Origin of the sequence: Burkholderia anthinoferrum, assembly GCF_002925705.1 — a bacterium.
GTDB classification, from domain to species: domain Bacteria; phylum Pseudomonadota; class Gammaproteobacteria; order Burkholderiales; family Burkholderiaceae; genus Burkholderia; species Burkholderia semiarida.
Genome location: NZ_LFZP01000019.1, coordinates 56,278 through 111,363, shown reverse-complemented (window position 1 = coordinate 111,363; position 55,086 = coordinate 56,278). Strand labels below are relative to the sequence as shown.

At 65.8% G+C, this 55,086-nt stretch carries 58 protein-coding genes, 1 tRNA gene, 1 other RNA gene and 1 riboswitch (2 of these 61 cut by a window edge); of the genes, 26 read left to right on the top strand and 34 right to left on the bottom strand.

Annotated features, from left to right (window positions below; translation table 11 throughout):
* A protein-coding gene (locus C5F75_RS05635; RefSeq protein WP_059576695.1) for an autotransporter assembly complex protein TamA crosses the window boundary here: on the bottom strand, positions 1-996 show its 5' portion. Its footprint begins 819 nt before the window's first position; the window shows 996 of its 1,815 coding nt (coding positions 1-996); its start codon is at positions 994-996; the stop codon falls past the left edge of the window.
* Between the two features lie 248 nt (positions 997-1,244).
* Between C5F75_RS05635 and C5F75_RS05630 the strand changes: the two genes are divergently transcribed.
* The 4 genes from C5F75_RS05630 to panD all read left to right on the top strand — a co-directional run bounded on the left by C5F75_RS05630 (position 1,245) and on the right by panD (position 3,839).
* Positions 1,245-1,433, top strand: coding sequence for a DUF3460 family protein (locus C5F75_RS05630; RefSeq protein ID WP_006484044.1), 189 nt, complete (start codon positions 1,245-1,247; stop codon positions 1,431-1,433).
* 4 nt (positions 1,434-1,437) lie between these two features.
* Positions 1,438-2,310, top strand: a complete 873-nt coding sequence (locus C5F75_RS05625; RefSeq protein WP_012329011.1) for a segregation and condensation protein A — start codon at positions 1,438-1,440, stop codon at positions 2,308-2,310.
* A 258-nt stretch (positions 2,311-2,568) separates the two neighbouring features.
* Entirely contained in the window at positions 2,569-3,408 is an 840-nt protein-coding gene (gene panC / locus C5F75_RS05620) for a pantoate--beta-alanine ligase (RefSeq protein ID WP_059576698.1), read from the top strand.
* A 44-nt stretch (positions 3,409-3,452) separates the two neighbouring features.
* Positions 3,453-3,839, top strand: coding sequence for an aspartate 1-decarboxylase (gene panD / locus C5F75_RS05615; RefSeq protein WP_011885716.1), 387 nt, complete (start codon positions 3,453-3,455; stop codon positions 3,837-3,839).
* Positions 3,840-3,973: 134 nt separating this feature from the next.
* Here the strand turns inward: panD and C5F75_RS05610 are convergent, their stop codons facing one another.
* The 4 genes from C5F75_RS05610 to C5F75_RS05600 all read right to left on the bottom strand — a co-directional run bounded on the left by C5F75_RS05610 (position 3,974) and on the right by C5F75_RS05600 (position 7,067).
* Positions 3,974-4,633, bottom strand: a complete 660-nt coding sequence (locus C5F75_RS05610; protein WP_060311906.1) for a ParA family protein — start codon at positions 4,631-4,633, stop codon at positions 3,974-3,976.
* Between the two features lie 148 nt (positions 4,634-4,781).
* Positions 4,782-5,195 carry a DoxX family protein gene (locus C5F75_RS05605; protein ID WP_104011958.1) on the bottom strand — a complete coding sequence of 138 codons (414 nt, stop codon included), beginning with the start codon at positions 5,193-5,195 and terminating at the stop codon, positions 4,782-4,784.
* Positions 5,196-5,344: 149 nt separating this feature from the next.
* Positions 5,345-5,482, bottom strand: a complete 138-nt coding sequence (locus tag C5F75_RS36680; RefSeq protein WP_180278209.1) for a hypothetical protein — start codon at positions 5,480-5,482, stop codon at positions 5,345-5,347.
* A gap of 82 nt (positions 5,483-5,564) precedes the next feature.
* Complete coding sequence (locus C5F75_RS05600) at positions 5,565-7,067, bottom strand: cobyric acid synthase (RefSeq protein WP_060010234.1); 1,503 nt, start codon at positions 7,065-7,067, stop codon at positions 5,565-5,567.
* A gap of 75 nt (positions 7,068-7,142) precedes the next feature.
* Between C5F75_RS05600 and cobU the strand changes: the two genes are divergently transcribed.
* Genes cobU through C5F75_RS05580 form a run of 4 tightly spaced genes read left to right on the top strand, consistent with a single transcriptional unit; the run spans position 7,143 to position 10,597 of the window.
* A complete protein-coding gene (gene cobU, locus C5F75_RS05595) occupies positions 7,143-7,697 on the top strand; it encodes a bifunctional adenosylcobinamide kinase/adenosylcobinamide-phosphate guanylyltransferase (RefSeq protein WP_059576711.1) in 555 nt (184 codons plus the stop codon).
* Complete coding sequence (gene cbiB / locus C5F75_RS05590) at positions 7,691-8,635, top strand: adenosylcobinamide-phosphate synthase CbiB (protein ID WP_059576714.1); 945 nt, start codon at positions 7,691-7,693, stop codon at positions 8,633-8,635. The genes cobU and cbiB overlap by 7 nt, the downstream gene beginning before the upstream one ends.
* The gene (cobD, locus tag C5F75_RS05585) at positions 8,628-9,647 is read left to right on the top strand and encodes a threonine-phosphate decarboxylase CobD (RefSeq protein ID WP_059576717.1); all 1,020 of its coding nucleotides are present in this window, start codon (positions 8,628-8,630) and stop codon (positions 9,645-9,647) included. Before cbiB ends, cobD begins: the two co-directional genes overlap by 8 nt.
* Positions 9,644-10,597 carry a cobalamin-binding protein gene (locus tag C5F75_RS05580; RefSeq protein ID WP_059898230.1) on the top strand — a complete coding sequence of 318 codons (954 nt, stop codon included), beginning with the start codon at positions 9,644-9,646 and terminating at the stop codon, positions 10,595-10,597. Before cobD ends, C5F75_RS05580 begins: the two co-directional genes overlap by 4 nt.
* Before the next feature lie 92 nt (positions 10,598-10,689).
* Here C5F75_RS05580 and cobC read toward each other — a convergent pair whose 3' ends face one another.
* The 5 genes from cobC to C5F75_RS05555 all read right to left on the bottom strand — a co-directional run bounded on the left by cobC (position 10,690) and on the right by C5F75_RS05555 (position 15,069).
* Positions 10,690-11,274 (bottom strand): alpha-ribazole phosphatase, encoded by a 585-nt coding sequence (gene cobC / locus C5F75_RS05575; RefSeq protein WP_104011957.1) that lies wholly within the window; start codon positions 11,272-11,274, stop codon positions 10,690-10,692.
* On the bottom strand, positions 11,259-12,011 hold the full coding sequence (locus C5F75_RS05570; protein WP_104011991.1) for an adenosylcobinamide-GDP ribazoletransferase: 753 nt from the start codon (positions 12,009-12,011) through the stop codon (positions 11,259-11,261). Before C5F75_RS05570 ends, cobC begins: the two co-directional genes overlap by 16 nt.
* A 13-nt stretch (positions 12,012-12,024) precedes the next feature.
* Entirely contained in the window at positions 12,025-13,080 is a 1,056-nt protein-coding gene (cobT, locus tag C5F75_RS05565) for a nicotinate-nucleotide--dimethylbenzimidazole phosphoribosyltransferase (RefSeq protein WP_104011990.1), read from the bottom strand.
* A 61-nt stretch (positions 13,081-13,141) separates the two neighbouring features.
* Positions 13,142-13,957, bottom strand: coding sequence for an ABC transporter ATP-binding protein (locus C5F75_RS05560; RefSeq protein WP_104011956.1), 816 nt, complete (start codon positions 13,955-13,957; stop codon positions 13,142-13,144).
* Positions 13,954-15,069 carry a FecCD family ABC transporter permease gene (locus C5F75_RS05555; protein WP_059646292.1) on the bottom strand — a complete coding sequence of 372 codons (1,116 nt, stop codon included), beginning with the start codon at positions 15,067-15,069 and terminating at the stop codon, positions 13,954-13,956. The genes C5F75_RS05560 and C5F75_RS05555 overlap by 4 nt, the downstream gene beginning before the upstream one ends.
* Positions 15,070-15,111: 42 nt before the next feature.
* Positions 15,112-15,358: riboswitch (cobalamin riboswitch) on the bottom strand.
* A 154-nt stretch (positions 15,359-15,512) separates the two neighbouring features.
* Here C5F75_RS05555 and C5F75_RS05550 point away from each other — a divergent pair.
* The 5 genes from C5F75_RS05550 to C5F75_RS05530 all read left to right on the top strand — a co-directional run bounded on the left by C5F75_RS05550 (position 15,513) and on the right by C5F75_RS05530 (position 17,928).
* Positions 15,513-15,863: an ATPase gene (locus C5F75_RS05550; protein WP_006478092.1), complete on the top strand. Its 351-nt coding sequence runs from the start codon at positions 15,513-15,515 to the stop codon at positions 15,861-15,863.
* The gene (locus C5F75_RS05545; RefSeq protein WP_011352906.1) at positions 15,860-16,174 is read left to right on the top strand and encodes a cell division protein ZapA; all 315 of its coding nucleotides are present in this window, start codon (positions 15,860-15,862) and stop codon (positions 16,172-16,174) included. The genes C5F75_RS05550 and C5F75_RS05545 overlap by 4 nt, the downstream gene beginning before the upstream one ends.
* An 81-nt stretch (positions 16,175-16,255) precedes the next feature.
* A non-coding RNA gene (gene ssrS / locus C5F75_RS05540) (6S RNA) lies at positions 16,256-16,437 on the top strand.
* A 108-nt stretch (positions 16,438-16,545) separates the two neighbouring features.
* The gene (locus C5F75_RS05535) at positions 16,546-17,007 is read left to right on the top strand and encodes an EVE domain-containing protein (RefSeq protein ID WP_104011955.1); all 462 of its coding nucleotides are present in this window, start codon (positions 16,546-16,548) and stop codon (positions 17,005-17,007) included.
* Positions 17,008-17,187: 180 nt separating this feature from the next.
* On the top strand, positions 17,188-17,928 hold the full coding sequence (locus tag C5F75_RS05530) for an SIMPL domain-containing protein (protein WP_059576741.1): 741 nt from the start codon (positions 17,188-17,190) through the stop codon (positions 17,926-17,928).
* A gap of 121 nt (positions 17,929-18,049) precedes the next feature.
* Here C5F75_RS05530 and lgt read toward each other — a convergent pair whose 3' ends face one another.
* Both lgt and C5F75_RS05520 read right to left on the bottom strand, forming a co-directional pair.
* A complete protein-coding gene (gene lgt, locus C5F75_RS05525) occupies positions 18,050-18,946 on the bottom strand; it encodes a prolipoprotein diacylglyceryl transferase (protein WP_059576743.1) in 897 nt (298 codons plus the stop codon).
* Positions 18,947-19,035: 89 nt separating this feature from the next.
* On the bottom strand, positions 19,036-19,950 hold the full coding sequence (locus C5F75_RS05520; protein ID WP_059646287.1) for a LysR substrate-binding domain-containing protein: 915 nt from the start codon (positions 19,948-19,950) through the stop codon (positions 19,036-19,038).
* Between the two features lie 137 nt (positions 19,951-20,087).
* Here C5F75_RS05520 and ilvD point away from each other — a divergent pair, with 137 nt between their 5' ends.
* Both ilvD and C5F75_RS05510 read left to right on the top strand, forming a co-directional pair.
* Complete coding sequence (gene ilvD, locus C5F75_RS05515; RefSeq protein ID WP_104011954.1) at positions 20,088-21,761, top strand: dihydroxy-acid dehydratase; 1,674 nt, start codon at positions 20,088-20,090, stop codon at positions 21,759-21,761.
* 126 nt (positions 21,762-21,887) lie between these two features.
* Positions 21,888-22,214, top strand: a complete 327-nt coding sequence (locus C5F75_RS05510; protein WP_059576751.1) for a c-type cytochrome — start codon at positions 21,888-21,890, stop codon at positions 22,212-22,214.
* A gap of 142 nt (positions 22,215-22,356) precedes the next feature.
* Here the strand turns inward: C5F75_RS05510 and C5F75_RS05505 are convergent, their stop codons facing one another.
* The 3 genes from C5F75_RS05505 to C5F75_RS05495 are packed head-to-tail and all read right to left on the bottom strand — an operon-like array spanning position 22,357 to position 25,112.
* Entirely contained in the window at positions 22,357-23,124 is a 768-nt protein-coding gene (locus tag C5F75_RS05505) for a DUF2486 family protein (protein ID WP_104011953.1), read from the bottom strand.
* Positions 23,125-23,149: 25 nt separating this feature from the next.
* Positions 23,150-23,566 carry a DNA polymerase III subunit chi gene (locus C5F75_RS05500; protein WP_006484796.1) on the bottom strand — a complete coding sequence of 139 codons (417 nt, stop codon included), beginning with the start codon at positions 23,564-23,566 and terminating at the stop codon, positions 23,150-23,152.
* Between the two features lie 34 nt (positions 23,567-23,600).
* Complete coding sequence (locus C5F75_RS05495) at positions 23,601-25,112, bottom strand: leucyl aminopeptidase (RefSeq protein ID WP_060010213.1); 1,512 nt, start codon at positions 25,110-25,112, stop codon at positions 23,601-23,603.
* Between the two features lie 122 nt (positions 25,113-25,234).
* On the opposite strand from C5F75_RS05495, the gene lptF reads away from it, so the two are divergent.
* Genes lptF through C5F75_RS05480 form a run of 3 tightly spaced genes read left to right on the top strand, consistent with a single transcriptional unit; the run spans position 25,235 to position 27,892 of the window.
* The gene (lptF, locus tag C5F75_RS05490) at positions 25,235-26,329 is read left to right on the top strand and encodes an LPS export ABC transporter permease LptF (RefSeq protein WP_059576759.1); all 1,095 of its coding nucleotides are present in this window, start codon (positions 25,235-25,237) and stop codon (positions 26,327-26,329) included.
* A 3-nt stretch (positions 26,330-26,332) separates the two neighbouring features.
* Positions 26,333-27,481, top strand: a complete 1,149-nt coding sequence (gene lptG / locus C5F75_RS05485; RefSeq protein ID WP_059576762.1) for an LPS export ABC transporter permease LptG — start codon at positions 26,333-26,335, stop codon at positions 27,479-27,481.
* 27 nt (positions 27,482-27,508) lie between these two features.
* Complete coding sequence (locus C5F75_RS05480) at positions 27,509-27,892, top strand: sirohydrochlorin chelatase (RefSeq protein WP_104011952.1); 384 nt, start codon at positions 27,509-27,511, stop codon at positions 27,890-27,892.
* 135 nt (positions 27,893-28,027) lie between these two features.
* Here C5F75_RS05480 and cobA read toward each other — a convergent pair whose 3' ends face one another.
* From cobA to C5F75_RS05450, 6 genes are all read right to left on the bottom strand, one after another.
* Entirely contained in the window at positions 28,028-28,777 is a 750-nt protein-coding gene (gene cobA, locus C5F75_RS05475; protein ID WP_059576768.1) for a uroporphyrinogen-III C-methyltransferase, read from the bottom strand.
* A 100-nt stretch (positions 28,778-28,877) separates the two neighbouring features.
* Complete coding sequence (locus tag C5F75_RS05470; protein ID WP_059576771.1) at positions 28,878-30,194, bottom strand: sulfate adenylyltransferase subunit 1; 1,317 nt, start codon at positions 30,192-30,194, stop codon at positions 28,878-28,880.
* A 22-nt stretch (positions 30,195-30,216) separates the two neighbouring features.
* Positions 30,217-31,179 carry a sulfate adenylyltransferase subunit CysD gene (gene cysD / locus C5F75_RS05465; RefSeq protein WP_104011951.1) on the bottom strand — a complete coding sequence of 321 codons (963 nt, stop codon included), beginning with the start codon at positions 31,177-31,179 and terminating at the stop codon, positions 30,217-30,219.
* 75 nt (positions 31,180-31,254) lie between these two features.
* Positions 31,255-32,007: a phosphoadenylyl-sulfate reductase gene (locus tag C5F75_RS05460; RefSeq protein ID WP_059646263.1), complete on the bottom strand. Its 753-nt coding sequence runs from the start codon at positions 32,005-32,007 to the stop codon at positions 31,255-31,257.
* Positions 32,004-32,546: a DUF934 domain-containing protein gene (locus tag C5F75_RS05455; RefSeq protein WP_060311872.1), complete on the bottom strand. Its 543-nt coding sequence runs from the start codon at positions 32,544-32,546 to the stop codon at positions 32,004-32,006. The genes C5F75_RS05460 and C5F75_RS05455 overlap by 4 nt, the downstream gene beginning before the upstream one ends.
* Before the next feature lie 25 nt (positions 32,547-32,571).
* Positions 32,572-34,251 (bottom strand): nitrite/sulfite reductase, encoded by a 1,680-nt coding sequence (locus C5F75_RS05450; protein ID WP_089465064.1) that lies wholly within the window; start codon positions 34,249-34,251, stop codon positions 32,572-32,574.
* Positions 34,252-34,465: 214 nt separating this feature from the next.
* Here C5F75_RS05450 and C5F75_RS05445 point away from each other — a divergent pair, with 214 nt between their 5' ends.
* From C5F75_RS05445 to C5F75_RS05430, 4 genes are all read left to right on the top strand, one after another.
* Positions 34,466-35,407 (top strand): CysB family HTH-type transcriptional regulator, encoded by a 942-nt coding sequence (locus C5F75_RS05445; protein ID WP_027785173.1) that lies wholly within the window; start codon positions 34,466-34,468, stop codon positions 35,405-35,407.
* A 123-nt stretch (positions 35,408-35,530) separates the two neighbouring features.
* Positions 35,531-36,706 (top strand): ABC transporter substrate-binding protein, encoded by a 1,176-nt coding sequence (locus C5F75_RS05440; RefSeq protein WP_059646257.1) that lies wholly within the window; start codon positions 35,531-35,533, stop codon positions 36,704-36,706.
* Between the two features lie 92 nt (positions 36,707-36,798).
* A tRNA-Leu gene (locus tag C5F75_RS05435) sits at positions 36,799-36,883 on the top strand.
* Between the two features lie 172 nt (positions 36,884-37,055).
* Entirely contained in the window at positions 37,056-38,270 is a 1,215-nt protein-coding gene (locus tag C5F75_RS05430; RefSeq protein ID WP_050012082.1) for a tyrosine-type recombinase/integrase, read from the top strand.
* Positions 38,271-38,886: 616 nt separating this feature from the next.
* On the opposite strand, the gene C5F75_RS05420 is transcribed toward C5F75_RS05430, so the two are convergent.
* The 8 genes from C5F75_RS05420 to C5F75_RS05380 all read right to left on the bottom strand — a co-directional run bounded on the left by C5F75_RS05420 (position 38,887) and on the right by C5F75_RS05380 (position 44,355).
* Complete coding sequence (locus C5F75_RS05420) at positions 38,887-41,748, bottom strand: DUF927 domain-containing protein (protein ID WP_060010205.1); 2,862 nt, start codon at positions 41,746-41,748, stop codon at positions 38,887-38,889.
* Between the two features lie 127 nt (positions 41,749-41,875).
* The gene (locus C5F75_RS05415; RefSeq protein ID WP_060010202.1) at positions 41,876-42,202 is read right to left on the bottom strand and encodes a hypothetical protein; all 327 of its coding nucleotides are present in this window, start codon (positions 42,200-42,202) and stop codon (positions 41,876-41,878) included.
* Between the two features lie 9 nt (positions 42,203-42,211).
* Positions 42,212-42,559: a hypothetical protein gene (locus C5F75_RS05410; protein WP_009908645.1), complete on the bottom strand. Its 348-nt coding sequence runs from the start codon at positions 42,557-42,559 to the stop codon at positions 42,212-42,214.
* A complete protein-coding gene (locus tag C5F75_RS05405) occupies positions 42,552-42,764 on the bottom strand; it encodes a hypothetical protein (protein WP_006765346.1) in 213 nt (70 codons plus the stop codon). The genes C5F75_RS05410 and C5F75_RS05405 overlap by 8 nt, the downstream gene beginning before the upstream one ends.
* Positions 42,757-43,059, bottom strand: coding sequence for a hypothetical protein (locus tag C5F75_RS05400; protein WP_060010196.1), 303 nt, complete (start codon positions 43,057-43,059; stop codon positions 42,757-42,759). The genes C5F75_RS05405 and C5F75_RS05400 overlap by 8 nt, the downstream gene beginning before the upstream one ends.
* A complete protein-coding gene (locus C5F75_RS05395) occupies positions 43,052-43,228 on the bottom strand; it encodes a hypothetical protein (protein ID WP_099316733.1) in 177 nt (58 codons plus the stop codon). Before C5F75_RS05395 ends, C5F75_RS05400 begins: the two co-directional genes overlap by 8 nt.
* A gap of 330 nt (positions 43,229-43,558) precedes the next feature.
* Complete coding sequence (locus tag C5F75_RS05385) at positions 43,559-44,083, bottom strand: hypothetical protein (protein WP_060010192.1); 525 nt, start codon at positions 44,081-44,083, stop codon at positions 43,559-43,561.
* Positions 44,080-44,355 (bottom strand): helix-turn-helix transcriptional regulator, encoded by a 276-nt coding sequence (locus C5F75_RS05380; RefSeq protein WP_017432796.1) that lies wholly within the window; start codon positions 44,353-44,355, stop codon positions 44,080-44,082. Before C5F75_RS05380 ends, C5F75_RS05385 begins: the two co-directional genes overlap by 4 nt.
* A 598-nt stretch (positions 44,356-44,953) precedes the next feature.
* On the opposite strand from C5F75_RS05380, the gene C5F75_RS37590 reads away from it, so the two are divergent.
* Positions 44,954-45,709, top strand: a complete 756-nt coding sequence (locus C5F75_RS37590; RefSeq protein ID WP_081075314.1) for an HNH endonuclease — start codon at positions 44,954-44,956, stop codon at positions 45,707-45,709.
* Positions 45,710-45,890: 181 nt separating this feature from the next.
* Here the strand turns inward: C5F75_RS37590 and C5F75_RS05370 are convergent, their stop codons facing one another.
* Positions 45,891-47,195: an STAS-like domain-containing protein gene (locus C5F75_RS05370; protein WP_081075313.1), complete on the bottom strand. Its 1,305-nt coding sequence runs from the start codon at positions 47,193-47,195 to the stop codon at positions 45,891-45,893.
* A 395-nt stretch (positions 47,196-47,590) separates the two neighbouring features.
* On the bottom strand, positions 47,591-48,124 hold the full coding sequence (locus C5F75_RS36180; RefSeq protein ID WP_144029739.1) for a hypothetical protein: 534 nt from the start codon (positions 48,122-48,124) through the stop codon (positions 47,591-47,593).
* A 352-nt stretch (positions 48,125-48,476) separates the two neighbouring features.
* Here C5F75_RS36180 and C5F75_RS05365 point away from each other — a divergent pair, with 352 nt between their 5' ends.
* Positions 48,477-49,052, top strand: a complete 576-nt coding sequence (locus tag C5F75_RS05365) for a recombinase family protein (RefSeq protein ID WP_060010189.1) — start codon at positions 48,477-48,479, stop codon at positions 49,050-49,052.
* A 369-nt stretch (positions 49,053-49,421) separates the two neighbouring features.
* Here the strand turns inward: C5F75_RS05365 and C5F75_RS05360 are convergent, their stop codons facing one another.
* Entirely contained in the window at positions 49,422-50,516 is a 1,095-nt protein-coding gene (locus tag C5F75_RS05360) for an NmrA family NAD(P)-binding protein (protein ID WP_060010187.1), read from the bottom strand.
* A gap of 185 nt (positions 50,517-50,701) precedes the next feature.
* Positions 50,702-51,619, bottom strand: a complete 918-nt coding sequence (locus C5F75_RS05355; protein ID WP_060010184.1) for a DMT family transporter — start codon at positions 51,617-51,619, stop codon at positions 50,702-50,704.
* Positions 51,620-51,718: 99 nt separating this feature from the next.
* Between C5F75_RS05355 and C5F75_RS05350 the strand changes: the two genes are divergently transcribed.
* On the top strand, positions 51,719-52,627 hold the full coding sequence (locus C5F75_RS05350; RefSeq protein ID WP_060010182.1) for a LysR substrate-binding domain-containing protein: 909 nt from the start codon (positions 51,719-51,721) through the stop codon (positions 52,625-52,627).
* Positions 52,628-53,299: 672 nt separating this feature from the next.
* Complete coding sequence (locus tag C5F75_RS05345) at positions 53,300-54,202, top strand: SDR family oxidoreductase (protein ID WP_060010179.1); 903 nt, start codon at positions 53,300-53,302, stop codon at positions 54,200-54,202.
* A gap of 710 nt (positions 54,203-54,912) precedes the next feature.
* On the opposite strand, the gene C5F75_RS05335 is transcribed toward C5F75_RS05345, so the two are convergent.
* Positions 54,913-55,086, bottom strand: partial view of a LysR family transcriptional regulator gene (locus tag C5F75_RS05335; RefSeq protein ID WP_059576787.1) — the 3' end only. The gene runs 729 nt beyond the window's last position; 174 of the gene's 903 nt are visible here — the last part of the coding sequence; its start codon lies off the right edge, out of view — the gene reads right to left on this strand; its stop codon occupies positions 54,913-54,915.

Genomic DNA, 55,086 nt, shown 5'->3' with positions numbered 1-55,086 from the left:
CACGGTCAGCGGCCATGCGGCGCCGAACGTGTCGAGATACGTATAGGAGCCTTGCACGTGCGGCCCGGTATCGGTGGCAAAGCCGACGCCGCCGCGAATGTTGTTGTACGGGAATTCGCTGACCTTCACGTGCACGGGCGTGCGCTCGGGCTTCGACGTATCGTCGCCGACGTCGATCGCGACGCTCGCGTAGTACGGCGTGTTCTGCAGTTGCCGCTGCAATTCGGCGATCCGCCGCACGTCGTAGATCTCGCCTTCCGACAGCGGATTGACGTTCGTGACGATCCTTTCCGGATAACGGCGCACGCCGTCGACGTCGACCTTGCCGATCGTAAACGTCGGGCCGCTGTCGAACGCGACCGCGAGCGTCGCGCGCTGCGTGCGCGGATCGATCCGCGCCTCGGACGACGCGATCTTCGCGCCGAGATAGCGGCGCGACTGCAGTTGCCGGAGCGCCGCGCTCTTCGCGTCGTCCCAGTCGGACTGCGTGAACGGGTCGCCAGGCTTCATCGAGAACGCGAAGCGCGTGGCGGTTTCCTGCTTCGGATCCTCGGTTTCGACAGGGCCCTTGAACGTCAGGTCGACCGTCGACACGACGGTCTGCTTGCCCGGATCGACCGCGATGCGCACGTCGCGCTTGCCGTCGCGGGTGCGCACGTCGGTGCGCACGATCGGCGAGAAATAGCCGGCCGTCGCGGCCAGGTCGCGCACCTGCTGCGGCGTGGCGGTCACGAGGAAGTCGAACTGGTCGTCGCTGATATCGTCGCGCTTCGCGAAGCGGGCGATATCGAGATGCGTCTTCAGGAGCTTGCGGATCGAGCGCGGCGCGTCGATGTCGACGTCGTACTTCGCATGGGCCGGCAGCGCGAAGCACGCGGCCAGGCAGCCCGCGAGGGCCGCCCGCGCGACGCGGGCCGCGGCGCCGGCGTGATCGCGCGCCGCGCGCGGGCCTGCATCATGCGCCGTGTGTGCTCGATGGTTCGACTGCCCCGCCAAATATGACCTCGCCGTGCTGGTTTGTTACGGTTTCGTGGAAAACCCTGTATTTGACCACAGGGCGCGGGCGTCACAGCCAAACGATTGTGAAAGAATGCCAGCCCCGGGCACGGCCGCCGCACGATCCCCGTCGGCACCGGCCCGCCGATTCGACGCGCGATTGGCGCCGGCTGTTCCCCGCGATGCGGTAAAATCCCGCCATCGTGAATCCGGCGCATCGTGCGCCGCCCGAAACGGAAGATCCAGCCATGCCGTACCAGTCCGACGTCACGCAGTTCCTGAACCAGCTCAAGCAGCAGAAGCCGACGCTCGAGGAAGAGCAGCGCAAGGGCCGTTCCCTGTTGTGGGACAAGCAGCCGATCGATCTCGAGGAGCGCGCCGAGCAGCAGGAATCGCGCGTGAAGCAGACGCCGTACGTCTACTACCAGAACTTCTGACGACGTGAGCGCCGCCGACGAGGCCAGCGCCGCCCGGCAGGACGACGCGATCGCCGCGCCCGCGGGCGCCGATTCGACGCCCGACACGGTCGACGGTGTCGCGGCGTTCGCTCGCCTGTACGGCGAGCCGCTCTTCAAGCTGCCGCAGGATCTCTACATCCCGCCCGATGCGCTCGAGGTGTTCCTCGAGACGTTCGAAGGCCCGCTCGACCTGCTGCTGTACCTGATCCGCAAGCAGAACTTCAACGTGCTCGACATCCCGATGGCGCAGGTCACCGCGCAGTATCTGGGCTACGTCGACCAGATCCGCACGTCGAACCTCGAGCTCGCGGCCGAGTACCTGCTGATGGCCGCGATGCTGATCGAAATCAAGTCGCGGATGCTGCTGCCGGTCAAGAAGGCCGACACCGGCGAGGAAGCCGAGGATCCGCGCGCCGAACTCGTGCGCCGGCTGCTCGAGTACGAGCAGATGAAGCTCGCCGCGCAGCGGCTCGACCAGTTGCCGCAGCTCGGCCGCGATTTCCTGCGCGCCGAGGTGTACATCGAGCAAAGCGTCACGCCGCGCTTTCCCGACGTCAATTCGGACGACCTGCGCGCCGCGTGGGCCGACGTGCTCAAGCGCGCGAAGCTCGTCCAGCACCACAAGATCTCCCGCGAGGAGCTGTCGGTGCGCGAACACATGAGCCTGATCCTGCGCCGGCTGCAGAACGCCCGCTTCATGGAATTCGCCGACCTGTTCGACACGTCGCGCGGCGTGCCGGTCGTCGTCGTGAACTTCATCGCGATGCTCGAGCTCGCGCGCGAATCGCTGCTCGAGATCACGCAGGCCGAGCCGTTCGCGCCGATCTACGTGCGTCTCGCATACCTGCCCGCGTAAGGGCCGCCCCCGCCGCTTCCCGTTCCCGGTTCGTCCCGACGCTCGCGCTTCGCCGCGGCGGAAGGCCGTCCGGCGGGTGTCCCGCACGTCCCGATATAAAGTGAACGATCGTTCTTTTATCGATGCGTCGCGCGGCCAAATCCTCTACAATCCGCCGACGCCCGATGCGCCGCCCGCGCGCCGGCGTTCTCCGCTTCGACCCCGGCGCCGCTGCTGCGGCGCCCACGCGCACCTGCGCGAGGAACCCGCTACCCGATCATGAAAGTCATCAGCTCGATCCAGGAACTGCGCGACCAGTTGCGCGGCCAGAACCGCACGGCGTTCGTGCCCACGATGGGCAACCTGCACGAAGGGCACCTGTCGCTGATGCGCCTCGCGCGCCAGCACGGCGACCCGGTCGTGGCGAGCATCTTCGTCAACCGGCTGCAATTCGGCCCGAACGAGGATTTCGACAAGTACCCGCGCACGCTCCAGGACGATATCGAGAAGCTGCAGCAGGAAAACGTGTACGTGCTGTTCGCGCCGACCGAGCGCGACATGTACCCGGAGCCGCAGGAGTATCGCGTGCTGCCGCCGGACGACCTGGGCGGGATACTCGAGGGCGAGTTCCGTCCCGGCTTCTTCGCCGGCGTGTGCACGGTCGTCACGAAGCTGATGTCCTGCGTGCAGCCGCGCGTCGCCGTGTTCGGCAAGAAGGATTACCAGCAGCTGATGATCGTGCGCCGGATGTGCCAGCAGCTCGCGCTGCCGGTCGACATCGTCGCGGCCGAGACCGTGCGCGACGAGGACGGCCTCGCGTTGTCGTCGCGCAACCGCTACCTGACGGCCGACGAGCGCAAGGAAGCGCCCGAACTGGCGAAAACGCTGCAGCGCGTGCGCGACAGCGTGCTCGGCGGCGAACGCGACCTCGGCAAGCTCGAGCAGCACGCGCACACGCACCTGGCCGAACGCGGCTGGGCGCCCGACTACATCGCGATCCGCCGCCGCGCGAACCTGATCGCACCGAGCGCCGCCGAACTCGAAGCCGGCGAGCCGCTCGTCGTGCTCGCGGCCGCGAAGCTCGGCGCGACGCGCCTCATCGACAACCTGGAAATCTGACGGCCGGCCCGCCCGCGCCTCTCACGACGCATCACGGAGACCCCATGCAGCGCCACATGCTCAAATCGAAGATCCACCGTGCGGCGGTCACGCACTGCGAACTGCACTACGAAGGTTCGTGCGCGATCGACGAAGACCTGCTCGAAGCGGCGGGCCTCATCGAAAACGAACGGATCGACATCTGGAACATCAACAACGGCGAGCGCTTCTCGACGTACGCGATCAAGGGCGAGCGCGGCAGCGGGATGATCTCGCTGAACGGCTCGGCCGCGCGCCGCGCGCAGTTGGGCGACCTCGTGATCATCGCGGCGTTCGCGATGGTCGACGAAGCCGAACTGCAGGCCGGCTGGAAGCCGAAGCTCGTGTTCATCGACGAAGGCAACAAGATCAAGGGCCATCGCGATCACGTGCCGACGCAGAGCTGGACGTAAGCCGAGCGGCACGCGCGCGGGCCGCGGCGCGCGGCCGCGGCGCTGCCGTTTGCCGCCGACGGGCCGGATACCGTACGCCACGGGATCCGGCCCTTTCTCATTGGGTGTCGCGCCGGCCGGGACGGCCCGGGCGCTCAGGAAGCCTTCACGGCCTTCTCGGCCTTCGGCGCGCGGCGCTCGGCCCATTCGACGATCGGCCGCCACTGCTCGAGATCCTTCTCGACGCGACTTTTCGCGACGTCCCACAGCGTCAGGCCGTGCGCGGCGATCTGCACGTAGTTCTGCGTGTCGCGCACGTAGCCGAGCACCGGCAGGCCGAGCCCTTCGACGAACCGGTGCAACTGGTCGGACGAACGCGTGCGCGCATCGACCCGCATCCCGACGATTCCGACCTCGACGCTGCCCTTGCGCACGGCCTTCTCGCCGGCGAGGCGCTCCAGAAACTGCTGCGTCGCGAGAATATCGAACATCGACGGCTGCAGCGGCACGATCACCTTGTCGGCCAGTTGCAGCGCGACGTTGAGCCGCGTGCCGTGCAGGCCGGCCGGCGTGTCGATCACCGCGTATTCGAGCCCGCGCGGCGGCTTCGACGGCGCGTCCGGATCGAGTTCCCACGCCTCGATCGCCGGCAAGCCGGCCGGCCGCAGGTCGAGCCACGCATGCGCGGACTGCTGCCGGTCCAGGTCGGCCAGCGCGACCCATGCGCCTTGCGCCGCGAAATAGCCGGCTAGATTGGTGGACAGCGTGCTCTTGCCCACGCCGCCCTTCGGATTCGCCACCACGATGACCGTCATGAATTCCCCCGAAAAAGCCGCGCGGCGCCGGCCGCATGGCAGGCGCCGCTCGATTGCGGATACAGGGAGCGATGATATCGGCAAACGGGGGGTCACCGGAACCGGTGGCGAGGAACCACGCCCCCCCTTTCGTCCGCTTTCCTTCACGTCACGCGCGCTGGAGGGCTGTGTCCCGCGCGCCGATCGCGAACGCGCCGCCGCCCAGCAGCGCCTGCACGGCCAGCGTGACGGCCCAGAACGCCGGATATTCCCAGCCGCCGTGCGGCGACGCGAAGCTCCAGCCGTTCGGCAGGTGCGCGGCCACCGCGCCGAGCATGAACGGCAGCAGCACCAGCGCGGCGACGCGCACGCGGAACCCCGCGAGCAGCGCCAGGCCGCCCGCCAGTTCGACGAACGTGGTCAAGTACGCGAGCCAGCCCGGCAGGCCGATCGACGCAAAGAACTGCGCGGTGCCGGGCAGCGTGAAGACGAACACCTTCTGCGCGACGTGCGCGAGGTACAGCACGCCGAGGGCGACGCGCAACAGCGTCGCGGCGAAGTCGTTCAGGCGGTTGGGGTTCATGACGGAGTCCTTCGGGAGTGGATGGGAATGGATCGCACTCTATTCGAATCGATTCGACCGATAAACACGCCAACCGGCTTAAATTGATTCTCCTTTGGAACGAATTGACGCAAAAAAAAGGGCATGACCGATCATGCCCTGCGTCCCGCTCAGTAACCGCTCTTGCCTGGCGTGGCATCGCCGCCGGACTGGCCACCGCCCGGCGCATACGAATCGCACGCATGCGCCGCCGACGACACGCCCAGCAGCGCCGCAAGCAGTACGCTCCACCACCATCGAGCCCTCATCGTCACCCTCCTTCGGGCGGACCTCCGCCCTCCTTCGTTGTACGCGATGGCGCGGAAAAAGCGAGGGCGGACCGGCGCGGACTCAACGAAACTCGGCGTACAGCGCGTCGAGATCGAGGTGCTCGGCGAACGTGTCGGCCAGCCGCTCGAGCGACGCCTCGCGCAGCGCCGGGTAATCGATGCGGGCCGCGCCGTCGAGCCCCGCCCATGCGAGCAGCGCCGCGCAGGCGTCGGGCGCGTCGAACAACCCGTGCACGTATGTCGCGAGGATCTGGCCGTCGGCCGACATCGCGCCGTCGGGACGCGTGCCCTCCGCCGGGACATCGGCGGCCAGCGTCAGCGCGGGCGTCGCGAGCGCCGGCCCGCGCGTGTCGCCCATGTGGATCTCGTAGCCGTGCACGGCCGCCGCGCCCGGCAGCGCGAGGTGCCCCGTCACGTTCTTCAGCGTCTTGTCGGGTTGCAGCGTCGTGTCGAAATCGATCAGCCCGAGCCCCGGCACGCTGCCGGGCGCGCCTTCGAGGCCGAGCGGATCGTCGAGCGTGCGGCCGAGCATCTGCATGCCGCCGCAGATGCCGATCACCTTGCCGCCGTAGCGCAGATGGCGCCGGATCAGCGCGTCCCAGCCCGCGTCGCGCAGCCACGCGAGATCGCGCTGCACGCTCTTCGAACCGGGCAGGATCAGCAGGTCGGCGTCGGGCACGGGGCCGCTCTTCCAGTACGTGAATTCGACCTGCGGATGCGCGCGCAGCGGATCGAAGTCGGTGTGGTTGCTGATGCGCGGCAGCGCGGGCACCACGACGCGCAACACGCCGGCTTCGCCGCGTGCGGCGGCGCTGCGCGCTTGCCCGGGCAGCATGTCCTCCGCGTCGAGCAGCAGCCCGTGCAGGTATGGCAGCACGCCGAACACCGGCTTGCCCGTGCGCGCACGCAGCCAGTCGAGCCCCGGTTCGAGCAGCTTGAGGTCGCCGCGGAAGCGATTGATCACGAAGCCGCGCACGCGCGCGCGCTCGCTGTCGGACAGGCAGGCGAGCGTGCCGACCAGATGCGCGAACACGCCGCCGCGATCGATGTCGGCGACGAGCACGACCGGGCAGTCGACGCGCTCGGCAAAACCCATGTTCGCGATGTCGCCGTCGCGCAGGTTGATCTCGGCCGGACTGCCCGCGCCTTCGACGATCACCGTGTCGTAACCGGCACGCAGGCGGGCATACGACTCGAGTACCGCATCGAACGCGACCGGCTTGTAGTCGTGATACGCCCGCGCGTCGAGGTTCATGCGCGCCTTGCCGTGAATGATCACCTGCGCGCCGCGGTCGCTCGTCGGCTTCAGCAGCACCGGATTGAAATCCGTATGCGGCGCGACGCCGGCGGCCAGCGCCTGCAGCGCCTGCGCGCGGCCGATCTCGCCGCCGTCGACCGTCACCGCGCTGTTGAGCGCCATGTTCTGCGGCTTGAACGGCGCCACGCGCGCGCCGCCGCGGCGCGCGAGGCGACACAGGCCCGCGACGAGCGTGCTCTTGCCCGCGTCGGATGTCGTGCCCTGGATCATCAGCGTGCCGCGCGGCCGCGGCTCGGGTGCATTCATCGTGTAAAAGGTCGTCGCGAAGCAAAGGCCGCATTATCGCCCGCGGCGGGTCGCCCGCGCCGTTACAATCACGCGATGATTCCGCACGACCTCACCTTCGTCCTCGGCGGCGCGCGCTCGGGCAAGAGCGCGCATGCCGAGCGGCTCGCCGCCGCCAGCGGCCGCCCCGTCACCTACATCGCAACCGCGACCGCCGCCGATGCGGAGTTCGAACAGCGCATCGCGCATCACCGCGCGCGCCGGCCCGCCGAATGGGGGTTCGCCGACGCGCCCGTCGATCTCGCGGGCACGCTCGCGCGGCTCGACGATCCGCACGCCTGCCTGCTCGTCGACTGCCTGACGCTGTGGCTCACGAACCTGCTGTGCCCCGCCGACGGCGAACCGCTCGACGATGCGCAGTACGCGGCGCAGGTCGAGCGGCTCGAACGCGCGTTGCGCGGCGCGCGCGCGAAGGTGATCGTCGTCAGCAACGAGATCGGGCTCGGCGTCGTGCCGCTCGGCTCCGTCACGCGCCGCTACGTCGACGAGCTCGGCCGCCTGAACCAGCGCGTGGCGACGCTCGCGACGCGCGTCACGCTGCTGGTTGCCGGGCTGCCGCTCGACCTCAAGGCGGGCGCCCCGTCATGCTGATGCTGTCGCTGCCCGTCGTCGCGATGCTCGCGGTCGCGGCCGCGCTCGTCGACCGCGCGATCGGCGAGCCGGCCGGCTGGCATCCGCTTGTCGCGTTCGGCCGCTTCGCCGCGCGCATCGAAGCCGCGCTGAACACGGGGCGGCGCGGCCGCGTGGTCGGCGTCGCCGCGTGGCTCGCGGCGGTCGTGCCGCCGGTGGCCGTCGCGGCATGGCTCGTCGCCGTGCTGCCGTGGCCGTTCGCGGCTGCGCTGCACGTCGCGCTGCTGTGGTTCGCGCTCGGCGCGAAGAGCCTCGCCGACCACGTCGCGCCGATCGCCGCCGCGCTGCTGCGGCGCGACCTCGACGCGGCGCGCACGCTGACCGCGCGCATCGTGTCGCGCGACACGAGCAACGCTGACGAAGGGGCGCTGTCGCGCGCGGCCGTCGAATCGGCGCTCGAGAACGGCAACGACGCGATCTTCGGCGCGCTCCTCTGGTTCGTCGTCGCGGGCGGCCCCGGCGCGTTGCTGTTCCGGCTCGCGAACACGCTCGACGCAATGTGGGGCTACCGCACGCCGCGCTTCCTGACCTTCGGCTGGGCCGCCGCACGCATCGACGACGCGTTGAACTGGATTCCCGCGCGCCTCACCGCCGCGAGCTATGCGCTCCTCGGCGACACGGCCGCCGCGTGGCGCTGCTGGCGCACGCAGGCGCGCCACTGGGACAGCCCGAACGCGGGCCCCGTGATGGCCGCGGGCGCCGGCAGCCTGAACGTGCAGCTCGGCGGGCCGGCCGTCTATCACGGCGAGATCGAGGACCGCCCGGCGCTCGGCACCGGCGCCACGGCAACCGCCCTTCACATCGTCGCCGCGCTGTCGCTCGTCACGCGCACGCTCGCCCTGTGGCTCGCGCTGCTGGTCGCGAGCGGCGCAATCGTCATGGCCACCCATCATGTCTGATTCATCCATCGCGCACGGCGGCAACCTGCACGAGGCCGCCCGCCGCCACGGCATTCCGTACGACGCTTGGCTCGACCTGTCGACCGGCATCAATCCGGTCGGCTATCCCGTGCCGCCCGTGCCGGCCGACGCCTGGCGCCGGCTGCCCGACGACGGCGACGGCCTCGCGGCCTGCGCCGCGCAGTACTACCACGCACCCGATGCCGCGCACGTGCTGCCGGTCGCCGGCAGCCAAGCCGCGATCCGCGCGTTGCCCGCGCTGCTGCCGGCCGGCGAGGCCGGCGTCGCGGCGCTCGCGTATGGCGAATACGCGCCCGCGTTCGCGCGCCACGGCCATCGCGTCGTCACGCTCGACATCCGCGCGGATACACTGCCCGCGACGCTGCGCCACGTCATCGTCGGGAACCCGAACAATCCGACCGCCGAATGCGTGCCGACCGGGCGCCTGCTCGGCTGGCATGCGCAACTGGCCGCGCGCGGCGGCACGCTGATCGTCGACGAAGCGTTCGCCGATACGGGCGCGACGCCGTCGCTGGCGCCGCACGTCGATCGTCCTGGGCTCGTCGTGCTGCGCTCGGTCGGCAAGTTCTTCGGGCTCGCCGGGATCCGCGCGGGCTTCGTGCTCGCGTGCCCCGATCAAATCGTCGCATTGCGCGACAGGCTCGGTGCGTGGACGGTCGGCGGCCCCGCGCGCCACGCGGTCGCCGCGGCGTTCGCCGACCGCGCGTGGCAAGCTGCCGCCCGCGAGCGGCTTGCGGCCGACGGCGAACGACTGGCCGCGTTGCTGCGCGCGCACGGCTTCACGGTTCGCGCGACGCCGCTCTTCAGCTGGACCGACGACCCGCGCGCCGCGGCGCTGCATGCGGCGCTCGCGGCGCGCGGGATCTGGACGCGGCACTTCCCGACCCCGTCGAGCGTGCGCGTCGGCCTGCCGGGCAGCGAAGCCGAATGGCAGCGCCTCGGCGACGCGCTCGCGCATTGCGTGCCGCTGCTGCAGCGGGGCCCGGCATGAGTCCGCGCCGGTTCCGCCGGTTCCGCCGGTTCCGCCGGTTCCGCCGGTTCCGCCGGCTTGCGCCGGCCGCGCTGCTGGCCGCGCTCGCCCACGCGCCGCTCGTCCACGCCGACGTCACGGCCCGCGACGACGCCGGCAATACGGTCACGCTGCCCGCGCCCGCGCAGCGCGTGATCAGCCTCGCGCCGCACGCGACGGAACTCGTCTACGCGGCCGGCGGCGGCGCGAAGCTCGTCGGCACCGTCACGTACAGCGACTATCCGCCCGCCGCGCAAGCGGTGCCGCGCGTCGGCGACAACAAGGCGCTCGACCTAGAACGCATCGCCGCGCTGAAGCCCGACCTGATCGTCGTCTGGCGGCACGGCAACGCGCAGCAGCAGACCGACGCACTGCGCGCACTGCACATCCCGCTGTTCTTCAGCGAACCGAAACATCTCGACGACGTGTCGTCGTCGTTGCGCCGGCTCGGCACGCTGCTCGGCACGCAATCGACCGCCGATGCCGCCGCGAGCGCCTTGACGCGGGACATCGCCACCCTGCGCGCACGCTACGCGGCACGCGCGCCCGTCACGATGTTCTTCCAGGTGTGGGATCGCCCGCTGACGACGCTCAACGGCACGCACCTGATCAACGAAGTGTTCGAACTCTGCGGCGGCCGCAACGTGTTTGCGTCGCTCAAGCCGCTGGCGCCCGCCGTGACCGACGAGGCCGTGCTCGCCGCGAATCCGGAAGCGATCGTTACGACGAGCGCCGGCGCGACCCGTTCGAACGAACCGCTGCCGAGCCTCGCGCGCTGGCGCGCGTGGCCCGCGCTGACGGCCGTGGCGCGCAACAACCTATTCGCGATCGACGGCGATCTGCTGACGCGGCCGTCGCCGCGGATCGCGCAAGGCGCGGCCGCGCTGTGCGAGGATCTGGATGCCGCGCGTGCGCGGCGGCCGGCGCGCTGATTTCCGGCGGGCTGCGGATGCATCGCGCACCGATGCCCGGATGTGTACGGTGTGCGAGACAGAGCGTCGTTCACATGCAGACGCAAGCGTGCCTATGCGTCCCAGTGCACGACTTCCCACGTTCGCGCGGCATCCTCCATGCGCAGCCACACAACTCCGCCCGTCGGCACCGGCCGCGAGAGCAACGTATCGAGCGGCACGCGCAGCACATGCGACGCGAATGCGCGGATCACGCCCGCGTGCGTGACGATCCATTGCGGCCCGTCGAACGCCGCAAGCGCGTCCGCCTGCCGTGCAACCCGCGCGGTGAATCGCGCGACGCTTTCCCCGCCGTGCGCGCAGGCATGCATCAGGTCGGCCGCCCACGCATCGAGCGCCGCACGGTCGATATCGTCCCAGCGCCGCATTTCCCACGCGCCGAAATCCATTTCCTGCCAATCGCCATCGCGCCGCAGCGGCGCGTCGAACACCCGCGCGAGCCGTTCGGCCACCGATGCGCAGCGCGTCAGCGGGCTCGTCCACACCTGTTCCGGCGACGGCACCCCCAGTTCCGCCAGATGCGCGCGCACGGCCCGTGCGCCGTCATCAGCCGGTTCGGCGAGCGGCACGTCGCTGCGCCCGTAGCAAACGCCGGGCTCGATGCCGACGGCCGGATGACGAATCAGGACGACATCCATCCGAGCACCACGAGATAGATCGCCAGTTCGCCCAGTTGCTGCGCGAAGCCGAGACAGTCGCCCGTATAGCCGCCGATCCGCTTCACGAAATAGCGGGCCAGCCACGCGCGCATCAGCACGAGCGCCACGCATGCGGCAACGCCCATGCGCCAGTCCGGCCAGAACAGCCACGGCAATCCGAACACCGCCGCGATGCACGCGGCACGTGCACCCATCCGTTGCGCGACCGGCTTCGCCTTGCCTTCTGGCCGCACGTAGTCGAGCGTCGTCAGCAGGCTCACGGCCATCGCGCGGCTCGCCGCATGCGCGGCGATCATCGTCCATGCGGCGCGCAGCGGCAGCATCGACGCGAGCGCCTGCCATTTCAGCCCGAGCGCGATCACGAGCGCGACCGCGCCGAACGTGCCGATCCGCGAATCGTGCATGATGCGCAGCACGTCGTCGCGCGTGTAGCCGCCGCCGAACGCATCGCAACTGTCGGCGAGGCCGTCTTCGTGGAATGCGCCGGTCGCGAACAGCGTCGCGGCCATCGACAGCCCGACCGCGATCGATGCCGGCAGCGCCCGCAGTGCAACGAGATAGACGAGCGCGCCCCATGCGCCGACGCAGGCGCCGACGAGCGGGAAATAACGCGCGGCCTGGTCGAGATCGCCGGCCGCGTAGCCGATCGAGCGCGGCACGGGCACGCGCGTGAAATAGCCGAGCGCGACGAAGAAGTAGCGCAGTTCGGCCCGCATGCCGCGCGCGCGCTCAGGCGTCACGATCGTCGACGCCGGCCGATTCGAAGCTCGCCATCTCGGCGAGGAACGCGGCCGCCGCGCGCACCAGCGGCAGCGCGAGCGCGGCGCCCGTGCCTTCGCCGAGCCGCAGGTCGAGCGCGAGCAGCGGCTTCGCGCCGAAATGTTCGAGCATGCGCCGGTGGCCGGCCTCGTGCGACGTATGCGAGAACACGCAGTAGTCGCGCACGCCGGGCGCGATGCGCTCGGCGACGAGCAGCGCGGCGGTCGCGATGAAGCCGTCGACGAGGATCGTCATCCGCTCGCTCGCGGCCGCGAGGTACGCGCCCGTCATCATCGCGATCTCGAAGCCGCCGAACGTCGCGAGCACGTCGAGCGGCGCGATCGCATGCGAGTGCTTGACGAGCGCGCGGCCGAGCACCGCGCGCTTGTGCGCGAGGCCCTGGTCGTCGAGGCCCGTGCCGCGGCCGACGCATGCGTCGATCGGTACGTCGAGCAGGCGGCTCATCAGGCACGCGGCCGACGACGTGTTCGCGATCCCCATCTCGCCGAAACCGATCACGTTCGTGCCGAGCGATGCGTGCACGCGCACACGCGCCGCGCCGGCTGCCAGCGCCGTCATCGCTTCTTCACGCGTCATCGCCGGCTCCGCCGCGAAGTTGCGCGTGCCGCGCGCGACCGGCAGCGACACCAGCCGGTCCGACAGCGGCAGCGGCGACGCGACGCCCGCATCGACGATCTCGAGCGTGCTCTGCGCGACGCCCGAGAATGCATTGATCGCCGCGCCGCCGGCCAGGAAGTTCGCGACCATCTGCGCGGTCACCGCCTGCGGGTAAGGACTAACGCCTTCGGCCGCGATCCCGTGGTCGCCCGCGAACACGATCGTCACGGGACGCTGCACGACCGGCCGCTCGGAGCGCTGGATCAGGCCGATCTGCAGCGCGAGCGCCTCGAGCTGGCCGAGGCTGCCGGGCGGCTTGGTCTTGTGGTCGATCACATGCTGCAGGCGCTGGCGCAATGCGTCGTCGAGCGGCGCGATCGCGGGCGGGAATTGGGTCGGAGTCGTCATCGAGGAGCCGTGTCGTGCGCGCGGCATGCGCCGCGCATCGGAAAAGTCGGAACAGGAAAGGTCATGGTCGCGCAGGCCACGCCGGCAGCAGCGCATCGCGGCCGTTCTCGCGGATCAGCACGAGCGGATAGCCGAACGCGTCGCTCGCGCGCTCGGGCGTCAGCACGTCGTGCACGAGGCCGGCCCACGCATGGCCGCGGCCGTCGAGCAACAGCGCATGCGTCGCGAAACGCCGCGCGAGATTCAGGTCGTGACACGAAAACATCACCGTGCGCGAGCCGGCCGCGAGCCACGCAGCCAGCGCGGTCAGGCAGTCGATCTGGTGATGCAGGTCGAGATGCGCGAGCGGTTCGTCGAGCAGCATCAGCGGCGCATCCTGGCACAGCGTCGCGGCCAGCGCGACCCGCTGCCGCTCGCCGCCCGACAGCGACATCACGTCGCGCGACGCGAGCGCGGCGAGGTCGAACGTCGCGAGCGCAGCGCGCGCGGCCGCGCGGTCGCCGTCGCGCTCCCAGCCCCAGCCGCCGAGATACGGAAAGCGGTTGAGCAGCACCGTGTCGAACACGGTCGCGCTGAACGCATCGTGTAATTGCTGCGGCATCAGCGCGCGGCGCTGCGCGAGTCGTTCGGGGCGCCACGCGGCAAGCGGCCGGCCGTCGATCTCGACGTGTCCTGCGGCGGGCGGCCACAATCCCGCGAGCGTGGCGAGCAGCGTCGTCTTGCCGGCGCCGTTCGGCCCGGCGACGCACCAGATCTCGCCGGGGCGGAACGCCTGCGTGAAGCCGTCGAGCAGCGTGCGCGCGCCGGCCTTCAGCGTCAGGTCGACGGCCGTGTAGCGCATGTCGCCGGCAGCGGCGTTCAGTGCGGCACCCGTCATCGCATCGGTCTCCTCAACAACATCCACAGGAACACCGGCACGCCGATCAACGCGGTCATCACGCCGACCGGCAATTGCGCGGGCGCGATCGCGGTGCGCGCGAGCAGGTCGGCCGCCATCACGCCGCCGCCGCCCGCGAGCATCGCGGCCGGCAGCAGCATCCGCTGGTCGTTGCCGAACGCGAGCCGCAACGCATGCGGCACGACGAGGCCGACGAAGCCGATCGTGCCGGCCGTCGTCACCGCGGCCGCGGCGGCCAGCGACGCGACGAGATAGATCCGCACGCGCAGGCGCGCGACCGGCACGCCGAGCGCTTGCGCGGTGGCGTCGCCGCGCAGCAGCACGTTCAGTTGCGGCGCGGCCGGCAGCGCGACGCCTGCGCACAGCAGCAGCGCGCCCCACGCGAACCACGGCGCCGTCGCGCCGTTCAGGTCGCCCGTCAGCCAGAAGATGATGCCGCGCAGCCGCGCGTCGGGCGCGAGCGACAGCAACAGCGTGACGAGCGCGCCCCACCCCGCCGCGATCACGACGCCCGTGAGCAGCAGCCGCGGCGATGCATCGCGCGATTCGCCGCGCCACACCTCGCGCCTCGCGAGACCGAGCACGAGCGCGACCGAGACGAGCGAACCCGCGAACGCCGATGCGTCGACGAGCCACCACGCGCCGCCCGCGATCATCGCGACGAGCGCGAAGCCGGCCGCGCCGCCGGACACGCCCAGCACGTACGGCTCGGCGAGCGGATTGCGCAGCAGCACCTGCAACAACGCGCCGGCCAGCGCGAGCAGCGCGCCGCACGCGAAACCCGCGAGCGCGCGCGGCAGGCGCAGCGTCGTCACGATATCGGCAACGAGGGTATCGCCGCCATGCGGCACGAGCGACGCGAGCGCCTGCCACGGCGACATCGGCACGCTGCCGATCGACAGCGACGCGACGAACAGCAGCGCGACCGTGGCGGCCAGCGCGGCCCAGATGGCGGCGGCGCGCGCGGCGTTCATGCCGCGCACGGCCGCACGCACGACGCGCGGCGCATCCGCTTGCGGGAGTCGGCCGGGCGCGACGTGGGCGCGTGGCGGACGATTGGGGTCGGCATCGAAGAACGTTCCGTGAAGCATTGCGCGCCCTGCTTCCCCGCAGGCCGCGCGTCATGGAGCCCGTGCGGGCTCCCCGTCTCGGCCGGTATCCGGGCTGGCGGCGGTCCGGCTCGCCTTCCCGCGCGACGACGCGCAGTGGCCCGCGCCCGCGTGCGACCTGCACGCGAAACGCGCCCGAGCCGGCCTGCGTCACGCGACGCGGCCGCTTACCGTTGCGGGGGCAGCGCAGGTTGGCGCGCGTGGAGCCCGCACCCTGCTTCCCGTTTAACCGCGCATCCTGCGCGCGAGCACCGAGGCGGCGCCAGTTTAGGAGCCGGTCGTGCAAGCGTCAAGGAAGCGTCCGGACCCGCGCGAGACGCACCCATTCGCGGCAAGAAGCAGGGGTGTTACGACTGGAAACGTTACAGATGTCAGATTGCGCGGTATTCCGCGCTAAAATGCTGGGTCTTTAGAGGACGCAGCAAATGCTCAACGAACTCGAAACCCTGTCTCAAAATATTGGCCGTCTGATTTCGCTGAACAAGCGCTATCACTCGGAACGGCTCGCGCTCGAGGAGCAGGTCGCGCAATTGCGCGCGGAAGCGGACACGGTCCGCGCGGAGCTCGCGCAGCTGCGCGACGAACGCAATGCGCTCGCGGCCGAGCGCGACACGTTGTCGGCGAAGATCGACGACGCCCAGGTGAAACTGAACGCGATTCTCGAAAAGCTGCCGCGCTCGAAGAGCGCGGAGCAAGCCGACAACCAGCTCGACCTGCTCGATGCGCAGGCGCGCACGGATGGCGATGACGCGGCCAGCCACGGAGAACATGCATGAGCACCAAGCAGATCGAAGTCTCGATTCTCGGTCAGGCCTATCGGCTCGCCTGTTCGGCCGAGACCGAAGCGGCGCTGCTCGAAGCGGTCGCGCGCGTCGACGCCGAAATGTCGAAAATCCGCTCGAACAGCTCGGTGCGCGGCACCGATCGCATCGCGGTGATGGCGGCGCTGTCGCTTGCATCGGAATTGCTGCGGCTGCAAACGAGCGTGCGGCACGGTGAAGCATTTCCGGCCGAGGAAATCCGTCGTACAATGCACCAGATGAACGAACAGCTCGGCGCGGTGCTCGCACAGCACGAGACGCAGTAACGTTTCAAACGATGTGTCGATTCCCCTTGATCTCGGCGGTCAACGGTGGTCAAATTGGCGCATCGAATCACAGTTCAGTCAGCTTCCCTGCCTGGTTCGCCAAGGTCATATATTCCTTGAACCAATGCCATGTGCACGGTTGCGGAAATTTGTAGCACGGGCGCGCGCGTCACTCTGTCTGATGTACCCGAAGTGCTGCTAACTGCGACCAATTCTGAACCTCAGGTTCAGGATGCCGGCCTAGCGGCCAAGGTGGGGGCCTATCCAACGGCATCGGGAGTTCCCGATGCCGTTTCCTTTTTGAGGGCCTGCTTGCATGCGGCGCGCGCATGCAAGCAGGCCCTCATGCCCCTTCTGCGCCGATCACGACCATGCAATACTGGCTGATGAAGTCCGAACCGGGCGAAGCAAGCATCGACGATCTCGCCAACGCACCGCAGCGCTCGCTGCCGTGGACCGGCGTGCGCAACTATCAGGCGCGCAATTTCATGCGCGACACGATGAAGATCGGCGATGGCGTGCTGTTCTATCACTCGAGCTGCCCCGAGCCAGGCATCGCCGGCCTCGCCGAAGTATCGTCGACGCCCTACCCCGATCCCACGCAGTTCGATCCGAAAAGCCCCTACTACGACCCGAAATCGACGCGGGAAGCGCCACGCTGGCTGCTCGTCGACGTGCGCTTCGTGAAGAAATCGCCGCTCGTGCCGCTCGCCGCGCTGCGCGAGCACGACGAGCTCGCCGACATGCGCGTGCTCGCGCGTGGCAACCGGCTGTCGATCACGCCCGTCACGCGCGCCGAATGGCGGTTCATCACCGAAAAGTTGATGAAGTAGGCACGCGCCAAAGGTCAAATCTGGTCAGTACACCCTGCCGTCACGGAACTCGCGGCACGTTCGCGCGGCCTAAGCAACCGCTGTCGGCCGATCGGGCCGGCTGTCGTTTTTTCGTCGCGCGGCACGCCCGCGTCGCGCACGCGTGATCCGCGTGCGCGCCCTCGCACAAGGAGTCCAACAATGACCAAGAAATCCGCACTCGCGCTGTCGCTCGCCCTCGCCGCCGCCGTCCCCGTCGCGCTGACGCTCGCGTCGCCCGCCGCACACGCCCAGACGGCGAACCCGCACTTTCCGGAGCCGGCGGGTGTGTTGTCGCTCTCGTCGCAGGCGAGCGCCGACGTACCACAGGACATCATCCACATCACGCTGTTCTACGAGCAGCAGGCCAAGGACCCGGGCAGCCTCACCGCGCAGTTGAACCAGCGTGCGGACGCGGCCCTGTCGCAGGCCAAGGGCGTATCGGGCGTCACCGCGCACACGGGCGCGTTCTCCGTGTATCCGAGCACCGATCGCGACGGCAAGATCTCCGCATGGCGCGGCCGCACCGAGGTTGCGCTCGAATCGCGCGATTTCGCCGCGGCGTCGAAGCTGGCAGGCCAGTTGTCGAACCTGATGCAGGTCGCGAACGTCGAGTTCTCGCTGTCGCCGGAAGCGCAGCGCGCGGCCGAGCAGAAGCTCACGACCGAGGCGATCAAGTCGTTCCGCGCCCGCGCGGACGAAGCCGCGAAGGCGTTCGGCTACAGCAGCTACACGATCCGCGACGTGAACGTCGGCAGCGGCCGCAACGTGCAGCCGTACCCGCGCATGATGGCGATGGCCGCGGCGCCGATGGACAGCGCGAAGATGAGCGCGCCGATCGCGGTCGAAGGCGGCAAGGCCACCGTGTCGGTCACCGTCAACGGCTCCGTGCAGATGAAGTAACGCGCATCGCGCAGTCGCCGAAACGCAAAACGCCGGCCCGAGGGCCGGCGTTTTTCATGCGCATCCGGTATCGATGCTCGCGCCGATCGCGCGTGCATCGATACCGCGTCATGCAGCCGCCTCATGCGGCCGCATTCGCGTTCGCCGCGCGGCGGCGATACGCCCAGACCATCATCGCGATACCCGCGACGATCATCGGCAACGACAGCCACTGCCCCATCGACAGGCCGAGCGCCAGCAGACCGAGGAAGTCGTCGGGCTCGCGCGCGAACTCGACCGTGAAACGCGCGAGGCCGTAACCGATCAGGAACAGCGCCGATATGGCGCCCATCGGCCGCGGCTTGCGCGCGAACAGGAACAGCACGAAGAACAGCGCGATACCTTCGAGCGCGATTTCATAGAGCTGCGAAGGATGGCGCGGCAGCATCTGGTATTGCATGAACACGTCGGCGAGATGCCACTTCTCGACGAGTTCCGGATGTTTCGGCAGCCATGCCGCATCGTCGCGCATCGCGCCCGGGAACAACATCGCCCACGGCGCCGTCGGATCGGTCACGCGGCCCCACAGTTCGCCGTTGATGAAATTGCCGAGCCGCCCGGCCGCGAGCCCCGTCGGCACCATCGGCGCGACGAAATCGGTGACCTGCAGCCAGTGCCGCTTGCGCTGCCACGCGAACAGCGCCATCGCGAGCGTCACGCCGAGGAAGCCACCGTGAAACGACATGCCGCCTTCCCACACCTTGAACACGTCGAGCGGATGCGAGAAGTAGAAATCGGCCTTGTAGAACAGCACATAGCCGAGCCGGCCGCCGAGCACGGTACCGAGCACGCCGTAGAACATCATGTCGTCGATGTCCTTCGCGGTCCAGCCCTGCGCCGCGACGTGCGGCAGCTTCAGGCGGATCCGGCCGACGACGATCGCCGCGATGAAGGCGACGAGATACATGAGGCCGTACCAGCGCACGGCCAGCGGCCCGAGATGGATCGCTACGGGGTCGAAATTCGGGTGAATGATCATGGGTTAGCGAAGAAGTTTTCGAATACGGTGCGGCCGTCGCACACATGCAGGACCGCGCATTGGACGGCGATCGCGCGCCGTCGTTCACGTCACGTGGCGAGGCCCTGCGCGCGCACGACGTCGATGAAGCCGGCGAGCACGGGGCTCACGTCGCCGGTGCGCCACACGAGGCCCGTCTCGACGACCGGCGCCACGCCGGCGAGCGGCCGGTAGACCACGCCGGTGCGCCGCAGGTTACGCAGCGATTGCGGCACCAGTGCGACGCCCATGCCGGCCGACACGAGGCTGACGATCGTCTGCATCTGGATTGCCTCCTGGCCGATGCGCGGGGTTTCCCCCGCCGCGCCGTAGCAGCCCGTAATGATGTCATAAAAGCCGGGCGCCAAACGACGCGGAAAGATCACGAGCGGCAACGCGGCGACCTCGGCGAGCTGCACGGGCGCGTCCTCGGGCGCGTCGGACGCCCCGGCCGGCATCGCGACCACCAGCGGCTCGCGCACGACGGGCAAGTACGACAGCCCGGCCGCGTGACGCGGCGGCACGGGCGGAATCACGAGCCCGGCGTCGATGCGCCCGGCGACGAGTTCGTCGATCTGCACGTCACTCGTCGCTTCCGCGAGCTGCAGCCGCACCTGCGGATAGCGCGCGCCGAATGCTCGAAGCAACGACGGCAACAGCCCGTAATCGGCGGTCGACACGAACGCGAGCGACAGCGAGCCGGCCTCGCCGCGCGCGAGCCGCCGCGCGAGCGGCGGCAGCGCATCGGCCGACGCGAGCAGCCGGCGCACGTCGGGCAACAGCGCCGCGCCGACCGCCGTCAGCGCCACCGAGCGCTTGGTGCGCACGAACAGCGCGACGCCGAGCGCATCCTCGAGCGCGCGGATCGCCTGCGACAGCGGCGGCTGCGTCATCGACAGGCGCTCGGCCGCGCGGCCGAAATGGCGCTCGTCGGCGACGGTCGCGAAATAGCGCCACTGGCGCAGGTCGGGCGTGGGTTCGGCCATGTTCAACTCATTCGCAAAACGACTTAATAGGCTATGAATAATATATTGGACATCCCAAACCGGACACTCCATTCTTGACCGATCCGAACCGGCACGCCGTTCGCGCCGGCGTCGCCAAAACTACGATGGAGCTCCCCATGTCGTACAACCGCCGCTCTAAAAACATCACGCAAGGCGTGGCCCGTTCGCCGAACCGCTCGATGTATTACGCCCTCGGCTACCAGAAGGACGATTTCGACAAGCCGATGATCGGCATCGCCAACGGCCATTCGACGATCACGCCGTGCAATTCCGGCCTGCAGCGGCTGTCGGACGCGGCCGTGGAGGCCGTGAAGGCGGCCGGCGCGAATCCGCAGATCTTCGGCACGCCGACGATTTCGGACGGCATGTCGATGGGTACCGAAGGCATGAAGTACTCGCTCGTGTCGCGGGAAGTGATCGCCGATTGCATCGAAACCTGCGTGCAGGGCCAGTGGATGGACGGCGTCGTGGTGGTCGGCGGCTGCGACAAGAACATGCCGGGCGGCATGATCGCGCTCGCGCGCCTGAACGTGCCGGGCATCTACGTGTACGGCGGCACGATCCGCCCGGGCAACTGGAAAGGCCGCGACCTGACGATCGTGTCGGCGTTCGAGGCCGTCGGCGAATTCACCGCGGGCCGGATGTCGCAGGAGGATTTCGAAGGCGTCGAGAAAAACGCGTGCCCGACGTCGGGTTCGTGCGGCGGCATGTACACCGCGAACACGATGAGCTCGTCGTTCGAGGCGCTCGGGATGTCGCTGCTGTATTCGTCGACGATGGCGAACCCCGACCAGGAGAAGGTCGATTCGGCCGCCGAATCGGCGCGCGTGCTGGTCGAGGCGGTGAAGCGCGACCTGAAGCCGCGCGACATCATCACGAAGCAATCGATCGAGAACGCGGTGTCGGTGATCATGGCCACCGGCGGCTCGACCAATGCGGTGCTGCACTATCTCGCGATCGCGCACGCGGCCGAGGTCGACTGGACGATCGACGACTTCGAGCGCATCCGCAAGCGCGTGCCGGTGATCTGCGACCTGAAGCCGTCGGGACAGTACGTCGCGACCGACCTGCACCGGGCCGGCGGGATTCCGCAGGTGCTGAGGATCCTGCTCGACGCGGGGCTGCTGCACGGCGACTGCATGACGATTACCGGCCGCACGATCGCCGACGAACTGAAGGACGTGCCGGCCGTGCCGCGCGCGGATCAGGACGTCATCTTCCCGATCGACCGTGCACTGTACAAGGAAGGCCATCTGGCGATCCTGAAGGGCAATCTCGCGGAAGACGGCGCGGTCGCGAAGATCACCGGCCTGAAGAACCCGGTGATCACGGGCCCGGCGCGCGTGTTCGACGACGAGCAGAGCGCGATGGACGCGATCCTCGGCGACCGGATCCGCGCGGGCGACATCCTCGTGCTGCGCTACCTCGGCCCGCAAGGCGGCCCGGGCATGCCGGAAATGCTCGCGCCGACCTCCGCGATCATCGGCAAGGGGCTCGGCGAATCGGTCGGCTTCATCACGGACGGCCGCTTCTCGGGCGGCACCTGGGGCATGGTGGTCGGCCACGTCGCGCCGGAGGCATTCGTCGGCGGCACGATCGCACTGGTGCAGGAAGGCGATTCGATCACGATCGACGCGCACCGGCTGCTGCTGCAACTGAACGTCGACGATGCGGAACTCGCGCGCCGTCGCGCCGCATGGCAACAGCCGGCGCCGCGCTATACGCGCGGGGTGCTCGCGAAATTCGCGGCGCTCGCCCGGCCGGCGAACCAGGGCGCGGTCACAGGCTGATACGGGGCGCGCATCGCATACGACCCCGATAAACGGGGCGGCCGGGGAACGCGCAAAACGTGCTTCCCCTTTGCTTCTATAATGCGCGGACCATGAAGCCGGCCGTCCCCGCCGGCGGAGAACCGCATGAAACAGACGATATTGCGCGTGCTGCTCGCCACGCTGCTGACCGGCAGCGCGGCGGCGGCCCGTGCCGACCAGGCCGGCGGGCTCGCGCTGGCGCAACGCAAGAACTGCATGGCCTGCCATGCCGTCGGCAAGCCGCTGATGGGGCCGTCGTTCCACGACATCGCCGGCAAGTACGCGGCGCGCGGCGACGCCGTCGATTATCTGGCGCAATCGATCGTGAAAGGCAGCGTCGGTGTATGGGGCAGCGTGCCGATGCCCGCCAATACGCAACTGACGAGCGCCGAAGCGCACACGCTTGCCCAGTGGGTGCTGTCGGTACGCTGACGCGGATACCCGCGCGGCGTGCCCATGCCGTGCAGGGCGTCGCAGGCGGGCCGCCCTGACCGGCGGACCGGCGCCTCACCGCCGGCTTCGCAGGCCCTTACCCAGCCGCTCCCTCTTTTTCACCGTCGCGAACGATGGCCGTTCAGCCGGCATGCCCGGCGCGACGGCGGGCGATTTCTTCGTCGACCGCATCGCGCACCCAGTCCATCACCTCGGTTTCCAGTGCAAGTGCGACTTCGCGCGTGACCTGGCCGACCAGCCAGGCCGAATGTTCATGCAGCGCATCGCGACAACGCGCTTCGATGGCGTCGCGCCCCGCCCCGGTCAGATAGTTCGTCAGGCGATGGCGCAGCCGTTCGGCGATGTGCTGCGCATCCTCGGGCGTGAGCGCGGCCGCGGCGGCTGCGTCCGGCAGCGGTGCGGTGCCCGACGGGCCCGCGTGCGGCACTGCCGTCTCGGGCGCGTGCACGGCCGCCTCGCGCGCAATCGCGGCGAACGTGGGCTGCGGCAACCCCTCATCGACCAGCGACGAGCGCAGCGGCGCCGTCATCGCCGCCGCCTCTTCGGCAACCACGTGCCCGGCGGCGCCCGGTTCGGCCGGCGCATCGGTCTCGCCCGCATCCGCAGGCGTCACCACGTCTCCCCGCAACTCGACAGCCGGGACGTGCGGCGTCGGCACGGGTTCGACGAGGACGGATTCGGGGTCGGCTTCGGTTTTCGGGGGAGCTGGCGCGGCGCCTGCGCCGGGGACGATCACGTCGGTGAGCACCGGAATCGCCGCGCTGTCGTGCGGCAGGGGTGCGGCCGACGCGGACACGGCGGCCGATGCGGACGAGTGAGCCGGCGCCGGCTTGCCCGGCACCAGCACGTCGGTCAGCGTCGGGATCGAGGATGAATCGGCTTCTGTCACGGGAACACTCCGTCGACGGTTGCGGCTAGCCGCCCTGCTTGTAATTGTTCAGCGCGTAGCCGCGGTCGCGGTAGAACCGGTAGCGGTCGCGGCCCGCGGCCAGCTCGTCCGGCGCGTTGCCGACCACTTCGAGCAGGCGCTCGAAGCGGGCGAACTGCGCGGGCACGGTCGCGCCGAGGTTCAGCAGCACGTGGTGATGCGGCGCGCGATCGAGATCGGCGGCCAGCACGATCGGCGTGCCGGCTGCGTGCTCGCTGTCGACGCCGCAATGCGGGATGAAATCGAGCGGCGAGAACGTCCAGAGCCGCTCGTCGAGCGCGCGCAGGCGCGCGGGCTCGGCGAGCACGACGACCGGCTGCCCGGCCTGATAGGCCTTGCGCAGCAGCCGGCACGCATACGCGAGCGAATCGCCGACGTTCGAGTGGAAATCGATCCGCGTCATTGCCCGCTCACCCGCTGCGTCGTCGGTACCGCCATCACTGGCCGGCGCGATCGATCAGGAACTGCGCGAGCAGCGGCACCGGACGGCCCGTCGCGCCCTTCGCGGCACCGCCCTTCCATGCGGTGCCCGCGATGTCGAGGTGGGCCCACGGATAGCTCTCCGTGAAGCGCGACAGGAAGCACGCCGCGGTCACCGCGCCGGCCGGACGCCCGCCGATGTTCGCGAGATCCGCGAAATTCGACTTCAGCTGCTCCTGGTACTCGTCGTCGAGCGGCATGCGCCATGCCGGGTCGTTCGCCTCGCGCGACGCGTCGAGCAGTTCGCCCGCGAGCGCGTCGTTCGTCGAGAACAGCCCGCTGTTGTGGGCGCCGAGCGCGATCACGCACGCGCCCGTCAGCGTCGCGACGTCGATCACGGCGGCCGGCTTGAAGCGCTCGGCATACGTGAGCGCGTCGCACAGGATCAGGCGGCCTTCGGCGTCGGTGTTCAGCACCTCGATCGTCAGCCCCTTCATGCTGGTGACGATGTCGCCCGGCTTCGTCGCGTTGCCGCCCGGCATGTTCTCGCAGGTCGGCACGATCGCGACGACGTTGATCTTCAGGCCCATCTCGGCGACCGCGCGGATCGTGCCGAGCACCGAGCCCGCGCCGCACATGTCGTACTTCATCTCGTCCATGCCCTCGCCCGGCTTCAGCGAGATGCCGCCCGTGTCGAACGTGATGCCCTTGCCGACCAGCACGACCGGCGCGGCCTTCGCGGCGGCGCCCTGATAGTGCAGCACGATGAATTGCGGCGGCTCGACCGACGCGCGCGCGACCGACAGGAACGACCCCATCTTCAGCGCCTGGATCTGCTTGAGCCCGAGGACTTCGGCCTTCAGGCCCCAATCCTTCGCGATCTTCTTCGCGGTGTTGCCGAGATAGGTCGGCGTGCAGACGTTGCCCGGCAGGTTGCCGAGATCGCGGGTGAGATCCATCCCGTTCGCGAGCGCGACGGCCTGCTTGATCGCGACCTTCGCGGCCTTCTCGTCCGCCGGGTCGACGCTGAACACGACGCGCTTGAGCGTGTGCGACGCCGGTTCCGGCTTGCTCTTCATCTGCGTGAAGCGGTAGGTCTCGTTGCGCAGCGCGAGGATCGCGGCGCGCACGCCCCAGTCGGAGCTGCGCTCGTCGACCGGTAGTTGCGCGAGCGAGAACGTGACCTGGACGACCTTGGTCGCCAGCAGCGCGCGCCACGCGGCGGTGACCGCGTCGTTGTAGGCTTTCTGATTGAAAGCATCCTGCTTGCCGAGCCCGACGAGCAGCACGCGCGACGCGCCGATGCCCGATACTTCGTGCAGGAACAGCGTCTTGCCGCGCTTGCCGTCCATGTCGCCGGCCTTCACCACGCGCGAGATCAGCCCCTTGGTGGCCGTGTCGATGTCGAGCGCCGCGCCCGACAGGGTCTGCGCCTCGAAGATGCCGAGCACGATGCAGTCGGACTTCCCGGTCAGGAACCCCTTGGCCTCGCCTTTGCTCCAATCACAGCCTTTTATGCTAAAGTCCATCGCGCTTGTCCTCGGATAAAATCTGGGCTAAGGATGAAAGCCGCAATTATCCGCTATTTTTCCCGTGGCGGCGCGAGCGCTCCACCACGCGTGCGCAGCCTCCCGCCCTCTTCTCATCAAGAATGATCTTCGAACGCTCCCTCCAGCGCGAGCTTGCGTATACGGCTGGCGCCGTGTTCATGGTGCTGCTCACGATCATGCTCACGACGATGATGATTCGCATCGTCGGCTACGCCGCGTCCGGCGAAATCGATCCGCGCGACGTGCTCGTGCTGATCGGCCTGACCGTGATCGGCTACCTCGCCGTGATGCTCGTCGTCACGCTGTTCGTGTCCATCCTGTTCGTGCTGACCCGGTGGTACCGGGACTCCGAAATGGTGGTGTGGCTCGCGTCGGGCGTGAGCCTTACGCGCCTCATCAAGCCGATCGGCGTGTTCGCCACGCCGATCATCCTGCTGATCACCTTCTTCGCGTTCGTCGGCTGGCCGTGGTCGAACCAGCAGAGCAAGATGATCAAGGCGCGCTTCCAGCAGCGCGACGAGATCTCGCTGCTCGCGCCCGGCCAGTTCCGCGAATCGGCCGCGAATCATCGCGTGTTCTTCATCGAGAAGATGTCGCCCGACCAGAGCAAGGTGCAGAACGTATTCGTCACGTCGACGGAAAACGGCAAGCTCAACGTGGTCGTGTCGCAGACGGGCCACACGGAAACCTCGAAGGACGGCGATCGTTTCGTCGTCCTCGAGGACGGCCGCCGCTACGACGGCACGCCCGGTCAGCCGAACTTCAAGATCATGGAGTTCGAACGCTACGGCGTGAAGATCACGAGCAAGCCGGTCGTCAACGTGCAGACCACCAACAGCACGCCCACCCCCGACCTGCTGCGCAACCCGACGCGCGACAACCTCGCGGAATTCGCGTGGCGCGCGGGGCTGCCGCTGATCGCGATCAACCTGATGGTGCTCGGCATCCCGCTCTCGTACCAGAACCCGCGTCGCAGCCGCACGATCAATCTCGTGATGGCCGTGCTGATCTACCTCACGTACTCGAACCTGCTGAACGTCGTGCAGGCGCAGATCGAGCAGGGCAAGATGTCGTTCGGCGTCGGCCTCGTCGGGCTGCACGTGCTCGTCGCGGCGATCGTCGCGTTCATTTTCTGGTTGCGCGTGCGCAATCGCCCGCTGTTGACACGCGCGCTGTTCGGCCGCTCGGGAGCATGATCGATGCGGCTCTATGAAAAGTACTTCGCGCGGCAGATCTACGTCACGTTCATCTTCATCCTGTTCGCGTTCTCCGGCCTGTTCTTCTTCTTCGACCTGATCAGCGAACTGAACTCGGTCGGGCACGGCAACTACAAGTTCGGCTACGCGGTGCTGCGCGTCGCGCTGCAGACGCCGTCGCGCTTCTACGAGATCATCCCGGTCGCCGCGCTGATCAGCGCGATCTACGTGTTCGCGCAGATGGCCGCGAACTCGGAATTCACGATCTTCCGCGTGTCGGGCCTCGCGACCAACCAGGCGCTGCGCTCGCTGCTGAAGATCGGCGTGCCGCTCGTGATCGTCACCTACCTGATCGGCGAATTCGTGGGGCCGTACGCGGATCAATTGTCCGAGCGCGTGCGGCTGCAGGCGCTCGGCGCGTCGGTGTCGTCGAACTTCCAGTCGGGCGTGTGGGTAAAGGACACGCTCGCGGCCCGCGAGAACGGCGAGCAGGTCACGCGCTTCGTCAACGTCGGCAGCCTGTCGCCCGACTCGACGATCAGCAACGTGCGCATCTACGAATTCGATTCGAAATTCCAGCTGCAGAACGTGCGGATCGCGCAGACCGGCCGCTACGAGCCGCCTGGCCACTGGCTGCTGACGGGCGTGACCGAAACCGAGCTGACGCCGATCAAGCCGGTCAGCGGCCAGCCGGCCGATGCGCTGAACCCCGTGTACCGGTCGCAGCAGGTGTCGCTGCCCGAATACCGGCTGCGGTCCGACCTGACGCCGCAGATCCTGTCGGTGCTGCTCGTGTCGCCGGAGCGCATGTCGATCATCAACCTGTTCCGCTACATCCAGCACTTGCGCGAGAACCAGCAGGACACGCAGCGCTACGACATCGCGCTGTGGCGCAAGCTGCTGTATCCGTTCGCGGTGTTCGTGATGCTCGTGCTGTCGCTGCCGTTCGCGTACCTGCACACGCGGGCCGGCGTGGTCGGCGTGAAGGTGTTCGGCGGCATCATGCTCGGCATGAGCTTCCAGCTGCTCAACACGCTGTTCTCGCACATCGGCACGCTGAACACGTGGCCCGCGCCGCTCACTGCCGCGACGCCGGGCCTCATCTATCTCGCGCTCGGCCTGTTCGCGCTCAAGTGGGTCGACCGGCACTGAGCGCCGCGTCGCGACGGAGGCTTCGACATGCATTCGCACGGTATCGTCCTGTTCGGCCACGGCGCCCGCGATCCGCGCTGGGCCGAGCCGTTCGAGCGGCTCGCCGCGCGGCTGCGCGGCGCTGGCTCCCCCGCCACGCAGGTGTCGCTCGCGTTCCTCGAACTGATGACGCCGTCGCTCGGTGAGGCCGTGGCCGCGCAAACCGCGGCCGGCTGCACGCGCATCACCGTGGTGCCGGTCTTTTTCGGCCAGGGCGGCCATGTGCGCCGCGATCTGCCGCAACTCGTCGACGCATGCCGCGCCGCGCATCCGGGCGTCGACATCCGCTGCGCGACAGCCGTCGGCGAAGACGACGGCGTGCTCGACGCGGTCGCGCGCTACTGCATCGAGCAGATCGATCGCGACGCGTGAGCGAAGCGGCGAGCCGTAGCGGCGAGCCGTAGCGGCGAGCCCAAACAAAAAAGCGCTGGCTTCGGTAGCCAGCGCTTTTTTTTCACCTATCGGACCCATCGCCGCATCGCCTGTCACGCGGACCGCTCCGCCGACTCAAGCGGCATTGCGCAACGCGTCGCCCTCTTTCGCGATCCGTACGCGTTCGGCGAACGCATCGCCGATCATCAGCAGGCTCGGTTCGGCCGGGTCGAGCCACGCCTGCGCGTCGCCCGCGGCCATCTGCGCGAGCGTCAGCGTCAGCGTGCGCTCGCGCGCGGTGCTGCACGCCTCGACGATCGCGACCGGCGTCGCGGGTGCACGGCCCGCGTCGATCAGCTGCTGTGCGATGCCGGGCGCGCTGTCGCGGCCCATGTAGTAGACGATCGAATCGGCGCGCGCGGCCTCGCGGATCTCGTCGCTGCCCGGTGCGCGGCTGTGCGTCGCGAACGCGACGCTGCGCGACACGCCGCGCAGCGTCAGAGACCGCTTCAGCGTCGCCGCGCCGGCCAGCGCCGCGGTGATGCCCGGCACGACCTCGTAGTCGATGCCTGCCGCCTCGAGCGCGCGCATTTCCTCTTCCGCGCGGCCGAACAGCATCGGGTCGCCGCCCTTCAGCCGCACGACACATGCGTGCTCGCGCGCCGCATCGACGATCTGCTTGTTGATGAAATGCTGCGCGGTCGAGCGCTGCCCGCAACGCTTGCCGACGGCGATCTTGCGCGCGTTCGGCGCGTAGTCGAGCATCGCCGGCTCGACGAGCGCGTCGTGCAGCACCACGTCGGCCTGCTCGAGCAGCCGCATGCCGCGCACCGTGATGAGGTCCGCGGCGCCCGGCCCTGCTCCGATCAGATACACCTTGCCCATGTTTGTCGCTTCGCTAGTCGTGCTCATGCTCATGCGGATGCCGGCCGGCGCGCGCCGCCGCGTGGGCGGCGCTGAACGCCGGTCATGCCGCTCATGCGCGTTATGCCGAGAACGCCCGGATCATGCCCGCGGCGACCGTGTGATGCGTCGCCTCGTCGATCAGCACGAACGCGCCCGTACCGGGATGCGCATCGTACGTGTCGCAAACGATCGGCTTCTGCAGCGTCAGCGCCACGCGGCCGATGTCGTTCATCTTCAGTTCCTGACGGTCGGTCGCGTGCGACAGCGTATGCACGTCGAGCACCTGCTTGACCGCGCCGATCTTCGCGAACACCGTGCTGGTGGTCTGCTTCAGCAGGTACTTGCGCTGCGGCGACAGCGGCGCCTCGTCGAACCAGCACAGGTCGGCCTCGAGCTTCTTCGCCGGCTCGACCGGCTCGGCGGTCGTGACGAACATGTCGCCGCGCGACACGTCGACGTCTTCCTCGACGCGAATCGTCACCGTCTGCCCCGCGAATGCATGCGGCACGGCCGCGGTGCCGCCCGGCACCGGTGCGATGATCTCGGCGACCGTCGCGGTGCGGTTCGACGGCAGCACGACGATCGTATCGCCGACCTTCACTTCGCCCGACTCGATCCGGCCCATGTAGCCGCGGAAATCGTCGGCCGAGCTGCCGTCCTGGCGCGCGACCCACTGCACCGGGAAGCGCAGCGCGTCATGCGCCTGCGTCTCGACCGGCAGAGACTCGAGCACGTCGAGGAGCGGCTCGCCCGCGTACCACGGCATGCGCTCGCTCGCGCCGACGATGTTGTCGCCCTTGAGCGCCGACACCGGCACGAAGCGCACGTCGGTCAGGCCGAGCTGCTTCGCGAGCGCGACGTACGCATCGCGGATCTCGTTGAAGCGCGCCTCGCTGTAGTCGACGAGGTCCATCTTGTTGATCGCGACGATCACGTGCTGCAGCCCGAGCAGCTTGACGATCGCGCTGTGGCGCTTGGTCTGCGGCAGCAGATCGGCGACGCCGTTCTCGATCGTCACGCGCGTCGCGTCGATCAGGATGATCGCCGCGTGCGCGGTCGACGCGCCCGTGACCATGTTGCGTGTGTACTGCTCGTGCCCCGGCGTGTCGGCGATGATGAACTTGCGCTTCGCGGTCGCGAAGTAGCGGTACGCGACGTCGATCGTGATGCCCTGCTCGCGCTCGGCTTCGAGTCCGTCGGTCAGCAGCGCGAGGTCGAGTTCGTCGCCGACCGTGCGCTTGTTCTTCGCGCGCGACAGCGCGGACAGCTGGTCGGACAGCACGGCCTTGCTGTCGTACAGCAGGCGGCCGATCAGCGTGCTCTTGCCGTCGTCGACGCTGCCCGCGGTGATGAAACGCAGCACGCCGAGGTCTTCGGTGTTCTCGATGATGCTCATGATGTGAATGTCCTCGTGTGCTTCAGAAATAACCTTGCTTCTTGCGCTGTTCCATCGCGGCTTCGGACGCCTGGTCGTCCATCCGGGTCGCGCCGCGCTCGGTGATCTCGGTCACCGCCGTCTCGGCGATGATCTTCTCGACGTCGTCCGCGTCGCTCTCGACCGGGCACGTGCAGCTGATGTCGCCGACCGTGCGGAAGCGCACCTGCGCGAGCTCGCTCGTCTCGCCGTCACGCATCGGCGTGAGCGGCGTGACCGGCACGAGCAGCCCGTTGCGGCGCACGATCTCGCGCTGGTGCGCGTAGTAGATCGACGGCAGTTCGAGGTTCTCGCGCGCGATGTACTGCCACACGTCGAGCTCGGTCCAGTTCGAGATCGGGAACACGCGCAGGTGCTCGCCCTTGTGCAGGCGCGCGTTGTACAGGCTCCACAGTTCCGGGCGCTGGGCTTTCGGATCCCACTGGCCGAATTCGTCGCGGAACGAGAAGATGCGCTCCTTCGCACGCGCCTTCTCTTCGTCGCGGCGCGCGCCGCCGATCAGCGCCGTGTAACCGTGCTGCTCGATCGTCTCGAGCAGCGTGACGGCCTGCGCGGCATTGCGCGAATCGGTCTCGCGGCGCAGCACGACCGTGCCGCGCTTGATCGAATCCTCGACGTGGCCGACCACGAGCTCGGCGCCGAGCTCCTGCGCACGGCGGTCGCGGAAGTCGATCACTTCCTCGTAGTTGTGGCCCGTGTCGATATGCACGAGCGGGAACGGCAGCGTCGTCTTGCGGTTCGCGCCGAGGCCGAACGCCTTCAGCGCCAGATGCAGCACGACGACCGAATCCTTGCCGCCCGAGAACAACAGCGCCGGCTTGCTGCATTCGGCCACGAGTTCGCGCAGGATGTGGATCGACTCGACTTCGAGCCAGTCGAGGTGGCCCATGCGGCTGTCGGCGCCGGCGGGCGGGGCAAAGGCGGATTGCTCGAGCGTCGTGCTCATGATTTCAGTCCTTCTCTTCTGGGTTCGTGCCGCCCGCTGTCGCGGGCGGCGCAATATTCGGTTTCTTGTCGGCTTTCAGTGCGCGGCGCCGGCGTCGGCATTCGCGGGAATCGGCGTGATCGTCGTGACGTGCAGCCCGCATTCCTTCGTGTCGCGCGACTCCCACCACCAGCGGCCCGCGCGGCTGTCCTCGCCGGGGCGGATCGCGCGCGTGCACGGCTCGCACCCGATGCTCGGATAGCCGCGCGCATGCAGCGGGTTGACCGGCACGTCGAACGCGTCAAGGTACGCCCACACGTCGGCTTCCGTCCAGTCGGCGAGCGGGTTGTACTTCGCGATCCCGCGCGCTTCGTCCTGTTCTTCCTCGTGCAGCTCCGCGCGCGTGACCGACTGCTCGCGACGCTGGCCCGTCACCCACGCGCCGACGTCGGCCAGCGCGCGGTTCAGCGGCTCGACCTTGCGGATATGGCAGCACGACTTGCGCAGCTCGACGCTCTCGTAGAACGCGTTCAGGCCGTGCTCGGCCACATACTGGTCGACCGCGTCCTGCCGCGGGTGGAACTGCTCGATCTCGTAGCCGTAGCGCTCGCGCACGCGGTCGATCATGCCGAGCGTTTCCGCGTGCAGGCGGCCCGTGTTCAGCGAGAAGATGCCGATCGGCACGCCCTTCGACAGGATCGCGTGCGTGAGCAGCATGTCTTCCGCGGCGAGGCTGCTCGCGAACTTCACCTTGTCGTGACGCTCGCCGATGCGCGCGAGCAGCGCGTCGAGGCGCTCGACCTTCGCGGCGAGTTCCGGCGTCAGCGCGGTGGCGGTCGCGGTGCTCATGCGCTCACCTTGGTGTCGGCCGCAGCCGCGCGGCGGCGGAACAGCGGCGCCGGCTCGTCGAACGCGCCCTGGTAACGCTGCGTGAATTCCGTGAATGCGTTCAGCGCGTCGTGGATGTCCTTGTCGGCCCGCACCGCGAATGCGTCGAAGCCGCAACGCGACATGTACAGCAACTGGTCGCGCAGCACGTCGCCGATCGCGCGCAGCTCGCCGGTCCAGCCATGCCGCTCGCGCAGCAGGCGCGCGATGCTGTAGCCGCGGCCGTCCGCGAAGCGCGGGAAGTCGACGGCGATCAGCGAGATCGCGCCGAAGTCGGCCACGAGATCGGCCGGTTCGCTATCCGGCGCGAGCCACACGCCGAGTTCGTCCTTCGTCCTCGCGGCGACGAGCGCCGCGCGCTCGGCCTGCCACAACGCGAACGGCACCAGCACCTTGCCGGCCGGCAATGCGTCGACCGCGGGCAGCGTACCGTCTTCCGCCGCGCGCACGACCTGCCATGCGTCGTCGATCACTGCGCGGTTCTTGATAATCGAAGCCATCTGCAAATTCCTTCTACCCGGTTGGTTACGCGTTCACTGCCTGGCGCGCCGCATACACGCGCTCCTTGAACGGCGCGATGCCGATGCGATCGTACGTATCGACGAAGCGCTCGCCGTCGATGCGTGCCTCGACGAACGTATCGATCAGCTTCGCGATCACGTCGGGCACTTCTTCCGCCGAGAACGACGGCCCGATCACGCGGCCGAGGCGCGCGCCGTTGCGGCCCGTGCCCTGCTCGCCGCCGAGCGACACCTGGTACCACTCGGCGCCGTCCTTGTCGACGCCGAGAATACCGATGTTGCCGACGTGGTGGTGACCGCACGAGTTCATGCAACCGGAAATGTTCAGCGACAGGTCGCCGAGGTCGTACACGTAGTCGAGATCGTCGAAACGCTGCTGGATCGCCAGCGCGATCGGGATCGACTTCGCGTTCGCGAGCGAGCAGAAGTCGCCGCCCGGGCACGCGATGATGTCGGTCAGCAGGCCGATGTTCGGCGTCGCGAAACCGGCCGCCTTCGCCTTTTCCCACAGCGCGAACAGGTCGCGCTTCTTCACGTTCGCGAGAATCAGGTTCTGCTCGTGCGACACGCGCAGCTCGCCGAACGAGTACGCGTCGGCCCAGTCGGCGACCAGATCCATCTGCGCGTCGGTCGCGTCGCCCGGTGCCACGCGGTGATCCTTCAGCGACAGCGTGACGGCCGCATAGCCCGGCACCTTGTGCGGCGCGACGTTACGCTCGACCCAGCGCGCGAACGCCTTGTTCTCGAGCAGGTGCTGTTCGAACGACGCGTCGGTGTCGGCCAGCTTCTCGTAGACGGGCGGCTGGAAGTACCGCGACACGCGGTCGAGTTCGGCCTGCGTGAGCGTCGACGGGCCGTCCTTCAGGTGCTGCCACTCTTCCTCGACCTGCTGCGCGAACTTCGCCGGCGACAGCGCCTTCACGAGGATCTTGATCCGCGCCTTGTACAGGTTGTCGCGGCGGCCATAGCGGTTGTACACGCGCAGCACGGCTTCGCAGTAGGTGAGCAGGTGCTGCCACGGCAGGTCTTCCTTGATCACCGCGCCGACGATCGGCGTACGACCGAGGCCGCCGCCCGCGAGAATGCTCGCGACCACCTCGCCCTGCGCGTTCTTCTTCAGGTACACGCCGAGGTCGTGGATCTGCACGGCCGCGCGGTCATGCTTCGAACCCGACACCGCGATCTTGAACTTGCGCGGCAGCCACGCGAATTCGGGATGGAACGTCGACCACTGGCGCAGGATCTCGGCCCACGGGCGCGGATCGATCTCTTCGTCCTGCGCGACGCCGGCGAACTGGTCGGCCGTGATGTTGCGGATGCAGTTGCCCGACGTCTGGATGCCATGCATCTGCACCGACGCGAGCTTCGCGAGGATCTCGGGCGTGTCCTCGAGCTGGATCCAGTTGAACTGGATGTTCGAGCGCGTCGAGAAGTGGCCGTAGCCGCGGTCGTGCTCGCGGGCGATGCGCGCGAGCATCCGCAGCTGGTCGCTGCGCAGGTTGCCGTACGGAATCGCGATGCGGTGCATGTACGCGTGGCGCTGCATGTACAGGCCGTTCTGCAGACGCAGCGGACGGAACTCGTCTTCGCTCAACTCGCCCGACAGCCGGCGGCGCACCTGATCGCGGTACTGCGCGACGCGTTCGTCGACGATCGTCTGGTCGTATTGGTCGTACTGATACATTCGGGGACCCCAGGGTTTTCGTGGTGACCGCGCGACGTCCTAGCCACGTCGCGCCCGAATCTCCGTTCCGTCGTCACCGCCGCCAACCGCTGCCGGCTGGATTGCTAATGACGAAAACAGATATCCATATTTGAAAAACTCCGGTGAATCGTAATAAACTCGCCTTATATTTCAAACGACTAAAAAATTCTGTTGATATGCGGAAGGGTTATAAATGAACCTGCACCAATTTCGCTTCGTGCGCGAGGCCGTCCGGCAGAATTTCAACCTCACCGAGGCCGCCAAGGCGCTCTACACGTCGCAGCCGGGGGTATCGAAGGCGATCATCGAGCTCGAGGACGAGCTGGGCGTCGAGATCTTCACGCGGCACGGCAAGCGCGTGCGCTCGCTCACCGAGCCGGGGCGGATCATCCTTGCATCGGTCGAGCGGATCCTGCAGGAAGTGGAAAGCCTGAAAAGGGTCGGGAAGGATTATGCGGCGCAGGATCAGGGCAATCTGACCATCGCGGCGACCCACACGCAGGCCCGCTACTCGCTGCCGGCCGCGATCGCCGAATTCAAGAAGCGGTTCCCGAAGGTCCACCTGTCGATCCTGCAGGGCAGCCCGACGCAGGTGGCCGAGATGGTGATTCACGACCAGGCCGATCTCGCGATCGCGACCGAGGCGATCTCCGACTACAAGGAGCTCGTGTCGCTACCCTGCTTCCAGTGGCATCACGCGGCCGTCGTGCCGGCCGACCACCCGCTGCTCGAACGCAAGCCGGTCACGCTGGACGATCTCGCGCAATACCCGCTGATCACGTACGACGACGCATTCGCCGGGCGCAAGAAGATCAATCATGCGTTCGCGCTGCGCGGGCTGTCGCCGGACATCGTGCTCGAGGCGATCGACGCCGACGTGATCAAGACCTATGTCGAGCTCGGACTCGGCGTCGGCATCATGGCCGACATCGCGTTCAATCCCGAGCGCGACCGCGGCCTGCGGCTGATTCCGGTCGGCCACCTGTTCGGCAGCAACGTGACGCGCGTCGCGCTCAAGCAGGGCGCCTACCTGCGCAGCTATGTGTATACGCTGGTCGAGCTGCTGTCGCCGACGCTGAACCGCAAGCTGATCGAACAGGCGCTCAAGGGCGAATCCGAATCGTACGAGCTGTAAGCGCGCCCAGGCCCCGAGGGGCTCGGCAGAACCCGGGGCGGCCCGGCGTTTTCTCGAGCCCGCGTGTATAAACACAGGGGGCGCATATCGCGCCCCTTTTTGCTGCCCGACGGAGATTCCCGCATGACGCTTCCCGCCCTGCCACGGCTTCCCGCTTCGTTGCGCCGCGCCGCCGGCGCCGCCCTCGTGCTGGCCTGCGCGGCCGCGCATGCCGACCTGAAGGTCGGCGTCGACCTGTCGTCCACCGGCCCGGCCGCCGCGATCGGCATCACGAGCAAGAACGCGATCCTGATGTGGCCGAAGACGATCGCCGGGCAGCCCGTGCAGGTCACGGTGCTCGACGACGCGTCCGACCCGGGCAACGCGGTACGCAACATCCGCAAGCTGGTCGACGAGGATCACGTCGACGTCGTGGTCGGGCCGAACATCACGCCGGCCGCGCTCGCGGCGCTCGACGCGGTGGCCGCCGCGCAGACGCCGATGATCACGCTGGTCGGCTCCGGCGCGATCGTCGAGCCGCAGGAAGGCGCGCGGACCTGGGCGTTCAAGATGGCGCAGGGCGACCGTGCGATGGCCGACGTGATGACGCGCTACATGGCCAACCACGGCGTGAAGACGGTCGGCTTCATCGGCTTCGCGGACAGCTACGGCGACAGCTGGCTCAACGAATTCACGCGCTTCGCGGAGCTGCGCAAGATTCGCGTGGTCGCGACCGAGCGCTTCAACCGCACCGACGCGAGCGTCACGGGCCAGGCGCTGAAGCTCATCGCGGCGAAGCCCGATGCGATCCTGATCGCGGGCTCGGGCACGCCGGCCGTGCTGCCGCAGCGCACGCTGATCGAGCGCGGCTACAAGGGCCCCGTCTACCAGACCCACGGGATCGCGACGCCGGAATTCATCAAGCTGGGCGGCAAGGACGTCGACGGGACGCTGTTCCCGACCCAGCCGGTCGTCGTCGCGCGCACGCTGCCGGCCGACCATCCGGCCCGCCAGGCCGCACTCGCGTTCGTCGACGCGTACGAGGCGAAGTACGGCGCCGGCACGGTCACGCAGTTCGCGGGCGACGCGGCGGGCGTGTACCCGCGTCTGGCCGATGCGGTCGGCCGTGCGTTGAAAGCCGCGCAGCCCGGCACGCCCGCGTTCCGCACGGCGCTGCGCCGCGAGCTCGAACGCGCGCACGAACTGGTCGTGCCGAACGGCGTCGTCAATACGAGCGACAAGGATCACGTCGGGCTCGATCAGCGCGCGAGCGTGATGGGCGTCGTGAAGCAGGGTCGCTTCGTCTACCTGAGCCAGTGACTTGCGTGCGGATGCCGGGCAGCTTGCCCGGCATCCGGTTTTCCGCCATAATTCGCGTTTCGCCGCGTACGACCATGCGCGGCCAGGATCAAGCCCAGGTGGTGAAATTGGTAGACGCAGGGGACTCAAAATCCCCCGCCGCAAGGCGTGCCGGTTCGATTCCGGCCCTGGGCACCATGACATAGTTCCGAGAAATTCCCGGAAGTCCCAAAACCCGCGACAGCACAAGGCTTCGCGGGTTTTTTCATTCCGGCAAAGTGCCGTGTGGTGCGTAGACAGCCGGGGGCAAGCGGGGGCAACATTGGGGGCAACCCATCCGAAATTGCCTCACCTGTAAGGAGTTGCCCCCGTGCCATTAACCGATACAGCCATCCGGAACGCCAAGCCTGCCGACAAGCCCGTGCGCCTGTTCGACGGAGGCGGCCTCTATCTGGAAGTCGCCCCGAGCGGGGGCAAGTGGTGGCGCCTCAAATACCGATTTGGGGGCAAGGAAAAGCGCTACTCGCTCGGCGTCTACCCGGAAGTTACATTGGCGACCGCACGGAAGAAGCGCGACGAAGCCCGTGAAAAGCTCGCTGCCGGCATCGATCCGGGTGAAGCGAAGAAGGCGGAAAAAAGGGCCAGCCTGCTCGCGGCGGCCCATTCGTTTGAGGTTGTCGCCCGTGGCTGGATGGCCGAGCGCAAGACGACCGTGGAGCCAGCGCAGCATGCCAAGACGCTCGCCCGCATGGAGAACGATGTATTCCCATGGCTCGGCAAGCGCCCTATCGCTGAAATCGACGCCCCGGAGATACTGGCCGTGCTGAAGCGCGTAGACGGGCGTGGAGCCAGATTTACCGCCCATCGCATCCGCAGCGAGATTAGCCGGGTATTCCGCTACGGCATCAAAGAGGGGCACTGCAAGGCCGATCCGGCCCGCGATCTGGTAGATGCAATCCCGCCCGCGCAGACAACACACTTTGCCTCAATCACTGAGCCGGAGAAAGTGGGCGAGATGCTTCGCGCGTTCGACGGCTTCACAGGCACGTTCCCGGTTCTCTGCGCGCTCAAGCTAGCCCCCATGCTGTTCGTTAGGCCGGGTGAGTTGCGAAAGGCAGAATGGGCGCAATTCGACCTCGACAAAGGCGAATGGCGCTATTTCGTCAACAAAACGAAAACGGATCACCTTGTTCCCCTGGCCGCGCAGGCTGTCACGATTTTGCGCGAGCTTCACGCCCTGACCGGCGAAGGCGTCTACGTATTCCCCGGTGCTCGCGACCGAAATCGGCCGATGAGCGAGGCCGCTATCAATGCAGCCCTTCGTCGGCTCGGCTACGACACTCGCACCGAGATTACCGGTCACGGCTTCCGGGCAATGGCACGGACGATCCTGCATGAAGAGTTGGAGGAAAAGCCGGAAGTGATCGAGCACCAACTAGCGCATACGGTCCCTGACAGCCTTGGGCGGGCGTACAACCGAACAAAGTTCATCAAGGCACGACGCTCGATGATGCAACAGTGGGCGGACTACCTCGACAAGCTCAAAGCCGGGGCGGAAATCATTCCGATCGCGGCGGCAAGATAGACCCGTGCCGCCACGCGTATGACCCCCTTGCTGCGCACCTCCCACCGATTTCTCAGAGTTGGCATCGCACTGCCGGCTCCCTGCATGTCGGTATGAATATGACCCCCCTTAGGCGCGCCGGGAGTAGGAAAAACACGCGGGTGTGAGCCCCCGCGTCTTTGCCCTAGACGCAGGGTCCCCCGCTTTCCGCCCGCCCCGACACTTGCGGCAGGCGCAACAATGCCCGATCGGGGCGCATCGCGGACACCTCCCTCGAAAACACGTCGTCAATGCCCTTGGAATCCCGGAGAGCCGCGCCCGGCTTGGCTTCAAGGTTGATGCAGTCGGTCAATGCCCGTCCGCTCAGTGCAAAACGAGTTGGAGATTTGGAGATAAACGCCTGAATCGGCCGCAAAGCCTTGTGGGGTAAGGCTTCGTGTGTCTCCAAACGATTTGGAGAACGCTGGAGATACTGGAGATAAACCGGGCTGGATTGTTACGGCTGCGGCAAGATTCGCGGCAGCCGCCCGCCCAGTTCCATCTGGTGCGTATCGCTCAAAGTAACTTTGACGCACGGGCGAAAAATGCCGCGCAAAGGAATGACCGCCACCGCCCTCCCGGACGGCGGCGGCGTCTTTCACAGTTCGAGCGTGAAGATCGACGGCAGCACACGGTAGACCATGGCCGGGCCATGTCCCGGAATGTGCTCACGTCGGTACGGATAGCCGTCGGTGCGGGGCCTCAGCACACCACGCTTTATCAGCGCGTTCGCGACCATCTTGTGATCGAAGCCGGCGCACACATCCTTACGGAACACGGTCGACTCGATCAGGTATTCCGTCTCGACGCACTCCGCATCTTCGGCGCTCATCTTGTCGCCGAACTCCGCGTAATAGGCTTGATTCGACTCAATCGCGATGCTGCTCCTGTCGTGTTTCACAAGTCGCTTCCAGCCCGCTCGATGCGGCGCGTTCGGCCGATGGTCGTCCTGCGCGCGGTTCATCCACACGAAACGGTTGTCGCCGTGTGCGACGAGGAAGTGCAGCACCTGCCGCACGGCTTCGGCCTCGTCCGAGTTGCCCGTGCCGCCGCGCAGTTCGAGCCAGCCTTCGAAGCAGCGACGCGCGGCCTCGACCGCTTCGCCCTGCGGCCAACCGGTCAGCCCGTGCGCCGTCGCCAGCTCGCCGGCCACCGCAACGAGGCAGAACCGCTTGGCGACGCGCGCGACCTGCGAATGCGAACCGTCCGGCACCCATTGACCGACCAGCTCATCGACGCGCATGCGCAGATGCTCGGCCAGCTCGCCGGCCTGCGACGACGCCCACTCGATGAAGGCCGGCCCCGCCGTGCCGTAGTGCATGCCGGCGTGCCGCTCTAGATGCTCGATCAGCGCGGCCGGCGTCGGAAAGCCGTGCAGCTTCTCCACGACGCCCATTTCGCCGACCTCGGCCGGAATCGCAGGCAAGCGCACCTCGATACCGCCTTTCATGGGCTTGTTGCCCTCAGCCATCAGCGCGGACACGCTCTTTTCGCCGTTCGACAGGAACAGCAGCCGCCACGTGAGAACCGGCTTTGCCGAGCCGCTACGCGACGCGCGCGCCTTGCCCGACTCGTTCGCGAGCATGTAAATCACATCGCCGACCAGACGCGGCTCGACCTGCCCGATTTCATCAAGGATCAGCAGCGCGTCACTATGCTGCGTCGCGACCGCTTCGAGCGCGTTGTCGGTCGCCTTCCAGCTCCGCACATAGTCCGGCGAGCCGAACACGGACGCGGCGATAACGCCGCCCGTCGACTTGCCTTTCGACGTCGTTCCTAGCAGGTGAAAGCCGCCCGATTGAAGGCCGGAGAAGTGCAGCAGCGGACCAGCGAAGGCGGTAGCGACGCAGAACAGCAGCCGGCTATTGCCGACGCAGTAGGCTGCGACCTCGCGTCGCCAGTCCTCTAGCGTGCCGCGCTCCTTGAATTGGCTCTGGATCGGCGTGTCGGCTTGATAGATCAGCGCCTCTTTGCCGGTGCCGATGACGCGATCGGGCAGCACGAACGCGCCGTGATGCCAGCCGACGCGCGGCACGCAGCGCACGCGCGCGTCCGGCTGCGCCATCTGGATATAGTTGGCGATCTGCGTGCGGGCGATCTGCGTGACGCCGAGCTTCACGCCCATATCGAGCAGCATGCGGCGCAACTCCGTGCCGTCGCCGGCAAATAGGCCGGCCGGCACCGCCCACCGTTTCAGGATGCCGTCGCGGTCGGTGAATTCGAGCAGGTAGCCCCACTCGCTGTTCATCTCGTTTCGCGTCTCCGCAATCACGTCGATCCGCGTGCTGACCCAATGCGGCGGGAGCGGATCGCCCTGATTGTTGAAGCCGTGAAACCACACGCCCTTGTCGTCGACGACGAACCGCGACTTGCCGTCCTGCGCGCGGGCCGTTTTGGGGCGCTTGGCGGGCTTCGCGGCGGCTGGAGCGGCCTTGCCCTTGCCGACGTCAGCCGAGCCGGCCGGCGCGAGCGCTGCCCGCACGGCGGCGGCCACCGCATCCGGGCCGACGTGCGCAGCCAGGTCGTTGAAGTCGGTCCCGGCCGCCGGGCGGTTCGAGCCGAAGTCGGGCACCGCCACGATGCCGGCGACGGCATCGGCCGCCGCGCGGGCCTTCGTCACGCCCGGATTGCCCTTCGTGGTGTGGTCGTCGTCGGCGCACACGACGATTCGGGCGGCCGGATACTGGCCGCGCAGCGCCGTCGCGACCGCGTGCAGGTTGCCGGCGTCGAACGCGACGGCGGCCGGATAGCCGGTCGCGGCCGCGAGCGTCGCGCACGTGGCGTAACCCTCGCCAATCAGCAGCGTGGACGGCCCGGAAGATAGCGGGCCGCCGATCAACGAGAAGCAGCCTGCCTTGCGGCCGTTCGGCAGATAGCGTTTCTGGCCGTCCGTGAGAACGAACTCCAGCGTCCACAGCTTGCCGTCGGCGTCACGGGCCGGGATGACGAGGGCGCCGTCGCATGCGGCCGTGCCGATGCACAAGCCGCCGCGATAGACGCGCAGCGCGTCGACCGGGATGCACTTGCGAACGAGGTACGGGTGATCGACCGGCGCGGGCTCGGCCGCCGACCAGATCGACTCAGCGAGCGCCGACGCAGCTTGCTGCTTCTCGGTCAGTTCGGCCAGCTCGGCAGCTTCGCGGGCCGAGCGTTCGGCCTTCTGCCGCTCGCGCTCCGCTGGATCGACGGGCTTTGCTCGATGCGCGCGCGGATCGAAGCCGCCGAGCTTGGCGAGGTGAAACAGCGTGTTGATGGTGATCTTGCCGCCCTTGAACGACTTCCACACATCGCGGGCGTCCTTGCCGTTGTAGTTCTGCGCGCCTTGGCTCCATTCGTTCCAGAGGGCGAAGCCCTCCTCGCCAAACTCGGCCTTGAGCGCCATCCCCACCTGACTCCACGTGTCGCGGTCGTCGGGCGGGACATAGCCGAGCGCGACTCTCGCCCGCTCGAATTCGGACATGGGTGCGTTACTCATAGGTTCCCACTGGACGCGCGTCGGTCGGCTTCCGATTAGTAGTCCATATCGGGTAAGCAGCTACCCGACGCGCGAAGAATTGAATGATGCGGCGATGCCTAGCGGCGCAGCGTCAGCCGGCCGCGCGAGGCACCGACAGAACCGCTCCGCCGGCCGTGACGTCGTTGCTGTAGACGTAGCGGCCGAGCCGCGACTCGCCGAGTGCGTCGTTGGCCGCCTCCAGCGCCGCGCCGATCGACGGCAGGGACGCGCGGAACAGGCTCAGCACAAGCCAGTAGTCGTCATCGGACATGGCCTTGTCGGCCGCCCAATGCAGGCTGTCCAGCAGCTCCATTGCATCGCTGATCCGGGTGCCGATGCGGTTGTGATCGGGGCGGTTCACCTCGGCCACGAAATGCGGCGCGAGCGGTTGCTCGGCGTTCTTGTTCGTCTTTGCCATGGCCGTCCCTTAGTGCGTCGTGCGCGGTTCGCGCGTAACGAGGCCGAGCGCCGCGAACAGGTGCTGCTGCACACGCCCCATCAGGCCGGCCGCGAACGCTTGGCGGCTGATCGTCACGCGGTGCGCGTCGACGTCGCCTGCGTCCTGCATGGCGGCTTCCATACCGCGCGCGAACGCAGCGGCCTGATGCGCCGCATAGTCGTGCAGCCGCACGTCGCCTTTCAGGTCGAGCCATGCGTCGGCGCAGATCGCGCCCAGGTCGACGGCGAATTGCAGCTCGATCGGAGCGCCCGTATCCAGCGGCGGTGCGTTGTCGAATCCGTCGACAACCGCGGTTCGGATGCGCTGGTCAGTCATGGCACACCTCCGGCTGCGCAGTGCGGCGCATTTCGGCCGAATAGCGGCTCGCAACGCTTTGCCCCATGTCGACGAGCGCGCGCTCGTAGGTACCCTCCGCAAGATGCGAACGGACAGCATCGAACAGGGCTTCGAGCTGGGCGAATTGATGGGCCGCACACATGGCGATCATCGTGACTTCGTTCGGCAGGCGGTATTTAGACATGGCGCACCTCCAGAATCGATGCGAGGAGGTGCCGGACGTCGATCGTGCAATCCAGCTCCGCTTCGCCGCGAATCGGCGTGAGGTTCCAGTCGTGGACGGCTGCGTGCGTGAAATCGCCGGACCGCCGACCGTAGACACTGCGCCCCGTGACGGGGCCGCCCAAGATCCGCACACGCCAATCGTGATCGGGCGTCGGACGAGCCGATGCCACCTCGACCAGCATGCCGATACGCGAGCGCGCATCGCACTTCGTGACGATCGCCAGATCGCCAATCTTGCAGCGCAGCTCAGCCATGGCGCACCTCCGCACGGACGAGCGCCGCAATCGCGGCCAATGCCGCGCCGGTTGCGTCGAGCGCGTCTTGATACGTGCTGGCGGTTGCTGCGTCGCGCAGTGCTGCGCGGACGATGGATTGAATGAGGTGGGATTGCTGCCCGGTATGGGCGTGCGACGACTGGCGCATTGGGTGCGACCTCCTTGGACGGGTTGAACCCGCTCCCCACTGCAAATTGGGGTGGGCGGGCAGACGGCAGGGTTTGCAGACCGGCGTCCAAGGGAACCGGCAGGCCGAAGCCTCCCCACCGTCGCCCACCCATTGATCGTAGAGGCGCGCGAAGGCACACGGACGTAAAAAAACCGCACTGCGGCGGTCGTCCGCCTTGGAACTGTCGGGCTGCAAATCCCGGTCGCTGTTGTCTCAGCGACGCGCACAGGATACCGCGCGATGCTGGACGACGCAAATCGCGACGCCCACGCCGTATATTGCCTAGTGCAAAGCGACTTCGGGCGAGCATCAGGCGGCCTCCCCCTTGAGCACGGCGGTCGCCAGCTTAAGCTGTTCGATATCCAGTCGCGAGCTGCCCTGCGCCAGTGATTGGCCGAGCGCGACACCGCGCAGCAGGGCACTAACTTGCAAGCGGCGCGTCCCGTCCGTGCACTGCGCATCAATGTCGTTGTAAAGCGCACGATAGGCCTTCCGCAGCTGTCGATACTGCCGACGACGATAGTTCGCCGAATCCTGCTCAGCAGCCGCGATCGCCTGGACGAACTTCTCGCAGGCGGTGCCAAGTTGCTTTGTCGTCAGGTGCGGGGCTTCGAGCGCGAGCGTCGAGGCGAGCGTGACGGCGATCGCTACGACCTTCCCGGCGTCATCGCCACGATTCCAGAAGCAACCCTCGATGTCATCGAGGATTCCTGCGAGCTTGCGGAGGCGGGCGTCGCGGCAACGCACGAACGCGGCATCGCGCGCCCCGACGGCCGCGCCCATCGCGCGACCATACGGGCCGCCGCGATCGATCATAAGGGAGGGCGCGCTCATGCTTGCTCCCGCGTCGATTGGCGGGATTCGACCCAGTTCTGGACGTCTTGCGCGCGCCAGCCGACGCTCCTGGCCCCTAACTGGACCGGCGCTGGAAACTTGCCTTCACGAATCCAGCGATACAGCGTCGTTTTCTTGACGCCGACGCAATCCAGCACACCAATAAGTCGAAGAATCTTAAGAGCCATTTTCTGTTCAGAAATGGCCTGCTCCGCAAGAAGGAGGAAAGCGGCAGCAATAAACCACGCCGTACTATCAAAGTACGGGCGCAATGAAGTTCGGGGGAGACGCGCAAAGTAACTTTGCAAAGTTACTTTGCACGGCGCGCCGCGCGCGGTATCATTCGTCCTAACAAGAGCTATGCGTTTCCTAGGCGCGGTGGCTCTTGTGGTTCCTCCAATTATGGAACAGGCAGCCAAGCCAAAAATCGCCGGCGGGATGTGTTGGTAGCACATCCCCGGCACCCTCTCGTCAGCGCGACGAAATATGCTCAACGACTGAGCATTCCCCGCCTTTTTTCCTTGCATCGCCCACAGATTCCTAGAGCCGTGTTCGATTAGGTGCTAACAAGTACCGCAATTATATCGAAAGGTCTGCCCCCATAAAAGATTTGTCTCGGATTATCTAAGACCGTAATACATGGTGTCACTGTTCGGCCAAGGAGTTGCGCTTTTTTGTCGTCCGCTGAGCTATGACGTTGAGTGCCAGCTTTCCTTAAAGCTCAGCGGCTGCAACAGGTCGGTTGCGGAAATTCGGACCGGCAAGGGGACCAGCAGACCACCGGCCAGGGAGAGGTCGCCGGTTGAGCAATGATCGGATGTCCGGTACAACGAGTACGATCGCCAATTATCGATATAGGACACGGTAGCTATGGCCCGCACGCACGGACATGGGAATCCAAAATGGACGCGCGACGAGACAATCCTCGCGCTTGATCTCTACTTCGATCTGGATGGAAGGATTCCATCCAGCTCCGATGAACGAGTAAAGGCGCTATCCGAAGTCCTTCGTCGATTTCCTTATCACGCAGAGGCATCAAGGAAGGAGTCTTTTCGAAATCCAGATGGTGTGGCATTCAAACTTCAAAATTTACGGCAGATTGCAACTGGCAAAGGGTTAGGGAACGTGTCAGAAACAGATCGTGCCGTGTGGTCAGAGTTTGGGGCATCATCCGCAGCGGTGAAATCACTGGCTAACCTAATCCGCGCTGGCCTCACTGCATCCGAGTCCGCCGGACCATTGGTCCTCGATACCGAGTTCACGGAGGGGCGTTTAGTCACCGAGTTACATTCGCGCCGGGAGCGAGAACCAAAGTTGAGGGAGCGGCTATTGTCATCAAGGCGTGGCAGCGGGAAGTTGTTCTGCGAAATGTGTGGCGCTCCGCCGCCTTCTACCAATACGGCACTTAAGGAGGCTCATTTCGAAGCCCATCACCTCATTCCACTGTCAAGTACGGGCATCCGAATCACGCGCCTCTCTGACCTGGCTCTACTCTGTGCAAACTGTCACCGTCTGCTTCACCGAGCAATCGCCGTTGAAAAACGCTGGCTTACAGTCGCCGAGGGGAGAGCAATATGCGGAATCCAGTCCGCGGGCTGCTCACCCTATCAATCGAGTGGATCTTGAGCGTCCGCATTCAAAAATCTTGGCCGACCTAGGTGGCTCGATCTGCACCGGTCGTGCATCACAGGGCAGTGGCCGGCCGCGTTCGGCTTCGGCCGCTCCCTCGAATTCATGTCAGCATCGGTATAACACGTGCGAGCTGGATCAGCCTTCCGCAGGAGCGCGCACGTACACCCAAAACGCGTCAGGTATTGTCATCAAAAATAAAGTCAATTGTTTCGCGGATTTCTGGAGGTGCATTTACTATCTTGATTCGTTTGAAAGCGGCAAGACCCATTACTTTTATCGGAGACGCTAGCAAAGCGCTCAAGAAGCTATGAGGTGAGCTTGTAACTCTCTCAAAATCTACCAGTATTATTTTCCCAGACTCGACGGCTGGAAAAAGTCGCGTATCGCGGAACTTTATGGCCGCCTCCTTATCTTCGGCGTAGCTACCAAAATAATTGAAGATGCTCAAATAGAAGCGTTCGTCAGCCTCTTGAGTGTCAGCAGCACTTTGCTCCTTTGTCGCCGCCTCTCGAAACTCTTGCATCAGCTTGTGCAGGAAAAACGTCGGGTTATCTTCAATTTTTAGAGTAACCAGAACGAACGTGCCGGGCCAAGACTGCGCCATCGTTCGTCCCGTGACGTCTCGCGGAGACACATGCACGAGCCCGTTACCAGACACGACATACATGTCGGCATTTAGACGTCTTATGATATTCGTCGAGATGTAAAGACCCATGCCCGCATTATCTTTATTGCGATACGGATCGTTTCTGCCGAAGGTTCCAGAAACCTTCGCCCTTGTCGCTAACTTTATCGCGGCCTCGTCTGATTCCTGCCCTGGATACGCCTGCTCGAGATGGGCTTTAACACCAATACCAATATCCGCGATAATAAAGTGTATCTCGTTTCTCTTTTTGTACCATGTGAACTGCACAATCGACGGTATGCGGATATTTTTTAAAGCCTCTCCTGCATATCGTTTCCCGTGCTCCATGGTGTTATAAAGCAACTCACCAAGAACATATCGAAGAGTGCTGCCATATTCAACATTAAAATCTTTTGTGTACGATTCCGCCGACTCTATAACCAGCTTAAAATCTTCTGCGTTGCGCACGGCAAATAATGGCTTAAACTTCGCACCATTAAACCGTTGCGTTTCATTCGGCAAGACGGAAAATAGCCCCCTCGCGCCCATCAGGCGCCACATCGCTCCAGGACCTTCGCCGTCCTCGGATTCGGCAAACGAGACGCGGCAACCTTGGGAACGAAGCTGCCATGCGTACAAAACCAATAGGGAGAGTGCTTGGTAGTTGGCCGTTTTGCACTCAGACATATCTATTTTTACCGGCCGATCACTAAGCGTCCAATCAAAAAAAGACAGGAATCCGCTAAAATCGTATATATCATGCTCTTTGAAACCAAATCTTGTCGGCAGTTTCAAGACAACCGAACGCGATACTTCGATCGCACTTTTAATCTTGCTAAGTTCTTCTCGCAACATTGCGCACTTCCTCAGTATCTCGATTATTGAGCATTCTATTTAACCGCGAGTACGGATCACTTGATCGATTCATTCCGCCCCCGAGCAAGGCCGAACAACGTACGCGAGTAAGAGTATAGCCAGACACTGCTTCGCTCGACAGCAGGACGCGGGAGCCTTCAGAGTTAGGTCGGCACCGATGCGCCAACCGATGAGTGCTCGAACGTGAAATCGGTCAACGCTGTGACGGCGACGAACGGCTGCAGCGGGTCGATCTGAGGCGGATGCCGCCCGACTTGTGGCGGACCGGCCATCCATCTTGCATCGGACCAAATTCGGCCATTAAGCGCCGCTCACCTGAGCCGTAGGTCCGAACGCTTGCTCCAGCCGAACATCGAAACCCTACTCTAAATGTCTTACGTCGAATTTGCGCGGGCAGAGGTGCGTTTCCCGTCAGGATTCGTGCCCGGAACGGACTCCAATCCGGCAGAATTTCGACGACTGCAAACATAGTCTGCTCGCATATGATGGCACTCCTCGGCTAGTTTTCTCGCCAAGGTCGATAGGGCTGCCAAATTTGGTTCATGTTGGGCCAACGAGAACGGCATGGTTGCTATGACACCGCTCGACGTATCAAGACGTGTGGGGTTGTACTTGTATTCTGAATGTGCAATCGCTTTGTTACGCAATTCCTTACATTTTTCGTGCAGTTCAATCTCAGGCGCTGTCAAGTTTCCGAAGTCACCAAGCTCCAGCTTCGAGGTCGCCTCAGCCGGCCCCCTTTCGTTTGGCGAAAATGGCCTGTAATAGCACACGATTGCGGCAAAGACGATTGCTTCGTATGCAAGGCTAGATTGAGAGTGGCCTTTCGCTTCTTCCGCAAATTCTATGCACTTTTCGAAATCACGAACCGCAATGGAGAGTCGATTGAATTTGGCTTCTGTGATCATTGCTAGGCCCTCATATTAGACGTAATCGGAGCGAATTTGCAGCCCGCTTCAACGGCGACATCGCCATATGCTAATCGATCGGAGGCAGCGACCGTTTGAGACTTGAAACCCGCCGTCGTCACGAGGAAGTGCCTAAGGACTCAAACGGGTTGGTTGTTGTAGTTCGAATAGTGGCACTTCCTGTCTGTCCCAGCGACCGACCAGAAGGCAATCGGCCTCCAATCAAATGCGCCTGTCCAAAACCGATCCCTTGCGGACAGGGGCATTTTGCCCTGTCCGTAAATAAGGGTTGAAACGTTTTGGACATTGCCTTATATTCGGACGTCCATTTCGTACAGATTGAGTGCCCGATATGTCCCGAACCTTTGCCTATGCCCGCGTCAGTACGTCCGACCAGACCACCGCGAACCAGTTACGAGAGATCGAGGCGGCCGGCTTCTCGGTCGACAAGCGCCGCGTTGTGTCGGAAAGCATTTCGGGGAGCGTAAGCGCCGATCAGCGGCCGGGGTTTGCGCAGTTGCTCGTCAAGATGGAAGAAGGCGACGTGTTGATCGTGACGAAGCTCGACCGACTCGGCCGCAATGCGATGGACGTGCGGGCCACGGTCGAAGGATTGGCCGAACGCGGTATCCGCGTTCATTGTCTCGCCCTCGGCGGCGTAGATCTGACGAGCGCGGCAGGCCGGATGACGATGCAGGTATTGAACGCGGTGGCCGAATTCGAGCGGGATCTGTTGATTGAGCGCACGCACGCTGGTATCGCTCGCGCGAAGGCGGAAGGCAAGGCGATGGGGCGGCCGTCCGCCCTGTCGGACAAGCAGCGGGCGGACGTGCTGCGCGAGTTGGACGCGGGGGCAAGCGTGGCCGCGCTTGCTCGGCGATTTGGCACGAGCCGCCAGACGATCATGCGGGTACGCGACGCAGTCTAAGCGCGCGCGCCGTTCAACTCACGCCCTGCTAGAGCCCGGCTCGCTGGGTGGTGGAGCGAGCAGCTTAAAGGCGCGAGGCGGCGCATGCGCGGTTCCGGATGGATATCGGTCCGCATTGCCCAAGTGGCAGCACTCCAAAAGTGCGTCCAGTCTCTCATCTGTATAGGACTGGACCAGACCAAGCAGACAGTGTCAGGTTGTCTGACTCAGTTCGGCCATGTCCGGACATTGGCATGTCGTTCCTCGTTGGCCGCCTTGCCGACAGCTTCGGACGTTGAGCGTCGACGATCTTCGCCGGCATCGCAGCGTGAGAAAACGCGTGGCAAGTAGTGAGGCGTTTTGCAGTTGAGCCAGAAGTTCGCGAGGAACTTATAACGCGCCCTTCCTCTTGTCTTCGGACAGCTTCAAGACAGGCGGCGATCTGAGCAGATTTTCAGGCTGAACCCGTTCCCAGAGGCCTCCGTTGCCCAGTGCTCGTCCCAACTGATCTTCGCGCCTGAGCCATTGTTCGACCGTCCTGATTCGCCCGGGATGAATTTCGTCGAGCAATGCGTAGTCTCTCTTGACGATCCCGTACTTCCACAGATTCCAGAAGCCAGTGAAGTTTTCGCGGAAGCTCATCGTACTTTTGTCGCGGAGATCGGCGTTATATCCGGACGGCAAATCGGCTGCGGCCTTGAGCGGTCCGCTCCAGTATGCTTCGAGGTCGGTATCAATATATTGCGCGGGATGTCCGGTCACGGCTTCGAACGCCTCGGCAAGCTTCGCATACTCGACATGCTCGATCGCGACCTCGAGATTCATGCCATTCGCACGCTCCGGATTGTCGAAAAGCCAACGTGCGTAGTACCCGCAGTCCTCAAGCGCTACATGCGGAACGGCGCCGTCACCGAGTGGCACCCGCCACGTAACGACGCCGCTTTCCACGGACGGCGTCATTGGTGTCATTGCCGAGACGGCCATCTCCATATACGGACCGGTCGTAAGCAGCGCGGCGCCCATCCGGTCCCGGTTTGTCAGGTTCTGGAACAGAATCCATTCCCCTACGCGGCCCTTGCCATCATAGTGGCCTGTCCGAAACCGGGAATCGTATCCGGACCTTTTGAGCGCGTAATCGAGGTTTCCGTATACGAAGAACTTGACTCCTTCTTCGATGGCTATTTCATAGCATCGGATGGCCCAATAAATCTCAGTCTTCTCCCCGGTGTTGAATCCATCGAGATTGATATACGCTGCGCTGCAATTACGAAAACCGTCACGCAGGACCGCTTCATCGGCAAACGTGCCCTTCACGATCGAGACGTTCCCAAGAGTGGAGAGCTCGATGGCCCGTCGCGATTCAGGATCTCGGCTCAAGGCGCGCACGGCATATTTGCCGTCGGCGACGAGCGCCCGGATGACGGGCAATCCCTGTGCGCCCGTTCCACCGATGACGAATATGGTCGAGGGGACCCGTGAAGACATGTTTGTTTACGCTGGTATGAGTTGGATAGATTTGCCGACCGCTGCGCGCCGATGGCACGGATGTCAGCTTCATATGGCATCGGGCACCGGTACGCCGACCACTCGCCCGTGAACTTCTGTCGAGATGCCGAATTGCGGTCTGCGCGATATTTCATCGAAGCATTCATTCATACGACACTGCGGCCCTAACCGGCCGCCTTCGCCGGACCGCGCGCCGCGACTGCGCGTGGTTGCCGGCTACGTTGCAGCAGAAACACACCACCGAGGATTGCGCCCATCGCGAACAGTTCGACTGCGCCGATCGGTTCCTGCGCAAGCCACGAACCCATCAGCAACGCAACGACCGGTGGAATGTACGTCACGCTGGACGCGGCCACTGCTCCGAGCCGTCCGACGATGAAGTAATAAAGGATGTAAGCGATCCCGGTGCCCGTCAGACCGAGTCCCAGGACGAGGCCGAGCAGCGCTCGCGCATCGCCCGTCACACGCACGATGCCGTGGAAATCCGTGACGCAGCCGATCAGGACCAGTGCGAAGCCGATCTGCCACGTCGACAGCGCGAGCGGTGAGAGGTCCAGGCCGGAAAGAAAGCGGCGCGCGTACACGAACGAGCAGCCCACGCTGAGCGAGCCGGCGATCATATAGCCGACTCCGAGCAGGTTGACGCCAGCCGCGTGCGCATTCCACGGACGCGCGATCAGCAGTACGCCGACGAATCCGCAGACGATGCCCGCGATCATTCGCGCGTTCGGGCGTTCCTCGCGCAGCAGTGCCCATGCGCACAGGAAGGAAAAAAGCGGGATGGCGCCGCTTAGCATCCCGGCAATGCTCGAGAACAGCAGCCCGGCCCCTTTCGCGAACGCATAGTAGTAAATCACGGTCGCAAGCAGCGACATCACCACGAAGTGGTGAGCGTGCCGAAGATGGCGCCATTTGAGCGCCTTAGTGAATAGCGCGACCGTGAGCAGCGGGATGAAGCCGAAAAGCACGCGCAGGAAGACGATCTGACTGGCAGCCAGATCGACGCTCGCCCACTTCATGAACAGGAAGTTGGTGCCCCAGATGAACCCGAGGGCGGCGAAGGCGAAATAGGCGGGATTCATGTCAGCGCACCAGGAAAGCGGATGAAGTCCCGATTGTGTTCCGCACCGGTGTGCTCTACAAATGATTTAATGTCGACTATGGAATAGAAAAACTGAGCTATGCGATCGACTCCTCCGCTGAAAGCCCTGCCTGCCTTCGAAGCTGCCATGCGGCACGGCAGTTTTACTCTTGCATCCCGAGAACTGAACGTGACGCCTGGTGCGATAGGGCAGCAGATTCAGAAGCTTGAGGAATGGCTCGGCGTTGCCCTGTTCGTGCGCCAGATACGGCAGGTAACGCCCACAGAGGATGGTCGCGCCTACTTCGCGCAGATTCAACCCGCCCTGGCAGAGCTTATTCATGCGAGCCATCGCATTCGTGAGCGTCGCGGTAGCGGCGTGCGGTTGTCGATGCCGCCGAGCTTCGCTGCCAAGTGGTTCGCCCCACGCATGGCCGACTTCCTGCAGGCAAACCCCGGGATTGCGCTGAGCCTGAGCACATCGACAACGATGGTCGACTTCGAACTGGATGGCGTCGATCTCGCGGTTAGGCATTTCGACGGGATGGATGCACGACTATCCGTTCAACTGCTGTGCCATGACGAGGCACGCGCGTATTGCCATCCGGCATACGCGAAGCAGCGCCGATTGAAGCGCCCCGACGATTTGCGCACGGCGACACTGCTCCATAACACGCTACACCCGCACTGGGCCACGTGGCTTGCTCGATTCAGCGGTCTCGACGGTTCGCAGATTGACACCATTACCGGTATCAGGTTCGACCAGTCGTTGATGGCGATCGACGCCGCAGTGCGCGCGCAAGGCGTTGTGCTTACCGGCCCCCTGCTGGTAGAAGCGGAACTGGCTCGTGGAGAACTGATCGAGCCATTCGATAATGCGCTGGCCTTGGACGCCGGATACTACCTCGTCCATCCCGCCAGTGCCGGAACCAAACAGGCGGTTCAATTGCTCAAGGCGTGGTTTGTCGGCAGCATCGCTGTGGGATGTGCGCGACGTGGGGGCATTTAGTCGTCGAATTATTGTCTCAATGACTGCTGTCGGCTCTAATTCCGACGCCGGATAATGCGATTCCGACCGGTAACAATGGGTCGACTTCCGCCGTCGGCGACCACGGCCACCAACGATGCTGCAAAACTACATCGTCGGTCCGGGTTCAGCCATGAAGCGTCATTGGTTTGCGTCAACGGCGAGACGTTGAGGCGTCCCGTCTGGCTCAGGGAGCGGACACCCAAGTCAGGCTATGCGAATTTTCCGATTGGTTGCCCGGCAGGAAGTTCGTGCGTGCCGCGCCAGGCATCGCTAACCATTGACGCAATAACGTCTGGACAAGGTTCATCGCGGATTGCGCGAAGAGAGCGCCGCGATGGATCACCAAGCTGCGCGGCATGGCGTCGGTAACCGCCGGCCGCATTCGTCGGTTTGCGGCCACTTGCAGTGGTTAAGCCACGTCGGGATGGGTTGCCTAAGCAGCCGAAAATTTACACCGGTGAGTTTACTTTTCGCCAAGAAAACTACACTATGCGGTGTACTTCACCGAAGTCATCCCTGCGGGTCCACCCGGACCGTCCAACACCAGACCCATTTCTCAGCTGCACGTGCGTTGTCGGCTGAAGCTGAACGCCTGCCGGCTGTCCGCGTCAGAGCCCCGCTTTATCGAATGAACTCATAGGAGAAACGCGAATGTACAAACCTCTTGATCAGCGGGGGCGCCGTATTGTAATTACCGGAGCCAATAGCGGCACCGGCAAGGAGGCGACTAGGCGATTGGTGGCGGCTGGTGCCGACGTCATCATGGCTGTACGCAACGAGTCGAAAGGCGATGCCGCCCGCCGGGATATACGCAAGGAGTTTCCAGGGGCATCGATTGAGGTCCGCACGCTGGATCTCTCAAGCCTCTCGAGTGTGAGGAATTTTGGTCGCCAGTTGCTCGAGGAGGGACGCCCTCTCGACGTGCTCGTAAACAACGCAGGGATCATGATGCCGCCGACCCGTGTACTGAGCTCCGACGGATTCGAGCTACAGTTTGCGACCAATTTCCTAGGCCACTTCGCACTGACCAATCTGCTGTTGCCGCTTCTGCTTGGAGCGAAGTCTCCTCGCGTCGCCACGATGACAAGCAGCGCCGCAATTGGTGCCAAAATCAATTTCGACGACCTTCAAGGCGAAAGGTCGTACAAGCCCATGACGGCGTATGCGCAGTCCAAGTTAGCCTGCCTGCTGTTGGCAAATCGATTGGCAGAAATTGCGCGCGAGCGTGGCTGGCCCCTGCTCAGTACGAGTGCCCATCCAGGCCATACACGCACCAACCTTCAGACGAGCGGTCCGAATATGGGTACTGATTCAACCCGCAAGAGGCTATCGTTCCGACTTGTACCGTCCATGGATGTGAAATGGGCCACGGACTCGCTCTTGCAGGCGGCAGTCGACCCCACAGCGACTCAGGGCGCATTCTACGGCCCCCGCTTTCTGCTCGTCGGGAACTCGCACGTTGCCAAACAGCCCCGATCCGCCACGAGCGCGGATTCGGTTCGCCTGTGGCAAGTAGCAGAAGCATTGACGGCGACGAGTCCACCGCAGGTGTGATGTGCACCCGCTGCGCGGCCAGCCAGCCCCCGAATCAATCTTGTCGCGATTATGCCGCGCGTCCTCGTGCCGATCACTGACGTGATGCGACGGTTGCAAAGTAACTTTCTAGCGTAACGCCGGCTCGGGGGTGTGGGCGCGCGGGGCGTTCTTTGCGCGCAGCGTTCCAGAAGGCAGGGCAACTCTCAACGTCGTCGTGCGGACGCCATAGCTCAGCAGTCTGTCTCCAACTTTATCTCCAAGAAAATGTGTACTTTGGAGATAGACTTGGAGATAACCACAGCCTTGCCAGACAAGGCTTACAGGCCGATACAACCGTCTATCTCCAAATCTCCAGATATTTTTGCTTCCGGCGGCACAGCAACGTTCCGCACGGCACCGGCCTTCGACTGATCGAGCCTACGCTGATACGCTTGTTGATATCTTCTGAACGACCTCGCCCGAACGGCACACGCAGCAGAGCGATATGAATTCTGCGGCTGCCAGAAGCGCGGGGGGCAACTCTGGGGGCAACTCAGCAACACCACACAAGCAACACCCTTATACTACGGGCCTCACATAGAATTATTTCATTCCGGCCCTGGCACCAGTCTTTCGCAGCATCCCGCGCTGCCACTGTCGAAACCCGCGCAAGCTCGCCGCTTCGCGGGTTTTTTGTTTTGGCCGCGCGTTCCTCACCGCGTCGAGTGACCGACAGGGGCCTGCCGTCCTCAGCCCGTCAACTCGCGAACGAAGTCGAGAAACACCCGCACCTTCGCGGCGACGAGGTTCGACGCGTGGTGATACGCGTAAAGCGGGAAGGTCTCGTCGGTCCATTCCGGCAATAGCAGGACCAACCGCCCGTCGGCGAGCATGTCCCGCGCATAGAGCTCGAGCAGTTGCGC

Coding starts and splice junctions, on each gene's coding strand:
- C5F75_RS05470 (WP_059576771.1), bottom strand. CDS start 30,194: ATGAGCATCATCGAGAACACCGAAGACCTCGGCGTGCTGCGTTTCATC.
- lptF (WP_059576759.1), top strand. CDS start 25,235: ATGATCTTCGAACGCTCCCTCCAGCGCGAGCTTGCGTATACGGCTGGC.
- cbiB (WP_059576714.1), top strand. CDS start 7,691: ATGCTGATGCTGTCGCTGCCCGTCGTCGCGATGCTCGCGGTCGCGGCC.
- ilvD (WP_104011954.1), top strand. CDS start 20,088: ATGTCGTACAACCGCCGCTCTAAAAACATCACGCAAGGCGTGGCCCGT.
- cobC (WP_104011957.1), bottom strand. CDS start 11,274: ATGGATGTCGTCCTGATTCGTCATCCGGCCGTCGGCATCGAGCCCGGC.
- C5F75_RS05610 (WP_060311906.1), bottom strand. CDS start 4,633: ATGACGGTCATCGTGGTGGCGAATCCGAAGGGCGGCGTGGGCAAGAGC.
- C5F75_RS37590 (WP_081075314.1), top strand. CDS start 44,954: ATGGCCCGCACGCACGGACATGGGAATCCAAAATGGACGCGCGACGAG.
- C5F75_RS05410 (WP_009908645.1), bottom strand. CDS start 42,559: ATGACTGACCAGCGCATCCGAACCGCGGTTGTCGACGGATTCGACAAC.
- C5F75_RS05460 (WP_059646263.1), bottom strand. CDS start 32,007: ATGAGCACCGCGACCGCCACCGCGCTGACGCCGGAACTCGCCGCGAAG.
- C5F75_RS05395 (WP_099316733.1), bottom strand. CDS start 43,228: ATGCGCCAGTCGTCGCACGCCCATACCGGGCAGCAATCCCACCTCATT.
- lgt (WP_059576743.1), bottom strand. CDS start 18,946: ATGATCATTCACCCGAATTTCGACCCCGTAGCGATCCATCTCGGGCCG.
- C5F75_RS05600 (WP_060010234.1), bottom strand. CDS start 7,067: ATGAATGCACCCGAGCCGCGGCCGCGCGGCACGCTGATGATCCAGGGC.
- cobT (WP_104011990.1), bottom strand. CDS start 13,080: ATGACGACTCCGACCCAATTCCCGCCCGCGATCGCGCCGCTCGACGAC.
- C5F75_RS05360 (WP_060010187.1), bottom strand. CDS start 50,516: ATGTCTTCACGGGTCCCCTCGACCATATTCGTCATCGGTGGAACGGGC.
- C5F75_RS05455 (WP_060311872.1), bottom strand. CDS start 32,546: ATGGCTTCGATTATCAAGAACCGCGCAGTGATCGACGACGCATGGCAG.
- C5F75_RS05510 (WP_059576751.1), top strand. CDS start 21,888: ATGAAACAGACGATATTGCGCGTGCTGCTCGCCACGCTGCTGACCGGC.
- C5F75_RS05350 (WP_060010182.1), top strand. CDS start 51,719: ATGCGATCGACTCCTCCGCTGAAAGCCCTGCCTGCCTTCGAAGCTGCC.
- C5F75_RS05545 (WP_011352906.1), top strand. CDS start 15,860: ATGAGCACCAAGCAGATCGAAGTCTCGATTCTCGGTCAGGCCTATCGG.
- C5F75_RS05580 (WP_059898230.1), top strand. CDS start 9,644: ATGAGTCCGCGCCGGTTCCGCCGGTTCCGCCGGTTCCGCCGGTTCCGC.
- C5F75_RS05415 (WP_060010202.1), bottom strand. CDS start 42,202: ATGGCAAAGACGAACAAGAACGCCGAGCAACCGCTCGCGCCGCATTTC.
- lptG (WP_059576762.1), top strand. CDS start 26,333: ATGCGGCTCTATGAAAAGTACTTCGCGCGGCAGATCTACGTCACGTTC.
- cobA (WP_059576768.1), bottom strand. CDS start 28,777: ATGGGCAAGGTGTATCTGATCGGAGCAGGGCCGGGCGCCGCGGACCTC.
- C5F75_RS05550 (WP_006478092.1), top strand. CDS start 15,513: ATGCTCAACGAACTCGAAACCCTGTCTCAAAATATTGGCCGTCTGATT.
- C5F75_RS05560 (WP_104011956.1), bottom strand. CDS start 13,957: ATGACGGGTGCCGCACTGAACGCCGCTGCCGGCGACATGCGCTACACG.
- C5F75_RS05520 (WP_059646287.1), bottom strand. CDS start 19,950: ATGGCCGAACCCACGCCCGACCTGCGCCAGTGGCGCTATTTCGCGACC.
- C5F75_RS36680 (WP_180278209.1), bottom strand. CDS start 5,482: ATGAGGGCTCGATGGTGGTGGAGCGTACTGCTTGCGGCGCTGCTGGGC.
- C5F75_RS36180 (WP_144029739.1), bottom strand. CDS start 48,124: ATGATCACAGAAGCCAAATTCAATCGACTCTCCATTGCGGTTCGTGAT.
- C5F75_RS05400 (WP_060010196.1), bottom strand. CDS start 43,059: ATGGCTGAGCTGCGCTGCAAGATTGGCGATCTGGCGATCGTCACGAAG.
- C5F75_RS05530 (WP_059576741.1), top strand. CDS start 17,188: ATGACCAAGAAATCCGCACTCGCGCTGTCGCTCGCCCTCGCCGCCGCC.
- cobD (WP_059576717.1), top strand. CDS start 8,628: ATGTCTGATTCATCCATCGCGCACGGCGGCAACCTGCACGAGGCCGCC.
- C5F75_RS05570 (WP_104011991.1), bottom strand. CDS start 12,011: ATGCGGGCCGAACTGCGCTACTTCTTCGTCGCGCTCGGCTATTTCACG.
- C5F75_RS05480 (WP_104011952.1), top strand. CDS start 27,509: ATGCATTCGCACGGTATCGTCCTGTTCGGCCACGGCGCCCGCGATCCG.
- panD (WP_011885716.1), top strand. CDS start 3,453: ATGCAGCGCCACATGCTCAAATCGAAGATCCACCGTGCGGCGGTCACG.
- C5F75_RS05450 (WP_089465064.1), bottom strand. CDS start 34,251: ATGTATCAGTACGACCAATACGACCAGACGATCGTCGACGAACGCGTC.
- panC (WP_059576698.1), top strand. CDS start 2,569: ATGAAAGTCATCAGCTCGATCCAGGAACTGCGCGACCAGTTGCGCGGC.
- C5F75_RS05630 (WP_006484044.1), top strand. CDS start 1,245: ATGCCGTACCAGTCCGACGTCACGCAGTTCCTGAACCAGCTCAAGCAG.
- cysD (WP_104011951.1), bottom strand. CDS start 31,179: ATGAGCACGACGCTCGAGCAATCCGCCTTTGCCCCGCCCGCCGGCGCC.
- C5F75_RS05495 (WP_060010213.1), bottom strand. CDS start 25,112: ATGGACTTTAGCATAAAAGGCTGTGATTGGAGCAAAGGCGAGGCCAAG.
- C5F75_RS05440 (WP_059646257.1), top strand. CDS start 35,531: ATGACGCTTCCCGCCCTGCCACGGCTTCCCGCTTCGTTGCGCCGCGCC.
- C5F75_RS05345 (WP_060010179.1), top strand. CDS start 53,300: ATGTACAAACCTCTTGATCAGCGGGGGCGCCGTATTGTAATTACCGGA.
- C5F75_RS05535 (WP_104011955.1), top strand. CDS start 16,546: ATGCAATACTGGCTGATGAAGTCCGAACCGGGCGAAGCAAGCATCGAC.
- C5F75_RS05605 (WP_104011958.1), bottom strand. CDS start 5,195: ATGAACCCCAACCGCCTGAACGACTTCGCCGCGACGCTGTTGCGCGTC.
- C5F75_RS05555 (WP_059646292.1), bottom strand. CDS start 15,069: ATGCTTCACGGAACGTTCTTCGATGCCGACCCCAATCGTCCGCCACGC.
- C5F75_RS05445 (WP_027785173.1), top strand. CDS start 34,466: ATGAACCTGCACCAATTTCGCTTCGTGCGCGAGGCCGTCCGGCAGAAT.
- C5F75_RS05500 (WP_006484796.1), bottom strand. CDS start 23,566: ATGACGCGGATCGATTTCCACTCGAACGTCGGCGATTCGCTCGCGTAT.
- C5F75_RS05355 (WP_060010184.1), bottom strand. CDS start 51,619: ATGAATCCCGCCTATTTCGCCTTCGCCGCCCTCGGGTTCATCTGGGGC.
- C5F75_RS05365 (WP_060010189.1), top strand. CDS start 48,477: ATGTCCCGAACCTTTGCCTATGCCCGCGTCAGTACGTCCGACCAGACC.
- C5F75_RS05420 (WP_060010205.1), bottom strand. CDS start 41,748: ATGTCCGAATTCGAGCGGGCGAGAGTCGCGCTCGGCTATGTCCCGCCC.
- C5F75_RS05370 (WP_081075313.1), bottom strand. CDS start 47,195: ATGTTGCGAGAAGAACTTAGCAAGATTAAAAGTGCGATCGAAGTATCG.
- C5F75_RS05385 (WP_060010192.1), bottom strand. CDS start 44,083: ATGAGCGCGCCCTCCCTTATGATCGATCGCGGCGGCCCGTATGGTCGC.
- C5F75_RS05405 (WP_006765346.1), bottom strand. CDS start 42,764: ATGTCTAAATACCGCCTGCCGAACGAAGTCACGATGATCGCCATGTGT.
- cobU (WP_059576711.1), top strand. CDS start 7,143: ATGATTCCGCACGACCTCACCTTCGTCCTCGGCGGCGCGCGCTCGGGC.